The sequence below is a fragment of the Dactylosporangium sp. CA-233914 genome (genome assembly GCF_050942935.1).
In the GTDB taxonomy this organism is placed as follows: domain Bacteria; phylum Actinomycetota; class Actinomycetes; order Mycobacteriales; family Micromonosporaceae; genus Dactylosporangium.
Genome location: NZ_CP192030.1, coordinates 1,885,609 through 1,941,914, shown reverse-complemented (window position 1 = coordinate 1,941,914; position 56,306 = coordinate 1,885,609). Strand labels below are relative to the sequence as shown.

Here is a 56,306-nt window from a genome sequence, read left to right as displayed (position 1 = left end):
GCGAGGTCCGCCGGGTAGAAGCGCTCCGCGGTCGCGTCCAGCTCGTCGGCCGACCACCAGCGGGTGACGTCGATGGTGGCGGCCTCGTAGCCGGCGAAGTGGGTGACGTCGGCGGTGAACGCGTCCGTGCGCACCACGAAGAACGCCTGCTCCTGGGAGTACCACCGACCGTCGAAGGGGAACTGGACCTGATCGGTGCGGACTGGCCCGACCAGGTCGCCCGCTGCGATGCGCAGCCCGGTCTCCTCGTAGACCTCCCGCACGGCCGCGTCGGCGAGCGTCTCCCCTGGCTCCAGGCCACCGCCGACCGTGAACCAGTAGCGGTGGTCGGGGCGGGCGGGGTCGCACCCGCGCAGCAGCAGGACGCGACCGGACGGGTCGAGCAGCAGGACCCGGGCCGCCCAGCGGTCGATCTCTGCCGCAGCCTCCGTCATACCGACGAGCCTACGGCGTTGTCACTTCGATGTCGGATCCGGCACCTTGTCGAAAGTGCCGGGGACGCTGAGCCACTTGGCCCGCGAGAAGGGCCAGAAGACCACGAAGGCCCGGCCGATGACATCGTCCTCGTTGATGGTCGCCTGGTTGGGGTCCTTCGTGCGGATGAAGTTGTACCGCGAGTCGCCCGACCGCGAGCGATGGTCGCCCATCACCCACAGGCGCCCCTTGGGCACAGTGATGTCGAACTGCTCCTCGCTCGGCAGGTCCTGCAGCCCATCGGCGTTTGCGTAAATGTAGGGCTCGTCCAGCGGCGTGCCGTTGACCGTGATGCGCTGCTTGTCGTCGCAGCACACGACGTGGTCGCCGCCGACGGCGATCACCCGCTTGATGAAGTCCTCCTCGGACGGGTCGTTGCGCCAGGAATCCGGCGCCGTGAAAACGATGACCTCGCCGCGGTGGGGGGAGCGGAAGTCGTACACCAACTTGTTGACGAGCACCCGGTCCTTGATCAGCAGCGTGTTTTCCATCGACTCGGACGGGATGTAGAACGTCTGCAGTACAAAGGCCCGCACCACGACGGCGACGATGATCGCCACGCCCAGCAAAACCGGCAATTCGCGCCAGAAACTACTGGGCTTCTTGGTCTGCTCGTCAATCACGCCCTGAAGGGTACGTGTTACTCACCATCGACGACGCCTCAACCGCTCCTGACGCGCCGAACGGGTCGAAAGCGAAACGGACACGACGATCGGGGCAAGCACCATATCCGGGATAAACGGCGTGACGGGGGCGGGCGTGACGCGCGGGCCGGGCGCGGGCATCGCCGCCGGTTTCGGAACGTTCTTGAACGTGTCGGGCACTGGTAGCCAGGCCCAGCGGCTGCTCGGCCACAGCACCACGAACGCGCGGCCGATCACGTTGTCGATCGGCACCTGGCCCTGGCAGCGGGAGTCCTGCGAGACGCCACGATGGTCGCCCATGACGAACATCTGGCCGGCCTGAACCTTGATCGGTCCGAACCGGCGCGCCGTGCACTGCTTCGGGTTCGGGGCGGCGTCCAGCGGCGAGTCCTCGTAGAGATACGGCGACTCGTCGAGCGGATAGCCGTTGACCGTGACACGCCCGTCAACGTCGCAGCACGCCACGGTGTCGCCCGGGAGCCCGATGACCCGTTTGATGAAGTCCTTCTCACCGGGCTGGGAGAACCCGACGAGGTCGCCGACGGTGCGGCCGAGCTCGGCGAAGAAGCCGGCGTCCTTGTGGACCTGGTTCTCCGGTGCCCAGGTGTCCGGGCCGGTGAACACGACGACTTCGCCCCGCTCGGGCTCCCGCACGTCGTACAGCACCTTGTTGACCAGCACGCGGTCGCCGACGAGGAGGGTCTGCTCCATCGAGCCCGATGGAATGAAGAACGCCTGGACGAGGAACGTTCGGATGAGCACGGCCAGGCAGAACGCCACGATCAGCAGCAGCGGCAGTTCCTGCCACAGCGGCATGTTCTTGCGCTTGCGGCGGACCTTGCTGCGCCAGTTGGAGACGGAGTCGTCGTCGTAGGAGGCGCCCCGCCGCGGCCGCGCACCCGATCCCGTTGAGCGCTCGCCCCGATCGAAGCCTCTCTCGTACCGCGCCGAGCGGTCCCGATCCCGCCGGTCGCCGTAGCCGGGCTCGTCGTAGCCGTCGTCCTCGAACGCGCGGTCGCGCACCATCGGCGGCTCGTCGCGGTCCCGGCTGCCGCGCCGCGACCCATACGGATCGTCCCAGGAGCGGCCCCGGTTCCAGTCCTCGCGGTCTGGCTCGCCGCGACCCCAGTCGTCGCCGCGGCCCGGCTCCGCCCGGCGCTCGTCGCGACCCCAGTCGGCGCGCCGGTAGTCCCGGCTCGGCTGGACGCTGCGCCGGTCGGGCACGACGTCGCGGCCGGGAGACGCGTCACGGCGGTCGTGGACGTCGCGGTCGTCGCCGCCCGCCCAGCCGCCGTCATGGACACGCTGCACCTCCGCGGCGTCCGGGCGACCCGTGGTGGACCAGTAGTCGTGGCCCGGGTAGCTGACGCCGCCGAAGGGTTGCTGCTGCCCACGCTGCTCCCCCGCCTGATCCAAGCGGCGGTCGCGTGAGTGTGTCTCGTCGGAGCGATCGTCGTAACGATCGCGCCCGTAGGGGTCACTTGCCATCGGCGCCAGCCTAGATGCACGGGACCACTTTGGGGAGCCCGGCTCCACTTGACCGAAAAACCCGATCCGGACGCGACACGGGGAGAGTGCGCACCGCGCCCCTCCCCGTCGTCGATCCGCGCGGTCGCGAGGTCAGCTGCTGACCTTGGTCTCGCGCTTCTCCTTGATCTTGGCCTTCTTGCCCCGCAGGTCACGCAGGTAGTACAGCTTGGCGCGGCGCACGTCGCCGCGGGTCACGACCTCGATACGGTCGACGGCCGGGCTGTTGACGGGGTAGGTGCGCTCGACACCGACGCCGAAGCTCACCTTACGGACGGAGAAGGTCTCCCGCAGGCCGGAGCCCTGGCGACGGATCACGACGCCCTGGAAGACCTGGACCCGGGACCGGTTGCCCTCGACGACCCGGGCGTGCACCTTGATGGTGTCGCCGGCACGGAAGCTCGGGATATCGGTCCGCTGCGACTGTGCGTCCAGCGCGTCCAGCGTGTTCATCGCGGAAGTTCCTCGTCACTCAAGGCACGTCCGCTCTCCGCGGCGCGCGAGGGTCTGTGATCATGGGTCAGCCGGACACGTCAGGCCGCGGCAACCTCACCACTTTGCCACATCCACGCGCCGAACCTGAAATCAGGCCCCTTGATCACCATCGCCGGCCCTCCGTTCGAGGGCGGCGATGAGGTCGGGGCGGCGTTCGGCGGTGCGCCGCAGGGCCTGCTCCCGCCGCCACCTGGCGATGCGGCCGTGGTCGCCGGAGCGCAGGATCTCGGGCACCTCCAGGCCGCGCCAGCTGGGCGGCTTGGTGTACATCGGCGCCTCCAGGACGCCGGCGGCGTGCGACTCCTCCACCAGCGAGTCGGCGTTGCCCAGCACGCCCGGCAGCAGCCGCGTGACCGCCTCCAGGATCACCAGAACCGCGACCTCGCCGCCGAAGAGCACGTAGTCGCCGAGGGAGACCTCGCTCACCCGCATCCGCGCGGCGGCGTGGTCGAAGACCCGCTGGTCGATGCCCTCGTACCGCCCGCAGGCGAACAGCAGGTGCTCGTCGCCGGCGAGGGCGCGCGCGGCCGCCTGGGTGAACGGGGCGCCCGCGGGGCTGGGCACGATCAAGTGCGTGTCCGGGCCGGCCAGCTCGTCCAGGGCGAGGCCCCACGGCTCGGGGCGCATGACCATGCCGGGGCCGCCGCCGTACGGCGTGTCGTCCACGGTGCGATGCACGTCGTGGGTCCAGCGGCGCAAATCGTGTACGGCAAGCCGCAGCGTCCCGTTCGAGCGCGCCTTGCCGATCAGCGACAGATCCAGCGGGGCGAGGTAGTCCGGGAAAATTGTGACGACGTCGACCCTCATAGGTCGAACAGGCCTTCCGGCGGAGTGATCACGATCTTCCGCCCGGCCACGTCGACCTCGGGGACGATCTCCCGCACGAACGGCACGAGCCCGGTCCGCCCGTCCGTGAGCCGCACCACGAGTAGATCGTGCGCGGGCGCGTGGTCGATGCGCAGCAGTTCGCCGACGCGCTCCCCCGCGGCGTCGACGACGTCGAGCCCGACCAGCTCGTGGTCGTTGAACTCGTCCGGGTCGTCGCTGGCCGGGATCGTGGCGCTGTCCACACACAGCAGCACGCCGCGCATGTCCTCGGCGAGGTTGCGGTCGTAGATGCCCTCGAAGACGACGAGGAGGCGGGCCTGATGCGGGCGTACGGACTCGATCGTCAACTCCGGCGGCGGCCGCCACGCCCCCGGCGGGACAGTCTGCAGATGCCGCACCGCCGTCGAGTCGGTCTGCACAACCGACCCGACGGCGAAACGCTCTGCCGGCGCATCCGTGCGCACGTCCACGACGACCTCGCCCCGGACGCCGTGCGCGCGGATGACCTGGCCGACGACGAGCAGCATGTGGTCAGTACGCGTCGACGATCTCGACGCGCACGCCGCGGCCGCCGATCGACGTGATGACCTGCCGCAGCGCCTTGGCCGTCCGGCCACCGCGCCCGATCACCGTGCCGAGGTCCTCCGGGTTGACCCGGACCTCCAGCCGCTGACCGCGGCGGGAGTCGACCATGCGCACGCGGACGTCGTCGGGATTGTCGACGATGCCCTTGACCAGGTGCTCGAGCGCCGGGCGCAGCACGTCAGGCCTCCGCGCCGGCGCCGGCACCGGACTGCTCCTCCGCCTGCGCGGCCGGAGCCTCGGCCTCGGCCTTCTTCTTCGGTTCCGCGGCCTTCTTCGCCTTCGGCGCGTCGGCCAGGCCGGCGGCGGCCTGCGCCTCGGCCTCGTAGGCGGCACGGCGGTCGGGCGCCGCCGCGGCCACCTTCAGCGGCTCGGCCGGGGCCGGCAGGCCCTTGAACTTCTGCCAGTCGCCGGTCTTCGACAGGATCGCCTGCACGGCCTCGCTCGGCTGCGCGCCGACGGAGAGCCAGTGCTGGACGCGGTCGGAGTTGACCTCGATGCGCGAGGGCTCCTCCTTCGGGTGGTAGAGCCCGACGAACTCGATCGCCCGACCGTCACGCTTGGTGCGCGAGTCGGCGACGACGATGCGGTACTGCGGGTTGCGGATCTTGCCCATCCGCAGGAGCCGGATCTTGACGGCCACTTGGTTGCTCGCTCCTGGATCTGTTGGAAGCCGAGCGACCGCCCGGACACCGTGGGGATGGTGCCGTCGGCTGCTCTGTTGGACTGGCACGACGCCGGGTTAGAGGGCTCGGACGCGCACCGGATACCAGCAGACCATTGTGCCAGACCGACTACCGTGCGCAAAAACGACCCCTGGATTCCGCATCTGCGCCCCTCGTGGCCGCTCAGCCCGACTTTCCCGGGCCTTCCGCGTCGTTCCGCCCGTCAACGCAGCGGCGGACGGTCCCACCCGGGCGTGAGATCCGGAAGCTCCCACTCCGGCGCCGGCCGGAAGTCGGTCCAGGTCCCGTCGAACGGAAACGCCCCGGCCTCGATCTCCTCGACGACGCGCAGGCCCTCGTCGCGTACGGCGGCCTCGTCCTCGACCCAGTAGTGATCCGGCAGCGCGAGCCGCTCGAGGAACTCCTCCTCGTCCTTCCACTGCCACGTCCGGCCCGGCGCGACGAGGATGTCGAGGTCCTCGTCGGTCACGTCGACCCCGGCCGCGGCGCCCGGGTCGCTCCAGCGGATCGCCGGGCGTTCCAGGTTGACGTACCACCCGGTGAACTCCCCCGCGTCGTCGCGGAACCACCACACGGAGTGCGCGGGGTCGCCGGGCCGGTGCAGCTTGAGCACCCCCGGCCCGTTCCACGTCCCGTGCTTGAGCGAGGTCCCGAGCGTGACGTACTCCGTGAACGGCATCGTCCGCATCCCCCGCCCGTCCCCGGACACCTCGTTCACCACCGGCGTGCCCCGCTCGATCCACAGCAGCAGCCCGCGCTCGTCGTCGGACACGACGCGCGCCGGCCGCACCCACCCGATCCGCCCCCGCCGCACGTTGCGGTGCATGATCACCTGGCCGGGCGTGAAGACGACGCTCAACCGCGCTCCCTAGGTCGGTTCCAGCCCTCCAGCACGGGCTCCGGGGTGGTCCAGTCGTCCGGCGGCCGGAAGTCGGTCCAGGTGCCGTCGAACGGCCACTCCCCCGCCTCGATCGCCGGCACGATCGCGCGCCCTTGCGCCCACACGGCCTCGGGGTCGCTCACCCAGTACTCGTCCGGGTACGCCAGCCGCTCCGTGAACTCATCCTCGTCCTTCCAGCCCCACCGCCGGTCGGGCCAGATCCACAGGTCGAGGTCCTGGTCGGTGAGGTCGATCCCCGCGACCTCTCCGTCGTCCCAGGCGACCCCCGGCTCCTCGAGGTTGACGTACCACGCGCGGAAGCGCCCCTCGGGGTCGAACAGCCACCAGACCGAGTACGCCGACCCACGGGGGTTGAACTTCAAGATGCTCGGCCCCCGGTACACGTCCTGGATGACCTTCTTCGGCTCCGCCAGCCATCGCTCGAACGGCATCCCGCGCGGCCCCTCGCCGTCCTCGTTGACCTGCCGGATCACGGGGCTGCCGGTAGCGAGCCACAGCCGCGTGCCCAATTCGTCGTCGGACACGACGCGGGTGAGCGGCGCCCAGACCAACGTGTCACGGGTGAAGTGCCGGTGCAGGACGGGTCTTCCGGGTCGCAGCGGCACGCCGAGATTGTATCGGTCGCGCGGGGGCGTCCGGCCCCACCGACCACGACTGAGCACACCGGCACCACCGACCACGGCGGCCTCACCGGCCTGAGCAGGCAGGCGCGGGCGGGGCCACATGGGCGAGACCCGCACGGACGCGAGATGCGGCCATGCGGACGAGACCCGCACGGACACGAGACGCGGCTATGTGGACGAGACCCGCACGGACACAAGCGCGGCCATGTGGACGAGACGCGGCACCCGTGCGGTCGCGGGGCGCTCGGGCGCTGTGGCTCCTACTAGCGGACCACGCGGCCGCGCAGGACGATGCGGCGGGGGCGGAGCAAGGTGGTGAGATCGGTTCGGGGGTCCTCGGCGTAGACGACGAGGTCCGCCAGGCCGCCCTCGACCAGGCCCGGGAAGCCGAGCCACTCGCGGGCGCCCCAGGAGCCGGCGCGCAGGACCGCCTCCGCGGGCAGACCAGCCTCGCGGTGCAGCAGCAGCATCTCCTCGGCGGCCAGGCCGTGGTTGATGCCGCCGCCCGCGTCGGTGCCGACGTAGATCGGCACGCCCGCCTCGTGCGCGGCACGCACGATCGACGGGAAACGGTCGTGGAGGGTAAGCATGTGGCGGGCGTAGGCCGGGAACTTCTCCTCCGCCTGCGCGGCGATGTTGCCGAACGTCGCAATGTTGATCATCGTCGGGACGAGCGCGGTGCCGCGGCGGGCCATCTCGCCGATGTCCGACTCGTTCAGGCCGGTGCCGTGCTCCACCGAGTCCACGCCCGCGCGCACGAGCGCTGCCACCGACTCCTCGGCGAACGTATGGACCGCCACCCGGGCGCCCGCGGCGTGCGCGGCCGCGATCGCGCCGGCCATCGCGGCGACGTCCCACGCGGGCGCGAGGTCGCCGCGGCCGCGGTCGATCCAGTCGCCGACGAGCTTCACCCAGCCGTTGCCGCGGCCCGCCTGGCGTGTGATCTCGGCGGGCAACTCGGCCTCGCCGACTTCCACGCCGATGTCGCGCAGGTATCGCTTCGGGGGCGCCACGTGCCTCCCCGCACGGGCGAGCCGGGGGACGTCGTGGTCGTCGTCGAGCGACTCGTACGGAATCGGGGACCCGGCGTCGCGAATCGCCAGAACACCCGCGTCGCGATCGATGACGGCGAGCGACCGCGCGGCATCGACGTTCTCCGAGGGCCGCCCGCCGGCCTGGATGCCGAGGTGACAGTGGGCATCGACGAGGCCCGGCAGGATGTATCCCTCGTCGGCGACCGTCATCGCCCCGGCGACCGGCGAGAACGTGACCCGATCGCCGACGAGCCAGATGTCGCGCCGCTCCCCGGACGGCAGCACCGTCCCCCGCACGTGCAGGGCCGGCTCGGCGCCCCGCGTCCACTGCGGCGCGGACGCGGGCGAAGGCGCGGACGGGCGTCCGGGCTGGGGCGTGGGCTGGGCGGAGTGGGGCCGGTCGGCGGATCTTGTGGACAACGGCTCAGGCGTCCTTGTCGCGCTTCTGCAGCTTGGAGAAGTCCAGCTTCGGAAGGCGGAAGCCCGGCGGCATGCCGGCGGCGTTGGGGTCCATCGCGGCCGGGTCGAAGCCGGGCGGGAGCTGCGGCAGGCCGCCGCCGAGGCGAGGCTGGCGCATGCCACCGCTGTTGCCGCCCTTGTTGCCCTTGCGCTTGTTCTTCGGGGACTTCGTGGCCTTGCGGCGTCCGCCGGGCAGGCCCATCATGCCGCCCATCTGCTTCATCATCTTCTGCGCGTCGGCGAAGCGGGTCAGCAGTTGGTTGACGTCGGTGACCGAGACGCCGGAGCCGTTGGCGATGCGCACGCGGCGGGAGGCGTTGAGGATCTTCGGGTTGGCGCGTTCCTTCGGCGTCATGGAGCGGATGATCGCGGTGACCCGGTCGAAGTGCTTGTCGTCGATCTCGGCGAGCTGGTCCTTCATCTGGTTCATGCCCGGCATCATCGCCAGCACGTTGGCGATGGGGCCCATGCGGCGCACGGCCTGCAGCTGCTCCAGGAAGTCCTCGAGCGTGAAGTCCTGGCCGCCCATGAGCTTGGCGGCCATCCGCTCCTTCTCGTCCTCGGCGAAGGCCTGCTCGGCCTGCTCGATGAGGGTGAGGACGTCGCCCATGCCGAGGATGCGGGAGGCCATCCGGTCGGGGTGGAAGACGTCGAAGTCCTCGGGCTTCTCACCCGTGGACGCGAACATGATCGGCTGGCCGGTGACGTGGCGAACGGACAGCGCGGCGCCACCGCGCGCGTCGCCGTCGAGCTTGGAGAGCACGACGCCGGTGATGCCGACGCCGTCGCGGAACGCCTCGGCGGTGGCGACCGCGTCCTGGCCGACCATGGCGTCGATGACGAACAGGACCTCGTCGGGGTCGACGGCGTCGCGAATGTCGGCGGCCTGCTGCATCATCTCGGCGTCGATACCGAGGCGGCCGGCCGTGTCGACGATCACGATGTCGCGCATCTGGCGCTTCGCGTGCTCGATCGAGTCGCGGGCGACCTGGACGGGGTTGCCGACGCCGTTGCCGGGCTCGGGCGCGTAGACCTCGACGCCCGCGCGGCCGCCGAGCACCTGCAGCTGGTTGACGGCGTTGGGCCGCTGGAGGTCGGCGGCGACGAGCAGCGGCTGGTGCCCCTGCCCCTTGAGCCACCGCGCGAGCTTGCCGGCGAGCGTGGTCTTACCGGAGCCCTGCAGACCGGCGAGCATGATCACTGTCGGCGGGTTCTTCGCGAACTGCAGCCGCCGCGCCTCGCCCCCGAGCGTCGTCACGAGCTCCTCGTGGACGATCTTGATGACCTGCTGGGCCGGGTTGAGCGCCTGCGACACCTCGGCGCCCCGCGCCCGCTCCTTGAGCCGGGCGATGAACGCCTTGACCACGGGCAGCGCGACGTCGGCCTCGAGCAGCGCCAGGCGGATCTCCCGCGCGGTCGCGTCGACGTCGGCGTCGGTGAGCCGCCCTTTGCTCCGCAGCTTCGAGAAGATGCCGGAAAGCCGGTCACTCAGGGTGTCAAACACGACGGATCCGTCCTCGGGTGTAGGAGTCCCTTGAAGGGTACGCGACAGCGAACACGTCGTCGCGGCCCGCGGCGCCACGCACCCGCGCCCGATCACCGCCGGACGGCCCTCCGAAGCCCGGCGAAACCCGCACGAAAGTAGCAAATCACAGCCCCGTCAAGTCACGCGGCGACCGACACGCCCGAGGCTCGGACGCGGTACGACGGGGTTGGGATAGGACGAGCGGGGCGAGACACGGGACACGACACGCCCAGCGCGCGGACGCGGCGGCCAGGGCAGGAACAGGGCCGTCAGGCGGAGACGGAGCGCCGAGGGTCCGAGCGACAAGGCTAGGTCGCCGGGCGGGAGACAAGACCCAAGGCGCGAGGCCGGGTCGCAGAGGCAGAGACCGGGCCGGAGGCACGAAGCGAGGTCGCGAAGGGCGCAGCGGAGGAGACGGGACCGGACACGCCAGGCGACGTCGCGGAGGGCGCAAAGGAGGAGACGGGACCCGACACACCACGCGAGGTCGCAGACAGGCGGAGAAGGAGACAAGGACGAAGACGCGAGGCGGGGTCGGGCCGGGGTCGGGGGTCAGTGGGTGGTGGTGCGGGTCAGGATGGGGTGGCGGCCTGCAGGACCGCGGCCTCCGCGCGGGTCCGGGACGGTTCGTCCCACTCGCCGGCCAGGTAGAAGGCGTCCACCACGTCGCCGCCCAGGGTGGAGATTCGGGTCGAGCGTACGTCCGCGCCGATGTCCTCCAGCGCGCTCGCCACCCGGAAGAGCAGACCTGGCGTGTCCGTCGCGCGCAGTTCCATCACGGTCGCGTCCGTCGCCGCCGTCGACGGTTGCCACACCAGGCGCGGGGACGCGCTCGCGCTGCGGCGGGTGGAGCGTTCCCGGGCAGCCAGGCGCTCGGCGACCGGTAGGTCACCCGTGACGGCGCGGCGCAGGTCGGAGACGACCGCGTCGCGGTCGATGTCGCCGTAGCGGGGCTGGACGGCGCAGACCATGCGGGCCAGGCCGTCCACGGTGACGGTGTCGGCGGTGACCACGTCCAGGCGGTGCAGGGAGAGGCAGCCGGCGACGGCGGCGAGCAGGCCGCGGCGGTCGGGGGCGATCACCGAGACCCTGTCGGTCTCGACCTGGACCGCCGGGAGCTTGGCCGGGACGGTCAGGGCGGCGGCCGGCGACGGGGGCGGCGCGACCACCCCGGTGTCCAGGGCGCGCTCCACGTGGCGGACCAACTCGTTGATGAGGCGGCCCTTCCAGTCCGACCAGGCCGCCGGGCCCGTGGCGGCCGCGTCCGCGCGGGCGAGGGCGTGCAGCAGGGACAGGGTGGAGGCGTCGCCGACGGCATCGGCGACCGTGGCGATGGTCTGGGGGTCGGACAGGTCGCGGCGGGTGGCCGTGTCGGGGATGAGCAGGTGGAGGCGGACCACCTTCTCGACCTGGGCGACGTCGGCGGCGCTGAGGCCCATGCGCGCGGCCGCGGCCGCGGCGATCGGGGCGCCGACGATGCTGTGGTCGCCGGGCAGGCCCTTGCCGATGTCGTGCAGGAGGGCGGAGAGGACGAGCAGGTCGGGGCGGTCGACGTCGCGGGTGAGGCCGGCCGCCTGGCGGGCGGTCTCGACCAGGTGGCGGTCGACGGTGAAGAGGTGGACCGGGTTGTGCTGGGGCAGGCTGCGGACGCGGGCCCACTCGGGGAGCCAGTTGACGACCAGGCCGTAACGGTCGCAGGCCTCCCAGACCTCGATCATGGACTTGCCGCTGCCCAGGAGGGTGAGCAGGGCGTCGCGCGCGGGGGCGGGCCAGGGACGGGGCATGGGGCCGGCGAAGCCGCCGAGCCACTCCAGGGTGGCGTGGGCGATGGGCAGGTCGGCGCGGGCAGCGGCCGCGGCGACGCGCAGGGGCAGGGCCGGGTCGGGGCGGGGCGTGACCGCGGCGCGGGCCAGGACGACCTCGCCGCGCTGCTCGACGACGTCGCGGGCGAGGGGGCGGCGCTCGGAGTGGCCGCGGGTGCTCGGGGCGGCCCAGCGCTCCACGGCGCGCCACGCGTCGTCGCTGGCGTAGGCGATGGTGCGGGCGGACTCGGCGATGCGGCGCAGGACGTCGTCACGGTCGCCGAAGCCCAGCATCTCGGCGACCTCGTCGCGGTCCTGGGCGAGGAGGCGGTCGACGCGGCGTCCGCGCACGGTGTGCAAGGCGTCACGGACGTCGAGAAGCGTGCGGTGGGCGCCGCGGACGGCGGGGCGGGGGCCGTCGGCGACTCCGGCGAAGCCGATTCCGCGCAGCACACCGAAGTCTCGAAGGCCGCCGCGCGACTCCTTGACGTCGCCCTCCAGGAGGAACGCCAGCTCGCCGTGGGCCTTCCAGCGGTCCTGGGTGAGGGCGCGCAGGGCCGGCAGCAGGTGACGCGCCTCGCGGCGCCACTGGGCCACGGCGTCGGCGTGCAGGGCCGCGAGCAGCTCGGGGTCGCCGGCGACGAGGCGGGCGTCGAGCAGGCCCAGGGCGACCTTGAGATCGGACCGGGCCAGGGCCAGGGCCTGGCCGGGGCTGCGGGTGGAGTGGTCGAGGGCAAACTTGGCGTCCCAGACCTGGTACCAGATGAGGCTACCGAGCTCGTCGGCCGCCGCCTCGTCGCCGGGGCCGCCCGGGTGGAGCAGCACGAGGTCGAGGTCGCTGCGCGGAGCGCATTCGCGACGCCCCAGTCCGCCGACGGCGACGAGCGAGGCACTCGTGGTACTGCCGCCAGCACTTGAGAAGATCTTCGACAGCCACTCGTCGATGGCCGCGGAGCGCTCGGCACGCGCGTCGGCGCCCGCCCCGGTCGTTAGGACCGGAACGGGCGCCGACGGTTGTGTCATGTGATGAGGATAGAGATCAGCAGCGGCTTACAGCGCGTCGAGCCCGCGCTCGCCGGTGCGGACGCGGACCACCTCGTCGACCGAGGTGACCCACACCTTGCCGTCACCGATCTTGCCGGTGCGGGCGGCAGTGACGATGGCGTCGACGACCTTCTCGAAGTCGAGCTCGTCGGTGACGATCTCGACCCGGATCTTGGGGACGAACTCCACCGTGTACTCCGCACCGCGGTACACCTCGGTGTGGCCCTTCTGACGGCCGTAGCCCTGAACCTCGCTCACGGTGAGGCCCGCCACGCCGAGCGCGTGGAGCGCCTCCTTCACCGCGTCGAGCTGGTACGGCTTGATGACCGCGGTCACCAGCTTCATGCCCATTCCCTCCGACATCCCTCGACGCTATCCGGCTACCTTTTCCGACGCCGGGGCTTCCGCCGCCGGCGCGGGGGCCTTGCTCGTGCCGACGCCCGCCATCGCGAACGCTCCCGCGCTGCCACCGGTGCCCGGGGTCAGGTCGTAGGCACTCTCCGCGTGCTCGGCGATGTCGATGCCCTCGACCTCGGCGTCCTTGCTGACCCGGAAGCCGATCGTCTTCTCAATGATGAAGGCGAGGACGAACGCGATGACGAACGAGTAGATCGTGACGATAGCGCTGGCGCCGGCCTGCGCGCCGAGCTGGCCCGCGCCGCCGCCCATGAACAGGCCGTTCTTGGCGCCGAGAGCGCCGCTGATGGCCGAGTTGAGCTTGTCGTTGGCGAAGAAGCCCAGCCACAGGGAGCCGATCCACCCGCCGACGAAGTGGACGCCGACGACGTCGAGCGAGTCGTCGAAGCCGAAGCGGTACTTGAGGCTGACCGCCAGGGCGCAGACGATGCCCGCGACCAGGCCGAGCAGGACCGCGGCCCACGAGTCGATGAAGCCACACGCGGGGGTGATGGCGACCAGGCCCGCGACCGCGCCGGAGGACGCGCCGACCAGGGTCGGCTTGCGGTCACGGATCCATTCGACGATGACCCAGCCGAGGACCGCGGCGGCGGTGGCGACCTGGGTGTTGACGAAGGCCAGGCCGGTGACGCCGTCGACGGTCAGCTCGGAGCCGGCGTTGAAGCCGAACCAGCCGAACCACAGCAGACCGGCGCCGATGGCGACGAAGGGCACGTTGTGCGGCTTCATGCTCTCCCGCGGCCAGCCGACGCGCTTGCCGAGGACCAGGGCGACGCCGAGCGCGGCCGCGCCGGCGTTGATGTGGACGGCCGTACCACCGGCAAAGTCGAGCGGGTGCAGCTTCTGGGCGATCCAGCCGCCGCCCCACACGTTGTGGGCGACGGGGAAGTACACGAGCGTGGCCCAGCCGAACGCGAACAGCAGCCAGCCGCCGAACTTCGCCCGGTCCGAGATCGCGCCGCTGATGAGGGCGACGGTGATCACCGCGAATGTCATCTGGAAGACCATGAAGACGTACGTCGGGATGCCGATCCCGCTCGGGTTCTCCGCCGTCGCGCCCCACATCTGGTCGATGTAGGTCTTGCTGCCGAAGTACTGCCCGAGGTCACCGAACAGGCCACCCGCGGTGTCGGAACCGAACGACGCGCTGAAGCCGTAGAACAACCACAGAACGCTGACGAGCCCGATCGTCGAGAAGCTCATCATCATCATGTTGAGGACGCCCTTGGAGCGGTTCAGGCCACCGTAGAACAGTGCCAGAGCCGGCGTCATGAGCAGCACGAGAGCGGTCGACACCAGCAGCCATGCGGTATGGCCGGGGTCGATGGTCGCTTCAGGCACGCTGGCCTCCTAGTAGTCGAGATCCTCCCTCCCGACCTTCGAGGCAGCATTGCCCTTCAGCCGGTTGCGCGAGAGCTTCCAGGGCTCACGTTTCACGCACCGGCGCTGCGCGGTTTCTACCGCGTCACGTCATGTTTCCAGCGTGTGAAGAAACGCTCACACTTTGAAAAATGCCTATCGAAGGGCGTATTCGAGCGTGTGCCGTTCGTAGTCGATGAGCCGCAGGTCACGCACGGGACGACGGAGATGCCCCTTGTGCACGATCCGCACGAATGCGGGGTCGCCCGCCGCCGCCATCCGTCGAATTCCCTCGATGTGGTCGACGATTCTCTTCCGGATGACCCGCACCAGGCGGTGCCGGTCGCGCGGGGTCAGCCCGTAGGCGTCGGCGAACATGCGCAGCCGCCGCGGGCGGTTCGGCCGTTTCCAACCGAGCGTGTACGAGTCGCGGTCGGAGAACAGCGGGACCCAGGTCCACGCCGCATACGCCACGTCGTAGATCCGCGCGCCCGGCGAGGCCAGGTCGAAGTCGATCAGCGACAGGGTGCCGTCCGGGCGCCAGATGACGTTGTGCGGCGCCGCGTCGTGGTGGCAGATGACCTCGGTGTCCGGCGGCGGCGGGCCGAACGAGCGCCACACGGCGCTCGGCGGCGGCCGGAAGCCCGCCTGGGCGTCGTGGAACATCCGCAGCATGGTCGCGACGGTGACCATCGCCTCGTCGGTCACCCAGTGCGGGGCGAGCGGATACTCGCCGCACTCGCCCTCCAGATACTGCAAGACCTCGCGGCCGCGCTCGTCGATGCCGAACGCGCGCGGCGCGCCGGTGAACCCGACGTACTCGAGGTGGCGCAGCAGCGCATGCACCGCGGGCGTCCAGGGGCCCGCGTTGCGCCGCACCGTGTCGCCCGAGCGCACCACGACGGAGGTGTTCCCGCCGTGGAGCGGGATCTCCTGCTGCGTCACGTGATCGTCCTTCGCTGACCTGACCGGGGAAACCGGGCGTTGACCTGCGCTGTGCAACTTCTCACCGGCCGCCGAGCGAGCACGGCCGGGACTTACCGTCCCAAGGTACCGTCCGAGGTTACGCGTCCGTGCCAACGAGGGCGTCGACGAACTGTCGGGCATCGAACGGAGCCAGGTCGTCGGGGCCCTCGCCGAGGCCGACCAGCTTCACCGGAATGCCCAGTTTGCGCTGTACGGCAATCACGATCCCGCCCTTGGCAGTCCCGTCGAGCTTGGTCAGGACCACCCCGGTGACGTCCACCACCTCGGTGAACACGCGCGCCTGCTCCAGCCCGTTCTGGCCGGTTGTCGCGTCGAGGATCAGCAGCGTCTCGTCGACCGGGCCGTGCTTCTCCACCACCCGCTTGACCTTGCCCAGCTCGTCCATCAGGCCGATCTTGTTCTGCAGGCGGCCCGCCGTGTCGATGAGCACCGTGTCCACACGGGCGTCAATACCCCGTTTGACCGCGTCGAACGCCACCGACGCCGGATCCGCCCCCTCGGGGCCCCGCACGACCTCCGCACCGACCCGCCCGGCCCACGTCGCCAGTTGCTCGGTCGCGGCCGCGCGGAACGTGTCGGCGGCGCCCAGCACGACGCTGTGCCCGTCGGCGATCAGCACCCGGGCGATCTTGCCGCAGGTCGTGGTCTTGCCAGCGCCGTTGACGCCGACGACGAGCAGCACCGCCGGCCGCCCGTCGCGCGGCACGACGGCCAGGGAGCGGTCCAGGTCCGGCTGCAGGGCGTCGACCAGCTCCGCGGCGAGCATGGTGCGCAGGTCGGCCGCGGTGGCGGTGCCGTGCACCCGCGCGCGCTCGCGCAGCTTGGCGACGATCTCCGTGGTCGCCTGGACGCCGACGTCGGCGCTGATCAGCGTCTCCTCGACCTCGTCCCAGGTGTCGTCGTCGAGCCTGTCGCGCGAGAGCAGGGCGAGCAGGCCCTTGCCGAAGACGTTCTGGGAGCGCGACAGGCGCGCGCGGAGGCGCACCAGACGACCGGCCGTCGGCTCCGGGATCTCGATCTCGATCCGCGGCGGCGCCAGAGGCTCCTCGACCTCCACCGGCGGCGCGGGGGCCTCCTCGACGACGGGCGGGGCCTCGACGACCGGTGGAGCCTGCGCGGCCGGAGCCTGCGGCTTCTCGCGCGGGGGCGCCGGCGGCAGTGTCGGGGGCTTGCGGAAACGGGGCGCGATCAGCGCCAGTGTGGCCCCGATCACCACGACGAGCAGCACCAGGCCGAAGACGATGTACGACTCCATGGCAGGAATCCTCCCAGATGTGGCGTGCGGCGGCCTGCGGTGGCGCCGAGACGGGCCGGGCAGGATCATTCGGGATGCAGTCGCCTCACCCGGGAGGTCCCACCACCATGTCCGAAGCCGAGCTCGACACCGACCGGGGACCCCTCGTGCTCGGCCCCGTGCTCCGCCGGGTCGAGGGCGACCGGGCGACGGTTTGGGTGGAGACAGCTCACCCGGCGACGGTCGAGGTCGACGCCGCGCCCGCGTCCGGGGCGGCCCGCACGTTCAGTGTGCACGGCCACCACTACGCCCTCGTCGTGGTCTCCGGGCTGCCGCCGGATGCCGTTACGCCATACCGCGTGCGGATCGACGGCGCCGAGGTCTGGCCGCGCCCCGACGACCCGTACCCGTCCCCGGCCATCCGGACCCGCCGCGCGGGCGCGCCCGTGCGCCTCGTCTTCGGCTCCTGCCGGGAGGCGAGCCCGCTCAGCGTGACGCGGTACCCCCCGGACGCCCTCGACGCCTACGCGGGCCGCCTCATCGAGTCGATCCGCTCGGACGCGCCCACGCAGTGGCCCGACCTGCTGGTGCTGCTCGGCGACCAGGTGTACGCCGACGAGACCCCGGAGAAGATCCAGCGCTGGCTCAAGCGGCGCCGCCGCCAGCGCCGCGCGGACGCGCCGATGACGCAGGTTCTCGACTTCCACGAGTACACGAAGCTGTACCTCGACTCCTGGAGCGACCCCGAGATCCGCTGGCTGCTCTCCACCGTCCCGAGCGTGATGATCTTCGACGACCACGAGATCATCGACGACTGGAACACCTCGCAGCGCTGGCGCGACACGATGGCCGAGCTGAGCTGGTGGGAGCAGCGCATCCAGGCGGGCCTGTCCTCGTACTGGGTTTACCAGCACATGGGCAACCTCGCCCCCAGCGCACTGGCGGAGTGCCCCGTGTACTCCGCCGCCTCCTCCACCGACGACGCGACCGCGATCCTCGACGAGTTCGGCACACGCGCCGACCGCGACCGCGCGGCCGCGTACCGCTGGAGCTACACCCTCGACATCGACCGTACCCGCCTGGTCGTCGTGGACAACCGCGCCGCCCGCGAGCTGGAGCGGGGTAAGCGCGCGATGCTGCCCGACAGCGAGTGGGCGTGGTTCGCCAAGCAGCTCCCGGGCGACTACGACCATCTGCTCATCGGCTCCTCGCTGCCCTGGCTGCTCCCGCCGGCCATCCACCACCTGGAGGCCGCGACCGAGCGCCTGGCCGAGTCTCCGCGCCGCTGGGTGGGGCGCTTCGGCGAGAAGCTGCGACAGGCGGTGGACCTGGAGCACTGGGCCGCGTTCGGGCGCTCCTTCGACGTCCTGAGCGCCCTGCTGGCCCAGATCGGCGCCGGGCAGGGCGGCGTCTCCCCCGCACCCGCCACGATCAGCGTACTGTCGGGTGATGTTCACCACTCCTACGCCGCCCGGGCCGAGCTCGGGCCCGAGGTGATCAGCGCGGTGCACCAGCTGACCTGCTCGCCCGTCCACAACGACATGCCGAAGCTGGTGCGGCCGGCGATGAAGTTCGGCTGGAACCCGCCGGCGGCGAGGATGATGCGGTCGCTGGCGCGGACGCTCGGGCTGCGCAAACCGGTCGTGCGGTGGCGCAAGACCGCCGGTCCGTACTTCGGCAACGCCGTCGGCCTGCTGCTGCTGGACGGGCGCTCGGCGCACGTGACGATCGCGGGAACGCGGCCGGACAAGACCCTGGGCGAGGTGGCGTCGCTCAAGCTCAGCTGAGCCGCGCGGACGCGACCAGCCCCCAGCTCGGACGCGCGGACGCGATCAGCCTGCAGATCGGCCCCGCGGACGCGACCCAGCCCCCAGCTCGGGCGCGCGGACGGGAGGCCGAATGGGCGTATCCGGCTCAGTTGGCCCGCGCGGGCGCGACCGGCGGGTGGGTCACCGGCGCCGCGTCGAGGTCCGTCCAGGTCCACAGGGTCGCCACCCGGGCACGGCCGGTGAGAAATGCCACAGCGGGCTCCCGGATCGGGGCGAACCACATCCGGCCGAGCCGCTCGACCGCCTCGGGCAGCGGAACCCACGCGCCCGAGCCGTCGTGGGGCCCCACCCCGGTCACCTCGAACCCCAGCATCTCGTACGCCACGCCGCCGGCGACGTAGCGGGCGACCCAGACCAGGCGCTCCGCGATCACCGAGGCGTAGCCGGCCTCCTGGCCGGCCTTGGCCAGCAGCGGCTCCCCGGCCTCCACGGCGCCGCCCGGGAGCGCCCAGTCCGGCGGGTCGCTGATGAGCAGAACGTCCTTGCCACGGCGCACCACGGCGCCGACCGCGAGCTGGAGACCGGTCACGCCTCACCTTAGGCCGCCGGGGCGGGGCGAGGCCCCGCCCGGGCGCGGGGTCGCGCGCCCGCGCGGGCATACGATCGCGGCATGAGCTTTTATGACGTCGAAATCGCCGACCTGCAGGGCCGGCCGCTCGATCTGGGTCAGTTCCGCGGACGCCCGGTGCTCGTGGTCAACGTGGCGTCGCGGTGCGGGCTGACGCCGCAATACGCGGACCTCGAGGTGCTGCACAAGGAGTACGAGGGTCGCGGGTTCTCGGTGCTCGGCGTGCCGTGCAACCAGTTCGCGGGGCAGGAGCCCGGCACCGCCGAGGAGATCGCCGAGTTCTGCAGCACGACGTACGGCATCACGTTCCCGATGACGGAGAAGATCGAGGTCAACGGGGAGGGGCGGCACCCGCTGTACGACATCCTCACCCCGGTCGCGGACGCCGAGGGCCACACCGGCGACATCCGGTGGAACTTCGAGAAGTTTCTCATCGGCGGCGACGGGGAGGTCGCGGCGCGCTTCGGGCCGCGCACCGAGCCCAAGTCGGACGAGGTCGTGAAGGCCGTCGAGGCGGCTCTCTGACGGGCGCAGCCCGGCCTACAGGCCCAGGGCGCGGCGGGGGTAGGTGAGGTCGTCGCCGGCGGTGTACCGGTAGGCGCTCAGCCCCGCCGCGCGGGCGCCCCGGATCATGCGGTCGGTGTCGTCGACCAGCAGGCAGCGCGGCGGTGGGGTGTCGATGAGCGCGCAGGCGGCCGCGAAGTACTCCTTGGCCGGCTTGTGCACCCCGATCTCGGCCGACACCGCGACCGCGTCGAACTCGCCGGTCAGGTCGAAGGACGCGAGCACGTCGCGGAACTCGACGGTCGCGTTGGTGGCGAGGCAGACGGGCAGCCCGGCGGCGCGCACGTCGCGGACGAAGCGCAGGACGTCGGGGTCGATGACGCCCGGGTACACCTCCCACTCGGCCATGAGCTCGGCGGCCCGCTCGCGGCCGCCTACCCGGCCGGCGAGGGCGTCGGCGACCGTGGCGAGCCACTCAGCGCGCGTGCGGTGGCCCGTGATGGCCGGCAGCAGGCGATCCCACTCGAGCGCCGTGTCGAGGACCGTGCCGGGCTCCAGGCCGTACAGCTGCTCGATCTTGGCGTTCTCGGAGGGGTCGAACGTGCGCAGGACCCCGTCGAAGTCGATGAGCAGGGCCGTGGGCCGCTGAGTCACGCTGCCTCTTCCGTTCGCAGGCGCTGGGAGATGACCTCGGTCACACCGGAGCGCATGGTGACGCCGTAGAGCGCGTCGGCGACCTCCATCGTGCGCTTCTGGTGGGTGATGATGATGAGCTGGCTGCGCTCCCGCAGCTGCTCGAAGAGGGTGATGAGGCGGCCCAGGTTGACGTCGTCCAGGGCGGCCTCGACCTCGTCCATGATGTAGAACGGGCTGGGGCGGGCGCGGAAGATCGCGCACAGCAGCGCCACGGCCGTCAGCGACCGCTCGCCGCCGGACAGCAGCGACAGGCGCTTGATCTTCTTGCCGGGCGGGCGGGCCTCGACCTCGATGCCGGTGGTGAGCATGTCGTCGGGGTCGGTGAGCACCAGGCGGCCCTCGCCGCCGGGGAACAGGACCGAGAAGACCTGCTCGAACTCGCGCGCGGTGTCGTGGTAGGCGCTGGTGAAGACCTCGAGGATGCGGTCGTCGACGTCCTTGACGACGGTGAGCAGGTCGCGGCGGGTGGCCTTGAGGTCCTCGAGCTGGTCGGAGAGGAACTTGTAGCGCTCCTCCATCGCCGCGAACTCCTCCAGGGCGAGGGGGTTGACCTTGCCCAGCAGGTTGAGCTCGCGCTCGGCCTTGGCGGCGCGCTTCTCCTGGGTCGCGCGGTCGTACGGCACCGGCTCGGGCGCGGGCCGGCGCTCGGCCTCCGCGGCCGCGAGCTCGGGGGCAGTCGGCGGGACGGGCAGGTGCGGGCCGTACTCGGCGACGAGTGTGTCGGCGTCGAGCCCGAACTCCTCGGCGGAGCGGGCCTCGAGCTGCTCGATGCGCATCCGCTGCTCGGCGCGGGCGACCTCGTCGCGGTGGACCGCGTTGGTGAGCCGGTCGAGCTCGGCGGTGAGGTGCTTGGCGCGGCCGCGCACGTCGGTGAGGGCGGTCTCGCGCTCGGCGCGCGTGGCGGCGAGGGTGTCGCGGGTCTCCTGGGCCTCGGCGATCGACTCGGTCAGGCGCTCCAGGGCGAACGCGGCACCGTCGGCGACGGCCCCGGCGACCCGGGCGCTGCGGGCGCGGGTGGCCTTGCGCGCGGCGGCGCGCTCGCGGGCGGCACGCTCGGCGGCGGCCTGGCGCAGCAGGGCGTCCGCGCGGCCGGCGAGGGCCCCGACGCGCTCCTCGGCGGTGCGGACGGCGAGGCGTACTTCCATCTCCTGCTGGCGCGCGACGGGCACCTCGGCGGCGAGGTCGTCGCGCTCCAGGGTGGAGGGGTCCTCGTCGATCGGGGTCTCCTCGGCCGCGGCGAGGCGCTCCTCGAGCTCGGCGAGGCTGCTCAGGCCCGACTCGCGGGCCGCCTCGGCCTTGGCCTTGGCGGCGGCGTGCCGCTCGACCTCGGCGCGGGCCGACTTGGCGGCGGCGCCGAGCTCGGCGAGGCGGCGCGCGGCCGCGTTGCGGACGCTGTCGGCCTCCTTCTTGGCCGCGGCGGTCTCGGCGACGGCCTGCTTGGCCGCGGCGGCGGCGTTGCGGGCCAGGCCGAGCAGCTCCCGGGCCTCGGCGACGCGGCGCTCGGCGTCGACCTTCTGCTGGCGGGCCTCCTCGACGGCCGCCTGGACCTCGATGAAGCTGTGCTGCTTGCCGGAGCCACCGGCGGCCGCGTAGGCGCCGATGACGTCGCCCTCGGGGGTGACGGCGCGCAGCGCGGGCGCGTAGGAGGCGATGCGGCGCGCGGTGGCGAGGTCCGGGGCGAAGACGACGTCGCCGACGGCGCGCTCCAGGGCGGGGCGCAGCTCCTCGGGGGCGCGGACGAGGTCCATGGCCCAGGCGGCGCCCGGGGGCAGCGGCACCCGCTCGACCGGCGGGGCGTCGAGCATCGGCGCGGACGCGATGAGCAGCGCGGCGCGGCCCGCGTCGTCCTGCTTGAGCATCTCGACCGCGGCGACCGCGCCCTCGACGCCGGAGACGGCGACGGCGTCGGCGAGCCCGCCGAGCGCGGCGGCGAGCGCCGCCTCGTGGCCGGGCTCGACGGACAGCAGGGCGGCGACGCTGCCGAGCATGCCCGGCACGCGGTCGGAGCGGGCCAGGAGGGTGCCGGCGCCGTCCTTGCGGCGCAGGCCCATCGCGAGCGCCTCCTCGCGGGCCTTCCACTGCGCGGCGTCCTTCTCGGCGGCCCGTTCGGCGTCGCTGTGCTGGCGGACCTCGTTGTTGATCGCGTCGAGCTCGCGGGTCGCCTCCTGGTGGCGCATCTCCAGGTCGGCGCCCTCGTTGTCGGCGGCCGACGCGCCCGCGCTCGCCTCGTCGTAGAGGCCCTGGGCCGCCTCCGCGCGGGCCTCGGCCTCGGCGAGCTGGACGGCGAGGCGTTCGATCTCGTCGCCGGCGGCGGTCGCGCGGGAGCGCGCCGACTCGACCTGGCCGGTGAGCTTGGCCAGGCCCTCGCGGCGGTCGGCGATGGCCTTGTGGGCGGCGACGATGGCCTTCTCGGCGAAGGCGAGGCGGCGCTCGAGGTCCTGGCGGTGCTCGACGGCCTCGGCGAGGCGCTCCTGGCTCGCCTCCAGCGCGGCGCGCAGCTCCTCCTCCTGCTCGCTAACCTTCTCGGCCTCGGCGGTGAGCTGGTCGGGGTCGCGCCCGGGCCGCTCCTCGACGGGCGCGGCCGAGAGGTTGCGGTGGCGTTCTGCAGCGAGCTGGTGCAGGGAGCGGTACCGTTCCTGCAGCGTCGACAGCTGGTACCACGTGTCCTGCGCCTCGGCCAGCACCGGCGCGTCCGCGGCGTGCTCGGCCTCCAGCGCGGCGAGGCGTTCGTTGATCGCCTCGACCCCGGCCTCGACCTCCTCGCGGCGCGCGCGCAGCGCGGTCTCGTCGGCGATCTCGCGGTCGAGGGTCTCGCGCAGCGTGGACAGGTCGTCGGCGAGCAGCCGCAGCCGGGCGTCGCGCAGGTCGGCCTGGATGCCGGCGGCGCGGCGGGCGACCTCGGCCTGGCGCCCGAGCGGCTTGAGCTGGCGGCGCAGCTCGGTGGTGAGGTCGCCGAGGCGGTTGAGGTTGGCCTGCATCGCCTCGAGCTTGCGGATGGCCTTCTCTTTGCGCTTGCGGTGCTTGAGCACACCGGCGGCCTCCTCGACGAAGGCGCGGCGGTCCTCGGGGCGGGCGTGCAGGACGCCGTCGAGGCGGTTCTGGCCGACGATCACGTGCATCTCGCGGCCGATGCCGGAGTCGGAGAGCAGCTCCTGGATGTCGAGCAGGCGGCAGGAGTTGCCGTTGATCTCGTACTCGCTCTCACCCGAGCGGAACATCCGGCGGGTGATCGACACCTCGGTGTAGTCGATCGGCAACGCACCGTCGGTGTTGTCGATCGTGAGCGTGACCTCGGCGCGTCCGAGCGGGGCACGGCTCGCGGTCCCGGCGAAGATGACGTCTTCCATCTTGCCGCCGCGCAGCGCCTTGGCGCCCTGCTCGCCGAGCACCCAGGCGATCGCGTCGACCACGTTGGACTTGCCGGAGCCGTTGGGCCCCACGACGCAGGTGATGCCCGGCTCGAGCCTCAGCGTCGTCGTGGACGCGAAGGACTTGAAGCCCTTGGCCGTCAGGGTCTTGAGGTGCACGGATCTCCACGGTGGTCGAGGTGTGTTACCGGGCAGGCTACCGCCGGGAGACTACCCGCCCCCGCAGCACCGCACACCATAATGCGCGTGTCGTGGGTACACCGCCCACTCAGGCCCCACCGGCCACGAACGCAACCAACCGGACGACCGGGTCGTTACATGACTGCGCGCCGAGACCCATCGGATGTCGGCGCGCGGGTTTACTTTGTAGTTCTGCGCAGGTTGCGGCGGCCTGATCTTCAGGCCATCGCCGGCTCGGCAAGCCGGACCAGGTGGTCCGTCTCCGAGGCCGCGGCGGCGAGCCGGTCGTTCTCGGCGCGGAGCCGGATGACCTCGAACTCGAGCGCACGAACCTTGGCGCGCAGTTGGGTGACCTCGTCGACAAGGCGCCGATCGGGCGCGCTGCCTACGTGGCCGTAGAGGGCCTTAGCCATATCGTCTCCTTGTTAAGCGCAGCCGGTCGACTCCGGCAAACGCGCGCCCAGCACCCGCGACCGAAGCACAGGGCATGAATGGGCGCGACTGGCGACCCCTCTATAGTCCTTCCGGCGCGCGACTTAGTCAAGCCGCAGGGCACGCCAAACGTGCTGGCCAGGGTGTTCTCACTCACCCGGGTGCGTGATCCACACCGCCGCGCCGATCGTGGCAGTGTGCCACCGGTTGCCCCGTGGCGCCACTGCAAAGTAGCGTCATGTCCGGGAATTCTGAGGACGATGGGACCGGGAGGGTGCGATGACGGCACCGCGGCCCGGCCTCGCCGCCCGGCTGGGCCCGACCGGCATCGCCGCGATCGTCGCCGGCGGGCTGGTGCTCTTCGGCCTCGGCGCCGTGATCATTCCGGGCCTCACGGGCGGCGGCTCGCAGCCACCCCGCGCGGAGGCGGAGCAACCGGTCTCACCCGGACCGTCCGCGTCGGCCGCACCCCCGCCCGGCGCTCCCCCGACCAGCGCGGCCCCGCCCCCGGCGACCGCCGCGACCACCCTCGTCGCCGCGAACTTCCACAACGGCTACGAGGACCGGGTCGTACAACTCATCAACGGCGAACGGCGCAAGAAGAAATGCGACCCGCTGCGCACCGACGCCAAGCTACGCGCGGCCGCGCGTGGGCACGCCGCCGACATGGCGGCCGGGGGCTTCACCGGCAGCCGGGGCAGCGACGGCAGCGGGGCGCAGGATCGGGTCAGCGCGGCCGGCTTCGACGGCTTCGCCGACGAGGTGACCGCCAAGGGCGGCGACCCCGGCGACGTCGTCAAGCACTGGATGCGCGACAGCAATGCGAAGGACGTGCTGCTCGACTGCGACATCACATCGATCGGCGTCGGGGCCGCGATGCGCGGCAAAACGCCTTACTGGACCGTGGACACCGGCCGTGCTTGAGGGGGCCCAGCATCGTTAGTCCGGTCGTGGACCGGGTTCCGACGCTCCTGCCTCTGCGGGCGCATCCGCTGGCCCGGCCACACGCGTGGGAGATCGTCGCGGGACACGGTCCGGCGTTCACCGTCGTCGTCGATGTCGCGGGCGGGCCCGGCAGCGGCCGGGACCCGCTGTGGACCGCGGCCATGAGCCGCCTGGCCGCGGCGGGAGTGCGACTGCTCGGCTACGTCGACGTCGACTACGGCACGCGCCCGGTCGCGCAGATCCGCGCGGACGTCTACCGCTGGGCCGGTTACCCCGTCCGCGGCGTGTTCCTCGACCACACTCCCGTCAGCCCGTACGCGATCGGCCCGGTCGCCGTCGTCGCGCAGTCCGCCGCCCGCGCCGACCTGCCCGAGGTGGTCCTGAACCCCGGCGAGCCGCCCGACGAGGCCTACCGCGACCTCGGCCTGCCCGTGTGCGTGTTCGACGGCAGCTGGCGGGAGTACCGGCGCTGGAGCGGCGAGGGCGCGCGTCCGGGCGACGGGCACCTGGTGCACGCCGTGCCGCCGTGGGAGCTCGACGAGGCCGCGCGGCTGCAGGTCAGCCGCGGCGCCGGCTTCGGGCTGGTCACCGACCTCGGCGCGCCCGACCCCTACACGGACCTGCCCGCCTGGTGCGGGCTCGTGCCCGGTCTGGGCGAGCTGGGGAGCGAGCCGGGGGCCGGTCCGACCCCCGCGCCCCGCCGCCCGCGCCCCTACCGCGCGCTCAGCGTGGTGCGAGGCGGGGCCGCGGCTGGCAGCGGGGACACGAGAACGAGGACCGGTTCATGAACGCCTCGCGGCGGATCGGGCTGCCGCACCGGTTGCAGGGCAGGCCCTCGCGGCCGTAGGCGTTCAGGGAGCGGTCGAAGTAGCCGCTCTCGCCGTTGACGTTGACGTACAGCGCGTCGAAACTCGTCCCGCCCTGCCCGATGGCCTCGTTGAGCACGTCGCGGACGTGGCCGAGCAGGCGCCGTACGACGGGGCGGGAAAGCTGCGACGTGTCGCGCACGCCGTGCAGGGCGGCCCGCCACAGCGCCTCGTCCGCGTAGATGTTGCCGACCCCGGAGATCAGCGTCTGGTCCAGCAGCGCCCGCTTGACCTCGGTGCGGCGCCTGCGCAGCCGCTCGATGAACGCGTCGTCGGCGAAGAGCGGGTCGACCGGGTCCAGCGCGATGTGCGCGAGCTCGCCCGGCAGCACCGCGCCGCCGGCCGACACGCTCAGGCCGCCGAATGTGCGCTGGTCGACGAAGCGCAGTTCGGAGCCGTCGTCGTCGAAGGTGAACCGCACCCGCAGGTGGGTCTCGGCCGCGGCGTCGGCGGGCTGCATGAGCAGCTGCCCGGACATGCCGAGGTGACCGACCAGCGCGTCCTCGTCGTCCAGGGGCAGCCAGAGGTACTTGCCGCGGCGCATGACGGGCCCGACGCGCCGGCCCGCGAGGACGCCCGCGAAGTGCTCGGCGCCAGGCAGGTGGCGGCGGATCGCGCGCGGGTGCAGCACTTCGACCGTGGCGATGCGCCGGCCGGACACCCACTTGTCGAGGCCCCGGCGGACGGTCTCGACCTCAGGCAACTCAGGCATGGAATCCCTCTAGATCGCGTAGTGCCAGACGGTGATGAGGTAGGAGCCGTACCACAGCCCGAACGCGCCGAGGCCGGTCAGGACCAGCGCCGCGGTGCGCGGCCGCGCGCGCCCGAGCGCGACCGCGGGCGGCACCAGGATCAGCAGCGCGGGCACGAGCAGGCGGGGCTTGGAGTGGTAGTACCCGGCCTGGCCGAGGACCAGCACGAGCACGATGAGGCCGTACACCACCAGCGGCGGCCACACCCGCATGCGGACGGCGGTGATCGCGAGCGCCACGACGCCGAGGAGCATCCAGGCGATGCTCACCTGGATCCAGCCGTCGCCGGCCTTGAACGCGTCGCGCAGGAACGTCAGCGTGGACTCGCCGTAGTCGAACGTGGTGCCCCAGCCCGCGGTCTGGATGTCGAACCACGCGCCGAGATCGCCGACGCGCAGCCCGACCCACAGCAGGTAGGCGGGCACGCCCGCCAGGGCGACGACGGCGGCCCCGACGGGCTTCCACACGGGTGTACCCCCGGCGCCCTGCGCGTCCGCGCGTCGCTTGTACACGGCGAGCAGCGCGGCGACGGCGAGCGCGATCGCCGCGGCCGCGCCCGTGGGCCGGGTCAGGCCGGCGCCGAGCCCGAGGAGGCCGGCGAGCAGCCAGTCGCCGCGGTGCGCGCACAGCAGCATGCCGGCGACGAGGGCGGTGAACAGCGCCTCCGAGTAGCCCATCGACAGCGCCATCGACATCGGCTGCGCGCAGAAGAGGGCGGTGAGGGCCAGGCCGGCGCGCTCGTCGTACAGCCGCGTCCCCAGGGCACACAGCAGCACCGCCGCGGCGCCGCCCGCGAGCCACGACACGGTGATGGCGGCCGTGCCGTAGTCCAGGCGCGTCACGAGGTGCACGAAGCGCACCGTCATCGGGTATCCGGGGAAGAACGCCAGACCGTTGCCGACCAGATGACCGTCGATGTCGTAGCTGTACCCGCGCGGGTACCCCTCCTCGGCGACCCGGACGAAGTGCCCGCCGTCCCAGGCCAACAGGCGGTCGCGGATCTTGCCGTCGGGCGCCATCCACCACAGCAGGGCCAGCTGGACGAGGCGGCTGACGGCGTAGATGCCGAGCGGGAAGGCGATCAGCGCCGAACGGGCGCGCTGCGCGATCTCATTGACCGGCGTCATCGTGGTCATCGGCTGGCGGCTCCTCGGCCCGCTTGGGGGGTTCGGCCCCGTGGGTGTCGGCCGGCTCCGCCGCCCCGGCGTACGCGGCCGCCTCGGGCTGCACGCCCGACAGCTCGCGCCAGGCGGCCTCGGCGGCGCGCTGCTCGGCCTCCTTCTTGCTGCCGCCCTGCGCGCCGCCGTAGCGCTGCTTGGCGACGATCACCCAGGCGGTGAACCGCTTGGCGTGGTCGGGGCCCTCCTCGTCGATGCGGTACTCGGGCACCCCCAGCCCGCGCCCCGCGGTGAGCTCCTGCAGGCTGGTCTTCCAGTCCAGGCCCGCGCCGCGCAGCGCCGCCTCGGCCATCAGCCCGTCGAACAGCTTGTGGATCACCTGCGCGGTCGTGTCCAGGCCGTACTGCAGGTAGATCGCGCCGATCAGCGCCTCCAGCGTGTCGGCGAGGATGCTGGCCTTGTCGCGCCCGCCCGTCGCCTCCTCGCCCTTGCCCAGCAGCAGGAAGGGGCCGATGCCCCCGGGCCCGAGCCGCCGCGCCACGTCCGCGAGGGCGCGCATGTTCACGACGCTGGCGCGCAGCTTGGCCAGTTGGCCCTCGGCGAGCTTGGGGTGGTTCTGGAACAGCGCGGTGGTGATCACGACGCCGAGCACCGCGTCGCCGAGGAACTCCAGGCGCTCGTTGGTGGGCAGACCTCCGTTCTCGTACGCGTACGAGCGGTGCGTCAGCGCGCGTTTGAGCATCTCCGGGTCGAATTCGACACCGAAGGCGGCCTCGAGATGGTTCTGGTTCTTCACGAGCGCTCTCCCAGTGCGTCACGGATGGTGAGCCCGCCGGCCGAGGAGAGTTCGGTCAGCAGATCGTCGGCGAACCCCGCGACCGCGGGGGTGATGCGTTCGCGGTGCAGCCGCGCGGCCAACGCGATGCCGTCGGCGACGGCGGCTCCGTCGGCGGAGCCGTGGCAGACGACGACGTCGCCGGCCACGCCGAGCAGCACGGCCGCCGCCTCGTGCTTTCCGGACGTTTGTGATCTGGAGATGTCCGGAACGTGGTGGATGGCGGCCATCGCGCCCTCGATGCCCTTGAGCAGGACGTTTCCGGTGAACCCGTCGGTCACGATGACGTCGGCGGGGCCTCCGCGCGGTACGTCGAAACCCTCCACCAGACCGACGTAGCGTCCGCCGGCGGGCAACGGGATGTCGGAGAGCGCGATCGACACCGCGCGGCGCAGCCGGTCGCCCTTGCCCAGCTCACTGCCGATGGACAGCAGCCCGACGCGCGGGCGCGCGATGCCGAGGGCGACGGAGGCGAACGCGGTGCCGAGCACGGCGTGCTGTACGAGCTCGAGCATGGTCGCGTCGAGGGTCGCCCCGACGTCGACGAGCAGGACGGGCCCCCGCTCGGTGGGCAGCTGCGCGGCGAGCCCGGGGCGGCGTACCCCGCGCAGCCGGCCGAGCACGTGCGCGGACGCGGCGACGGCGGCGCCGCTGGAGCCCGCGGAGACCATCGCGTCCGCACGGCCGGCGTAGACCGCCTCCGCGGCCGCGCGCACCGACGTGGAGCGGCGGACGTTGCGCAGCGGCGGGTCCCCCATGCCGATCGCGGAGTCGACCACGACGACACTGACGCGCTCGCGGTCGGCGACCGGGAGCGCGCCAAGGACCTCGTCGGCCGTTTCGCGCGGCCCGACGAGGACGAGATGAAGGTCTGGATCGGCGCTGCATGCGCGCAGAGCGCCGTCAACCACGACGGCGGGAGCCCCGTCCCCGCCGAGGAGGTCGACGGCGATCCGCGCGACGCCGGACGGGTTCTCCCCGCCGTGCGGCGATCGGTCGGATCGCGTCACCCGGATCCGGTGGTCAGACCTCGATGACCTGGCGGCCGTTGTACGTGCCGCAGACCGAGCAGGCCGCGTGGGGCAGCTTCGGGGAGCGGCACTGCGGGCACGGCTGGGTGGAGACCGCGACGGCCTTCCACTGGCTCCGGCGCGACCGGGTGTTGCTGCGCGACATCTTCCGCTTGGGAACGGCCACGGGACCTTACTCCTCTGACGTCTTGATCTGGGACAGGGCGGCCCAGCGTGGGTCGATCTGCTCGTGGGTGTGCCCCGCGGGCAGTTCGTCCAGCGGTGTCCCGCAGTCGGGGCACAGCCCTGGGCAGTCTTCACGGCACACGGGGTTGGCGGCCAGGGAGAGCACCACCGCGTCCCGCAGTGCCGGCTCCAGGTCGATCAGGTCGCCCTGCAGCCGTCCGACCTCGTCCTCGTCCGTCGTCTCGTCCGTCGTGCTGTGCTCGTAGGCATAGAACTCTTGGAGCGGGACGTCCAGCGTGTCGCTGACCGGGCGTAGGCAGCGCCCGCACTCGCCGACCAGCGGGCCGGTGACGGTGCCGGAGACGAGAACGCCTTCGGACACCGACTCCATGCGCAGCTGGAGGTCGAGCTCGGCGCCGTGGGGCACGCCGATCAGCTCCAGGCCGAGGTCGTTGGGCGCCGGCACCTTCCGCGACACCGCATGCAGAGCGCCCGGTCGGCGTGGGAGGTCCCTCGTCTCGAGGACCAGCGGCGACCGGGGATCCAGGTGCGGGTGCTGTGGTTGATGTGGCATCTTTCAGACTCCGGCCAGGTAGGGCCGACGGACTAGGATACCCGAGCGGCTGATCTCGCGTCGAATCGCCCCCAACACTACCGCGCCCGTCAGAACGGCAGCGGCCGGTCGTCTTCACCGGCGGGGGTGAAAGAACCGATCTCCCGCAGCGCGTGCATCTTGTCGCGCCCGCGCTCGATCGAGGCGAGCGACCTCGTGAGGAACTGCTCGAAGTTGGCCAGCGCCGTGTCGACGTAGTCGTCGACCTCGTCGCGCAGCCGCTGCGTCTCCGCGCGCGCCTCGTTGATCATCCGCGACGCCTCGTGCTCCGCCGAGACGACGATCTCGTTGATCGACACCAGGCGCGTGTGCTCGGCCTCGGCCTCGGCGATGATCCGCTCCGCCTCGCGCCGCCCCGCGTCGACGATCTTGTCGCGCTCGTCGAGCAGCGCGGACGCCCGCCGCAGCTCCCCGGGCAGATCGGCGCGCAGCTGGTCGAGCAGATTGATCATGTCGGCACGGTCGAACACGAAGTTGCTCCGCGACATCGGCGCCGACCGTGCACCCTCAACCAGCGCGATGATCTGGTCGATGCTCTCGAGCGGATCCACCTGCGGTCACTCCTGTTCCCAACGCTGAACGACGTAACCATCATGCGGCCCGGACCCCGCAGCCGCTTTATCGCCACTCGGGTGTTGCACTTACTTTCGCGTCGCGGCGAACCGTTCACGCAGGCGATTCGCCACGAGATCGGGTACATGTGGCGAAACGTCGCCGCCCCATTTGGCGACCTCTTTGATGAGGCTGGAGGAGACGAAGGAGTACTTCGGGTTGGTCGGCATGAACAGCGTCTCGATCCCGCTGAGCCCGTAGTTCATCTGCGCCATCTGCAGCTCGTAGTCGAAGTCCCCGGCGACCCGCACGCCCTTGACGATGGCGTTGATGTCGTGGGCGTGGCAGAAGTCGACCAGGAGTCCCTGGAACGCATCGACCCGGACATTGGAGTACGGCGCGGTCACCGCCGCGAGCATCTCCAGCCGCTCGTCGACCGTGAACAGCCCCGCCTTGCTCTGATTGATCAGTACCGCGACGACGACCTCATCGAACACCTGCGATGAACGACCGACGATGTCGAGGTGCCCGTTGGTGACCGGATCGAACGAACCCGGACAGACCGCGCGCCTCATTGCACCAGCCCAAGCCTCATGAGCGGGGACCGTACCAAAGGATCGCTTAACCCGTGCGCGAGCCATCCTGATCGCGTCGGTCGAACCACAGAGCGCCTGCTCGCCGCGGCCGCGCCCGCGCGCCGGCCCACCTGGTCGCCGCCGGCGCTCAGCCGTCCTGCTCGCGGCGCGCGTACCACAGCGACGTCTCCCCGTATCGCCGCTGCGCCACCGCCCGCAGCCCGTCGGGCCAGGCCATCGGCACGCTCCGGCTGGACCGCTCGACCACCACCACCGCGTCCGGCGCCAGCCACCGCTGCGCCAGCCCGTCGACCACCGCACGGACGCGTTCGTCCGGCACCGCGTACGGCGGGTCGACGAACACCGCGTCGTAGCGCTCGTCCGGCTCCCCTGCCACGAGCCGCTCGACCTTGTCCGTCACCAGCCGCACCCGCGCGGCGACCCCGAGCGTCGCGATATTGCCCCGGATCACGCGGGCCGCCTTGGCATCGGCCTCGGCGAGCAGCACGTGCGCGGCCCCGCGCGAGCACGCCTCGAACCCGACCGCCCCCGAGCCCGCGAACAGATCGGCGAAGCGCGCCCCGTCCAGCTCGATCAGGTTGTCCAGGCTGCTGAACAGCGCCTCCCGCACCCGGTCCGAGGTCGGCCGCGTCCCTTGCCCGGCCGGCACCACCAGCCGCCGCCCGCCCAGCGCTCCGGCCACGATCCGCGTCACGCGCTCCAGGGTAGGCGGTGACGTACGCCACCCCGCCGACCCGCCGCCGCCCGCCGGCCGCCGCGTTCGCGCGGAATGTGATTCACCTCACGGACGGAGCGCGCGAATCAGCTCTTCTCCAGGTATTCCGCCCGTTCCTCGTCGACGAGGCGGGCGATGGTCGCCGCCAGGGCCGGGTGGCGCTCCAGCTCCCGGTCCTCCTCGATCAGCTCGGCCGCCTCCGTGCGCGCCTCGCCGATCAGATCGGCGTCGCGCAGCAGCGACAGCAGGCGCAGGTGGGACCGGTGGCCGGACTGCGACGCGCCGAGGACGTCGCCCTCGCGGCGCTGCTCCAGGTCGAGCTCGGCGAGCTTGAAGCCGTCGGTGGTCGAGGCGACGGCGTCCAGCCGCGCCCGCGCGGGCGTGCCCTCGCCGGACTCGGTGACGAGCAGGCACAGCCCCGGCGCGCTGCCCCGGCCGACGCGCCCGCGCAGCTGGTGCAGCTGGGAGACGCCGAAGCGGTCGGCGTCGAGGATCATCATCATCGTCGAGTTGGGCACGTCGACGCCGACCTCGATGACGGTGGTGGCGACGAGGACGTCGAGGTCGCCGGCGGCGAAGGTCCGCATGACGGCGTCCTTCTCCTCGGCGGGGAGACGGCCGTGCAGCACACCGATGCGCAGGCCGTGCAGCGGGCCCTCCTGCAGCTGCGGCGCGACGTCCAGGACCGCGACCGGGGGCCGGCGGCCGTCGTCGCCGACCGGCGGGACGTCCTCGCCGTCGGAGTTCGCGTCGCCGATGCGCGGGCACACGATGTACGCCTGGTGCCCCTTCGCGACCTCCTCGCGCAGCCGGCGCCAGCCGCGGTCGAGGTACGCGGGCTTCTCGGTGACCGGCACGACGTGGGAGGCGATCGGCGAGCGGCCGCGCGGGAGCTGGCTGAGCACCGACGTCTCAAGGTCGCCGAAGACGGTCATCGCGACCGTGCGCGGGATCGGGGTGGCGGTCATGACCAGCACATGCGGCGGCTGGTCGGCCTTGGTACGCAGGGCGTCGCGCTGCTCGACGCCGAAGCGGTGCTGCTCGTCGACGACGATGAGGCCGAGGTCGGCGAAGTCGACGCCCTCGTAGAGCAGGGCGTGAGTGCCGACCACGATGCCCGCGGCGCCGCTGCGGATCTCCTCCAGGACCCGCCGGCGCGCGGCCGCGCCCAGGGAGCCGGTCAGCAGCGCGACCCGGGTCGCCTCCGCCGCGGCGTCCAGCTCGCCGGCCCGAGCCATCGCGCCGAGCAGATCCGTGACGTTGCGGTGGTGCTGGGCGGCGAGGACCTCGGTCGGGGCGAGCATCGCGGCCTGGCCGCCGGCGTCGACGATCTGCAGCATCGCGCGGAGGGCACACAGCGTCTTGCCGGAGCCGACCTCGCCCTGCAGCAGCCGGTGCATCGGGTGGGCCCGCTCCAGGTCCGCCGCGATCTCCTCGCCGACGTCACGCTGGCCGCGGGTCAGCTCGTACGGCAGCCCGGCGTCGAATGTGGCGAGCAGCCCACCGGCGCGGCGCGGGCGCGGCACCGCCGGCCAGTCCTCGGCCCGCTTCTTGCGCTGCACCAGGGTCAGCTGCAGCGCGAACGCCTCGTCCCACTTCAGGCGCCTGCGCGCGATGGCCAGCGACTGCTGCGACTCGGGGCGGTGGATCTCGCGCAACGCCTTGTCCAGCGAGGACAGGCGCCGGCTCGCGCGCGTCGTCGCGGGCACCGGGTCGGGGGTCGAGGGCAGGACGTCGAGGACGGTGCGCACGGCCGCGGCGATGCGCCAGGTGGGCACGCGCGCGGTCGCGGGGTACACCGGGATGATCGCCCCGGCGAACTCCTCGACCGCCTCCTCGCCCTCGCCCGCGTCGAGCAGGACGTAGTCGGGCTGGTTGAGCTGCAGCTTGTTGTTGAAGCGGCCGACCTTGCCGGAGAACAGCCCCCAGCGGCCCGGACGCAGCTGGCTCTCCCGCCACGGCTGGTTGAAGAACGTGACGCTGATCTCGCCGCCGCCGTCGTCGCCGACGACCGCCTCGACCAGCGAGCCGCGCCGGCCCCGGGTGTTGCCCCGCTGCTGCACGAACTGCCGCGAGTTGACCCGCTTGACCTGCCCGAAGACGGTGACGTCGGTGTCGATCTCCAGTGCCCGGATGTCGGTGTGCTCGCCGCGCTCCTCGTAGCGGCGCGGGAAGTGGTAGACCAGATCGCCGACGGTGTGCAGGTCGAGGTGCTCGGCGAGCAGCTTCGCGCCGTTGCCCCCGAGCACCTTCGAAAGCGGCGTGGTCAGGTCGATGTCGGCCAACTCGGCTTTCCCCGTTCGACAGTTCGCTCTTACTCGAGGCCCACCAGCAGCGGATAGTGCGGCTGGCCCCCTTCGTAACACTGCACCTCGACGAACGGCCACGAGCCCTCGACGTGTGAACGCAGGGCCGCGCCGAGGCCCTCGGGCGCGTCGCACCCCGCGACGAGGGTGACGAGCTCGCCGCCCCCTGCGAGCATGCGGTCCAGCAGCCGCCCGGCGGTCTGCGACAGGTCCCGGCCGATGAGGTTGACCTCGCCGTCGACGATCGCGAGGACGTCGCCCGGCTGGCACCGCCCGGCGACGGTCAGCGCCTCCCGCGCGGCCACCGTGATCTCGGCGGAGCGGCACCGCGCGGCCGCCTCGGCCATGGCGATCACGTCGTCCTCGAACCGCCGGGTGGCGTCGCGTACGGCCATCGCGGCGAGCGCCTGGACCGGCGAGCGGGTCGGCACGACGTCCGCGCGGACGCCCGCGGCGCGCGCCTCTGCGGCGGCGGCCGAGGCGACGGCCAGGACGTTGGGGTCGTTGGGCAGCACCACGACGCGCGCCGCGCCCGTGCGCCGGATCGCGTCGAGCAGCTGCACGGTGGACGGGTTTCCGGTCAGCACCTCGGCGCCCTCGGCCGCGAACAGCTCCGCGAGCCCGGGTCCGGCGCAGACCACGACGACAGCGCGTTCCCGGGCGCCCGCGCCCGGGTCCAGGCCCACCGCGCCCGAGTCCCGGCCCACCGCGCCGGCGGGTGCGGGGACGGGCACCGCCTCGTCACGCACCGGCGCGGACGGCGCACCATCGTGCGCCGGGGCGCCCGCTCGGGCGCCGATCAGGTCGGCGAAGCGGGTCACCGTGATCCGGCTCGGCCGCCCCGCCTCGACGCCGGCCTCGATCGCCGCGCCGACGTCGTTGACGTGCACATGGACGTGCCAGGTCGGCTCGTCACCGACCACGACGAGGGAGTCGCCGAGCCCCGCGAGCACCCCCCGCAGCGTCCCGACCGCGTCCGTGCGCGCCTCCAGCAGGTACTGGACCTCGTACGCGAACTCCTCGGATCCCGCCTCCCGCTCCACCGTCGCGCCCGGGCGCCCGCCGGCGGGCACGACCGGCACGACGGGCGCGTCCGGCGGCGCCTGCCCGGTCAGCGTCTCCACCAGCGCGTCGAGCAGCACCACGAGCCCGCGCCCGCCCGCGTCGACCACCCCGGCCCGGGCCAGCGCCGGCAACTGCTCGGGCGTCCGCGCGAGCGCGACCCGCGCCCTTCAGCCGCCGCCCGGGCGACGGTGATGACGCCCCCGACCCGCCCGCGCTCGGACACGGCCTCGACCGCCGCTGCGGCCGCCGCCACCCCGACGGACAGCACGGTGCCCTCGACGGGCGCCGCGACCGCGGCGTACGCCCCGCGCGCGGCCGCCGTGAGCGCCGAGGCCAGCGCCGCACCGGAGACCGGCTCCGCTGCGTCCAGCCCGGCGGCGAGGCCCTTGAGCAGCTGCGCCATGATGATCCCGGAGTTGCCGCGGGCCCCGAGCAGCGCCCCGCGCGCCGCCCCGCGCAGCACGTCGGCGGCCGACGCCCCGGCGACGGTGGCGGCCGTGGCCCCATCGGCGGCGGCGGTCATCGTGAGCACCAGGTTCGTGCCGGTGTCGCCGTCGGGCACCGGATACACGTTGAGCGCGTCGATCTCGGCCTGGTGACGCCGCAGCGCGGCCAGGCCGGAGGCACACCACCGGCGGACGGTCGCGGCGTCCACACTGTCTGGCACGCGCCAGAGCCTAACGGTGAGCGCCGTCATTCCCCACCGATGCGGGCCCGAGCGGGCCGATTGGGTGTCGCGGACCCGGATCAGGTAACCTTGCCGGGTTGCCCGCCGCTCACCCGGCCGGTGACGCCTGGAACGAGGTCCGCGGCGCGGGTCCGTTCCGATCAGAGACTGCAATCAACCCAGGAGATCCCCGTGGCTAGCGTGTGCGACGTCTGCGGCAAGGGACCGGGCTTCGGCCACAACGTGTCCCACTCGCACCGGCGGACCAACCGCCGTTGGAACCCCAACATTCAGACGGTGCGCACCCCGGCCGGTGGCGGCACCACGCGGAAGGTGCAGGTCTGCACCTCCTGCCTCAAGGCCGGCAAGGTCGTCCGGGGCTGAGCCCAGAACGCCGAAAGGCCCCGTGACTGCGGTCACGGGGCCTTTCGCCATGTCCGCGTCAGAGATCGCGGCCGAAGGAGCGCACGTCGGGGTACCCCTTGTAATGCCCGAAGTCCGCGATCCTCGCATAGCCGCTGCGCTCGTAGAGCCCGATCGCCTCGGGCTGCGCCGTCCCCGTCTCCAGCCAGATCCGCTGCCGCCCGGCCTGCCGCGCCGCGTCCTCGACGGCCGCGAGCAGCGCTTTGGCGACCCCGCGGCCGCGGAAGAGCGGCGCGACGTACATCCGCTTGATCTCCGCGGTCGTCTCGTCCTCGGCGAACGTACGGAAGCCGACGCAGCCGGCCGGCTCGTGGCCGAGGTACGCGACGAGGAAGGCGCCCTCCGGAGGATCGAACTCGCCGGGCTGGATCGGGGTGCTGTCGCCCTCGCCGCCGTACCGCTCGCTCAGGTCGGCGAGGGCAGCCATCGTGAGCGCGGTGGCGACCTGCGAGCCGTAGCGGGTCAGCTGAATGTCGATCTCGTTCACGACAGTAGAGAGTACGGGCGTCCTGTTACCGGAAGTGATCCCATCCGGGGGCGCCGCCGGTGTACCTGCGCCCGTCCACGGTCACGCCGTCACCGGCGGTGAACAGCCCGGCCGGCAGGACGGATCCGACGACGAGCCACTCCTCGCCCAGCGGGGTGTCGGGCGGGAACGTGGCGGCCAGCGCATGATCGTCGCCACCGGCGAGAATCCAGCCGTACGGGTCCACGCCCAGCGCGGTCGCGGCGGCGTGCATCGCCTCCGGCACGGTGAACGCGTCGCGGCGCACGTCGATGCCGACGCCACTGGCGGTCGCGATGTGACCGAGGTCGGCGAGCAGCCCGTCGGAGATGTCGATCATGGACGTCGCGCCCGCGCGCGCCGCGACGGGGCCGAGGTGGTACGGCACGTCGGGGCGCCGGTGCGCGTCGACGAGCAGCTTCGGCGAGCGGAAGCCGCGCGAAAGGATGGTGTATCCGGCCGCGGCGTGCCCGATCCGCCCAGCGACCGCCACGACGTCCCCCGGGCGCGCCCCCGAGCGCACCACCGGCGCCCGGCCCTCCAGGTCGCCGAGCGCGGTGACCGCGATGGTCAGCGTCGGGCTCGCGGAGGTGTCCCCGCCCACGACGCTCGCGCCGGTCTTCGCCGCCTCCGCGGCCAGGCCGTCGGCGAGCCCCTCGGCCCAGGAGATCTGCAGGTCTGCCGGGGTGCACAACGCCACCAGCAGGGCCGTGGGGCGCGCGCCCATGGCCGCGATGTCGGCGAGGTTGGCCGCGGCCGCGCGGTGGCCGACATCACGCGCGCTGGACCAGTCGCGACGGAAATGCCGCCCGTCGACGAGCACGTCGGTACTCGCCACGACGCGCGCGTCCGGCGCGGCGACGATCGCCGCGTCGTCCCCGGGACCGAGCAGAACCAGGGGCGACGCCGCCCCGAGCCGGGCCGTCACCCGCGAGATGAGCCCGAACTCCCCGGTGGTCGCTACGGTCACCCCTCCTCCAATCTGATGCTCGATAGTGTCGCCGAAGCCGCGTGTCATGGCATGATCACGCACGGCGGTTGATTTGCCGATCCCATTCTTGCGGTAGGTTGACGCCTGATCAGCGCCCGGACAGCGCAGGGAGGGAGTCGTGTCGTGGTACAGGCATACATCCTGATCCAAACAGAGGTCGGCAAGGCACGCGACGTCGCCACGGCCATCCAGGGTCTCACCGGGGTGGTGCGCGTCGACGCGGTCACCGGCCCGTACGACGTTGTGGTGCTCACCGAGGCCCGCAACATCGACGAGCTCGGCCAGCTCATCGTCTCGAAGGTCCAGCTCGTGCCCGGAATCACCCGCACAGTCACCTGCTCGGTGGTGCACTTGTAGTGACCACCGACACCATGACGCGCCCCGCACCGAGCCCGGCGCGGGTCGCGACCCTCGCGGCGCTGCCGATCGCTCTGGTGGCGGGCCTGCTCGCCTTCTGGGGCCTGGGTGGTTTCCCGGGTGGGGCGAAAGAGCCGAGCGTGGCAGCCGTACCAGCTGAGGCTCCCCAGCTCGCCCCGTCCCCGGCCGCGGTGTGCCGTGCCCTGGTGGCCCGCCTCCCGGAGGAGCTCGGTGGCCTGCGCCGCCGCCCGGTCACGGCCGGCGGCGAGCAGAACGCCGCCTACGGCGACCCAGCGATCGTGATCTCCTGCGGCGTGCCGTCCCCCGCGGTTCCCCCGGAGGCGCAGCTGCTGGGCCTGTCGAACGTATGTTGGTTCCTGGAAGAGCGCTCGTCCGAGTCCGTCTGGCGGACCATCGATCGCCAGGTGCCGCTGCGCGTGGTGGTGCCGAAGTCCGCCGACGGATCCTGGCTGGTGCACCTTTCAGCGCCGATCGTCGCCACCGTGCCCGCCACGGACCCCGGCGAGGTGCACTGCTGAACCCCATCTCCTCGGTTTCGGTGTCGCGCGCCCGCGCACCGATCTCAAGGAGGCCCGCTCCGTACTCCCCCGCGACACCGCCCACCGCGACACCGCCCACCGCGGCGTCCACGGCGCGGCGGGATCAGCCCAGGGCGGCGTCCAGGGCGCGGCGGACGTCCGCGACCAGGTCGGCGGTGTCCTCGACGCCGCACGAGAAGCGCACGAGACCCTCGGGCGCGTCGTCGCCCCACTGAGCCCGCCGGTCCGCCGAGGAGTGCAGCCCGCCGAAGGACGTCGCGGCGAACACCAGCTCGGACGCGCCCAGGAAGCGGTCCACCGCGGCCTTGCCGGCCAGGACGAACGTCACGACGCCGGGGATGCGGCGCATCTGCCGGGCCGCGGCCTCGAACGCGGGGTCGCCCGGCCGGCCGGGCCAGCGCACGGACGCGACGGCCGGATGGCCGGCCAGCAGCTCGCTCACGGCCGCCGCGTTCGCCGTCTGCCGCGCCAGGCGCAGGTCCAGCGTGCCGAGCGAGCGGTGGGCCAGCCAGGCCTCGAACGCGCCCGGGATGCCGCCCGTCCGCGCGCGCCACGTGCGGATCGACGCGACGAGTTCGGGATCGCGGGCGCAGACGTACCCGAGCAGCATGTCGGAGTGCCCGGTCAGCGCCTTGGTGGCCGAGGCGACCGAGAAGTCCGCGCCCAGGTCCAGCGGCCGCTGCCCGAGCGGGGTCGGCGTGGTGTTGTCGACCGCGACGAGGCCCCCGCGCGCGTGCGCCCGCGCGGCGAGATCGGCGATGTCGCAGACGTCGAGTCCGGGGTTCGAGGGAGTCTCGAGCAGCAGCAGCCGCACGTCGTCGAACGCCGGATACGGCCCCGCCGTCGGCATCGTGCGCACCTCGACCCCGCGCCCGGGCAGGTGCTCGCCGGCGAAGGCACGAGTGAGGAAGTACCCGTCAGAGGGCAGCACCACCGTGTCGCCCCCGCGCAGCGTGGCGAGCAGGACTGCGGTGATCGCGGCCATGCCGGAGGCGAACACGACGCACTCGCCGCCCTCCAGCTCGCCGATCGCCTGCTCCAGCATCCGGTACGTCGGGTTGTCCGTCCGCCCGTACCCGTCCACGCCCGCCTGCGGCCCCGCGACCGGATCGAGGTGATACGGCGCCACGAACACCGGCGAGGGCATGAACGGCTTCCCGGCGACCGGCGCCGGCACCCCGGCGTGCACGACCCGCGTGCCGTCGCCCCGCACGGGCACGCCGGCACCCTCCGCGGCCGCGGTGGATGCCGGGCCAGCCCCGGCCCCGGCCCCGGCCCCGGCCCCGGCCCCGGCCCGGGTGGGGCCGGGGGGCTCGGTGGCGGTCATCGGCCGGTCGAGGGGACGCCCGGCCGCTCCGGCTTGGTCTCCCGCGCCATCAGGGCGGCGATCGCCTTGAGCGGGTCCACACCCTCGTGGCAGACCTGCTCGACCTGCTCGGTGATCGGCATCTCCACGCCGACGCTGTGCGCGAGGTCACGGATTGACAGGCAGCTCTTGACACCCTCGGCGGTCTGCCGGGTCGCGGCCTGCGCCTGCTCCAGGGTCTCACCGCGGCCGAGGCGCTCGCCGAACGTACGGTTGCGCGAAAGCGGGGACGAGCACGTCGCGATCAGGTCGCCCAGGCCCGCCAGCCCCGCGAACGTCATCGGGTTGGCGCCGAGGGCCGCGCCCAGGCGGCCGGTCTCGGCCAGGCCCCGGGTGATGAGGGTGGCCTTGGTGTTGTCGCCGAACCCGAGCGCGGAGGCCATCCCGTAGGCGAGGGCGATCGCGTTCTTCACGGCGCCGCCGAGCTCGCAGCCTACGACGTCGTCGTTGGTGTACGGCCGCAGGTAGCGCGTGCTGATCGCTCGCTGGACGAGCTCGGCGCGGCGGATGTCGCGGCACGCCACGACGGTGCCCGCGATCTGCTCGGCGGCGATCTCCGGCGCGAGGTTGGGGCCGGTGACGACGGCGACGCGGTCGGGCTCGACCCCGGCAACCTCGACGATCACCTCGCTCATCCGCTTGAGGGTGTCGAGCTCGATGCCCTTCATGAGGCTCACCAGGGTCGCGTCCGCGCCGATCGCGCCGCTCCAGGCGGAGAGGTTGGCGCGCAGCGTCTGCGACGGCACGGCCAGCACGACGAGGTCCGCCCCGTCGATCGCCTCGTGGGCGTCCGCGGTGGCGGTGACGGCCTCCGGCAGCCACGTCGCGGGCAGGTAGTCCGGGTTGGTGTGCCGGTCACGGATCGAGGCGGCGAGCTCGGGGCGGCGCGCCCAGACGGTCACGGCCGGGGTGCCGGCGTCGGCCAGGATCTTCGCGAATGCTGTGCCCCAGGAGCCGGCTCCCAGGACCGCCGCGCGCTGGATGCTCATGCCGCCTGCTCTTCGGGCCGCTGCGTGCGCTTCGGGGTCCACAGGGGTGGCGGCGTGCCCTCGCGGATCTGCGCCAGCATGTCGCGCAGGTGCAGCATGACGTGGTCGGTGATCTCGCCGAGGACCTGCGCCGTGGGCTGCGCGTCCGACCAGGCCGACAGGTCGAGGGGCTCGCCGGTCACGATCGTGATCTTCGCGCGCGGGAGCAGCTTGAGCTTCTTCGTCCGCGGGTCGTAGATCTGCTCCGGGCCCCACATGACGATCGGGATCATCGGCGCCCGGGTGTCCAGCCACAGCCGCGCCGCGCCGGTCTTGCCGCGCATCGGCCACAGGTCCGGCTCGCGCGTCGTGGTGCCCTCGGGGTAGATGACCACCGCCTCGCCGGCCCGCACGCCCGCCCGCGCGGCCTCGAGGGCCTTGACGGCGTCGGTGGTGCCCCGGCGGACCGGGATCTGGTGGACGGCCTTGAGCAGGTAACCCAGCACCGGCACCTCGAACAGGCTGGACTTGGCCAGGAACGACGGCCACCGGCCCGCGTCGTAGATGTAGTGCGCCACGGCGAGCGGGTCCGCGTGGGAGATGTGGTTGACCACGATGATCACCCCGCCCTCGCCCGGGATGTGCTCCATGCCCCGCCAGGTGCGGCGGGTCAGCACCTGGATCGCGGGCTTGACGGTCACGACGGCGAAACGCCGCCAGAAGCCCAGCCTCTGGCGCACCATCTCACCCTCCCCTCACGGTTCTGCTGCGAATCATGCCACTGCCGGGCGCCCGGTGGCCGTGTCAGGATGGCTCATGCACTGCCACGGCCAATCGACGCCCCAGCCGACGGCACCCGACCGGCCGGCCGCCTGGGTGGCCGTGGTCCCCGTCAAACCCCTGCCAGCGGCCAAAACGCGCCTGCGCGGCGCGGTGCCCGAGGCCGTACACCCCGATCTGGTCCTGGCCATGGCCCGTGACACGGTAGCTGCCGTCCTCGCCTGCCGCGTGGTCGCCCGCGTCGTGGTGATCTGCGACGACCCGGCGGTATGCGCGGAGCTGACCGCCCTCGGTGCGCTGTGCCTGCCCGACGCGCCCGCGGCGGGCCTCAACGCCGCCCTGGCCCACGGCGCTCAGGCCGCCCGGCGCTCCGTCGCGCCCCGCCACCCGGCGGACGGCCCCGCCGCCGACGATGCGGGCGACGTCGGCGTCGTCGCGCTCACCGCGGACCTGCCCGCGATGCGGCCCGCGGACCTGGAGTCGGCGCTGGTCGCGGCCGCGCGGGCGGGGCGGCGGGCGTTCGTTCCCGATCTCGAGGGGACGGGGACGGTGCTGCTGGCCGCGCCCGCCGGCGAGGCGCTGGCGCCGCACTTCGGGCCCGGTTCCGCCGGGGCGCACCTGCGCTCGGGCGCGACACGGCTGGACGGAGCGTGGCCGAGCCTTCGACGCGACGTGGACACCGCGGCCGATCTCGATGCCGCGGCGCGGCTGGGACTCGGCGCACATACCGGACAAGTCCTCTACACGGTAGCGTGATCGGTATGCAGGGCACGGTCGCGACATTCGACGACGAGAGTCGTACCGGCACAGTGCTGCTCGACGACGGGGCCGAGGTGACGTTCCCCGCCGCGGCGTTCGACGCTTCCGGGCTGCGGCACCTGCGGCTGGGTCAACGGGTCCGGCTCGACCGCGACGAGGCGGGCACTGTCACGAAAGTCACGCTGCCCACCCTCCCGTGACGGCCAAGCAGCGGGAAGTTCATGTTCAGACCGGCACAAACGGGCCATGATGATCCGGTGGACGAGAGCACTTCCGGACGAAGCCGACCGCGCACCGCCGCCCAGCGGCCCGACCCGGCGAGTGGACCGCCCAGGACGACGAGGTCAGGTGGGAACGGGACCCCGGCCCGGGCTCGTCGAGCCACGAAGGCCACGCGCGCGGCGGCGGCCGATGAATCGACGGTGAGCGAGGTCACGGTGAACGAGGCCACGACAGACACGGCAATGGCGCCCGAGCGGGTGCCGATCCAGAAGACCCCGGTCGCGGCGGCGGGGACGGCGATGCCCGCCGAGCCGGCGCCCGTCGCATCGACTCCCGCGGCCGAGGCCGAGCCCACGACGGGCGGCCCCGCGCCGGCCACAGACACCACAGCCCCGGACGGCGCCCGGGCGACCGGCGGGGCGGTGGCCACCGCCCCGCCGGAGGAGGAGAAGCCACTACAGGAGGACCGGTACCTCAACCGCGAGCTGTCCTGGCTCGACTTCAACGCGCGGGTGCTGACGCTCGCCGAGGACCCCGCCACGCCACTGCTGGAGCGGGCCAAGTTCCTCGCGATCTTCGCCAGCAACCTCGACGAGTTCTACATGGTGCGCGTCGCGGGCCTCAAGCGCCGCCTGCAGACCGGCCTGCCGGTGCGCCGGCCCGGCTTCCTGCCGCAGACGGAGCAGCTGGAGCAGATCGCCGAGCGCGCCTCCGCGCTGATGTCGCGGCAGTCGCGGGCCTTCGCCGAGGACATCGCGCCGTCGATGGCCCATGAGAACATCCACATCGTTCGCTGGGCGGAGCTGGACCCGGCCGAACGGGAACGGATGCGCGCGTCGTTCCGCGAGCAGATCTTCCCGGTGCTCACACCGCTGGCGGTGGACCCGGCCCACCCGTTTCCGTACATCTCCGGCCTGTCGCTGAACCTGGCCGTCGTGGTGCGGGAGAAGGACGGCGGCCCGGAGCTGTTCGCCCGGATCAAGGTGCCGAACAACGTGCCGCGGTTCTTCGCGCTGCACGCCGCGCGCGACGGCGCGCGGGTGATGCGCTTCCTGCCGGTCGAGGAGCTCATCGCCGCGCACCTCGGGCAGCTGTTCTCCGGCATGCAGGTGCTCGAGCACCACCTGTTCCGGGTGACGCGCAACGCCGAGGTGGAGCTCGACGAGGACCGCGACGAGGACCTGCTGCAGGCGCTGGAGCGCGAGCTCGCACGGAGGCGTTTCGGGCCGCCGGTGCGCCTGGAGGTCGCGGCGTCGATGTCGGACCACGTGCTGGAGCTGCTCGTCCGCGAGCTGGACATGGACTCCCACGACGTGCTGCGGGTGCCCGGGTGGCTCGACCTGACCGCGCTGTGGGAGGTGTACAACGGCGTCGACCGTCCGGACCTGAAGGACCCGCCCTTCGTGCCCGCGACGCACCCGCACTTCGCCGAGGGTGAGACGCCCCGCAGCGTCTTCGCGCGCCTGCGCGACCACGACATCCTGGTCCACCACCCGTACCACTCGTTCTCAACGAGCGTGCAGCGCTTCGTCGAGCAGGCGGCGGCGGACCCGAACGTGCTGGCGATCAAGCTGACGCTGTACCGCACCAGCGGCGACTCGCCGATCGTCGACGCGCTCGTCGACGCGGCGGAGGCGGGCAAGCAGGTGGTCGTGCTGGTCGAGGTGAAGGCTCGCTTCGACGAGAAGGCGAACATCGGCTGGGCGCGGACGCTGGAGCGCGCGGGCTGCCACGTCGTGTACGGCCTCGTGGGCCTCAAGACGCACACGAAGACGGCCCTCGTCGTGCGCCAGGAGGGCAACCACATCCGCCGCTACTGCCACATCGGAACCGGCAACTACCACCCGAAGACGGCGCGGCTCTACGAGGACTACGGGCTGCTGACGGCGGACCCGGAGGTGGGCGCCGATCTGACGGACCTGTTCAACGTGCTCACCGGCTACAGCCGTCAGACGTCGTACCGCCGGCTCCTGGTCGCGCCGCACGGGGTGCGCCGCGGCATCATCGAGCGGATCGAACGCGAGGTCGCCTACGGCGCGGACGGCCTCGTGCAGCTCAAGGTGAACTCCCTCATCGACGAGGAGGTCATCGACTCGCTCTACCGGGCCAGCCGCGCGGGCACGCGCGTCGACCTGATCGTGCGCGGCATCTGCGCGCTGCGCCCGGGCGTGCCGGACCTGTCGGAGAACATCCGGGTCCGATCGGTCCTGGGCCGGTTCCTGGAGCACTCGCGGGTGTTCCGGTTCGGCCACGGCGCCCGCGCGGAGTACTGGATCGGCTCGGCGGACCTCATGCACCGCAACCTCGACCGGCGCGTCGAGGCGCTCGTGCAGGTCACCGACCCGGCCTCGCAGGACGAGCTGAACCGCACGCTGAGCCTGATGATGCGCGACGACACCGGCGCGTTCGAGCTCTCCGGCAACGGCGAGTGGCACCGCCGGCCGGGCAAGAACCCGCAGGAGGCGCTGCTGCGCCGGATCGTCGACCGGGTGGAGTGAACCGTAGGGTGGCTGGATGCTGGAGGAAGAGCGTAAGTACCTGGCCGACGACGGGTTCACCATGCCCGACCTCAGCCCCGCCGGGACGGTGCGCGCGCGGGAGCCGGTGACGCTGCGCGCGACCTACTACGACACCGCGGAACGGCTGCTCGCGCGGCACGGCGTCGCCCTGCGGCACCGCAAGAACGACGCGCGGGCGAAGGTCTGGACGCTGAAGCTGCCGTCCTCGAAGACCGGGGTGCGCCACGAGCACTCCCGGCCTTCGGCCGGAGCGGGTGTCGTACCCCCGGAGCTCGCCGACCTCATCACCGCCTACCGGCGCGGCCGCGCACTGGAGCCGGCCGCGGTGCTGCGCACGGTGCGCACCGTCTACGAGGTGACCGACGCCGGCGGCACCGTGCTGGCCGAGGTCGCCGACGACGTCGTGAGCGTGCTCGACGGCCGCGACGTCCGGCTGCGGTTCCGCGAGATCGAGCTCGAGCGGGCTGGGGGCGGCCCGGACCTGCTGGACCGCATCGAGGAGCTGCTGCTGGCCGCGGGCGCCCGCACGGACGCGTTCGTGCCCAAGCACGAGCGGGCGATGGCCCCGCTGGCGGCGCCGGTGCTCGCCGCGCCCGGGCGGGCCCAGACCGTCTACGCCGGCGACGTGGTGACCGAGGCGATCCGCCGCGACGTCGCGCGAATCTTCGAGCACGACCCGTTCGCGCGGCTGCGCGAGACGATGCCCAACGGCGACACCCCGGTGCACCAGATGCGGGTCGGCACCCGGCGGCTGCGCAGCGACCTGCAGACGTTCCAGGCGCTGCTGGACCCGCAGTGGACGGCGAAGCTGCGCACGGAGCTGGCCTGGCTCGCCGAGGCGCTCGGCGGCGCCCGCGACGTGGAGGTGCTGCGGGAGCGACTGCGGCGCACGGCCGCGGCCGACCCGCTGGTGCCGGCCGACCCGGCGGCGGTGGCGCGCCTCGACGCGGCGCTGGCGGCGCGGCAGGAGGCGGCGCTGGGGGTGCTGGACGCGGCGCTGCACTCGAAGCGATACGTGAAGCTGCTCGACGCCCTCGTCGGCGCCGTGCAGGCGCCCCGCCTGGCGCCCCTGGCGTGGGAGCGGGCGGAAGAGGTGCTGACCGGCATCGTGCGCAAGCCGTGGCGGCGGCTGGTCGAGGGCGGGGGCGGCATTCCCGGCGCGGGCGGGCTGACCCCGGACCTGCCCGACGACGATTGGCACGAGGTCCGCAAGCGTGCGAAGCGGGCCCGCTACGCCGCCGACTCCGTCGCCGCCGTGGTCGGCCCGGAAGCGAAGCAGCTGGCGAAGGCGGTCGCGCGGGCACAGGCGGTGCTCGGCGAGCATCAGGACGCGGCCATCGCCGCCGACGCCTGGCTGGCAGCGTCCGCGGCCGCGCCGGGCGACCACGACTTGGCGGTGACGGCGGGCCGGCTGTTCGAGCGCGAACGGGCCGCCGTGACCCGCGCCCGCGCCGACTTTCCAGCCGTGTGGGAGCCGGTCATGGAGGAAAAGAACATCGCATGGCTGAAGTGAACTCGGTGGTCCGGGCGGCGGGCGGCGTGGTGTGGCGGCGGACCGCCGGCGGGGCGCCGGAGATCGTGCTGGTGCACCGGCCGCGATACAACGACTGGTCGCTGCCGAAGGGCAAGCTCGACCCGGGCGAGCACGAGCTGACCGCCGCGGTGCGTGAGGTGTTCGAGGAGACGGCGGTCGAGGCGGTGCCCCAGTTGCGGCTGCCCTCGGTGCGATACCTCACCGGCGAGCCGGGGGTGGAGAAGAGCGTCGACTTCTGGTCGATGCGCGCGGTCGCGTGGACACCGCGGCCGGCCGACGACGAGATCGAGGAGGCCCGGTGGGTGCCGGCCGGCGAGGCGCAGGCACTGCTGAGCTACGCCCATGACCGGGGCGTCGTCCGCGCGTTCCTGGCTCTGCCGCCGGTGACGGCCGTGGTGGCGCTCGTGCGCCATGCCAAGGCCGGCAAGCGCAAGGACTGGACGGGCCCGGACGACGAGCGGCCGCTGGAGCCGGCCGGGGAGCGCGACGCGAAGGCCCTCAGCGGCCTGCTGACGCTGCTCCGGCCCGACCGGGTGGTGTCAGCCACCCCCGTTCGGTGCCGGCAGACGGTGGAGCCGCTGGGGCTGCCGGTCGGGCTCGACGCGACGTTCGACGAGCTGGCGCCGCCCGAGCCGGCCGCGGCGGCGCTGACGGAGCTGGCGCGGCGCGGCGGCACCACGGTGGTGTGCAGCCAGGGAAAGCTCATGCCGCCGCTGCTCACGGAGCTCACGAAACGCGCCGACGTCAACTTCCACACCCGCAAGGGCGCGGGGTGGGTGCTGTGCTTCGCCGACGGCCGTATCGCCGGCCGGGACCGATTGACGCCGCTGACGGTTCGTTGATCCCGGACCGCTCACTCCTTTCGGCGGTTGCGGGTCATCAACTCCGTTCGGGGAATCGAGTCGTCCACCACTCCGGTTGTTCCCGAGTGATCCATTGCCTCGGTGGTACCTGGTCGCCCACCGCTTCGGTCGTCCCGAGTCGTTCACCGTAGAAATGCGAAAAGGGCGGCGCCGCTTGGTGCGGCGCCGCCCTTTTCGTTGCCTGCTTACTTGGCGGCGGCCTTCTTGGCCGGGGCCTTCTTGGCGGCGGTCGTGGTCTTGGCGGCGGCCGTGGTGGCCGTCGTCGTCTTGCGGGCCGTCGTGGACGCCGCGGCGCGGGTCGTCTTGGCGGCGGCCTTCTTCGCCGGAGCGGCCTTGGTAGCGGCCTTGGTGGCGGCCTTGGCGGGCGCGGTCTTGGTCGCGGCGGCCTTCGCCGGAGCGGCCTTGGCCGTCGTCGCCTTCGCCGTGGTGGCCTTGGCGGCCGTCGCCTTCGCGGTCGTCGCCTTCGCCACGGTGGTCTTCTTCGCGGCGGCGGCGACCTTCGGCACCTTGCCGCTGGCGACCATCTCGCGGAAGCTGGCGCCGGCGCGGAACGCGGGAACCGACGTCTTCTTCACCTTCACCGCTTCACCGGTGCGCGGGTTGCGGGCGGTTCTCGCACCGCGAACGCGCTTCTCGAAGACGCCGAAGCCGGTGATGGCGACCTTGTCGCCCTTGGTCACGGCGGCCTGGATCTCGGCCAGCACCGCGTCCAGCGCCGCGTTCGCCGACTTCTTGTCGCCCAGGCGAGCGCTGAGCGCCTCGATGAGCTCGGCCTTGTTCACGTTTCCTCCCGTACCAGAAATGAAGTCCCTGTGGGCAAGGTATCCCAACGCACACAGGATACAAACATATGACGGAAAAGAAATCGTTGTGGAGTAACGGATTTGACCGACGGCTCATCGAGACGCCCTGCGGGGGCTAGCGAACGACGGGTGTCCACTCCGGACGGCCTTGTTCGAACGCGGTGATAGCGCCCTCGTGGCGAAGGGTGAGACCGATGTCGTCGAGGCCTTCCAGCAACCGCCAGCGACTGAAATCGTCCAGCGGAAAGTCCCATTCCCGGTCGCCCGCACGCAACTGGCGGGCCTCGAGGTCGACCGTTACCGCAAGCGTCGGGTCGGCCTCGATCGCGGCCCACAGCGACTCGACGCTGTCGATGCCGAGCTCGACCGGGAGCAGGCCGCCCTTGAGCGCGTTGCCCCGGAAGATGTCACCGAAACGCGGGGCCACGACGGCCCGGAATCCGTAGTCCTGCAAAGCCCAAACGGCGTGCTCACGCGAGGAACCGGTGCCGAACTCGGGCCCGGCGACGAGGATCGAGGCGCCCTCGTAGGCCGGATTGTTCAGGACGAAATCCGGGTCCGAACGCCAGGCGTTGAACAGCCCGTCGGCAAACCCGGTGCGGGTGACGCGCTTGAGATACACGGCGGGGATGATCTGGTCGGTGTCCACGTTGGACCGGCGCAGCGGGACCGCGGTGCCGGTGTGGACGGTGAACTTCTCCATGATGTTCGTGTCCCTTTTAGTTCAGGTCGGCAGGGGCGGCGAGGTGACCGGCGACGGCGGTCGCGGCGGCGACTGGCGGCGAGACGAGGTGGGTGCGGCCACCGCGGCCCTGGCGCCCCTCGAAGTTGCGGTTGGACGTCGAGGCGGAGCGCTCGCCGGGCTTGAGCGTGTCCGGATTCATGCCCAGGCACATGGAGCAGCCCGCGAAGCGCCACTCCGCACCGGCCTCCGTGAAGATCTTGTCGAGGCCCTCCTCCTCCGCGGCCGCGCGCACGGAGGCGGAGCCGGGCACCACGAGCATCCGGACGCTCTCGGCGACGCGGCGCCCGCGCAGCACCTCGGCCGCGGCGCGCAGGTCCTCGAGCCGCCCGTTGGTGCAGGAACCGAGGAAGACCACGTCGACCGCGACGTCGCGCAGCGCGGTGCCCGGCGTGAGCGCCATGTACTCCAGCGCCTTCTGCGCCGCCACGCGCTCCGCGTCCTCGCTGAAGTCGTCCGGGCTGGGCACGAAGCCGCCCAGCGGCGCGCCCTGGCCGGGGTTGGTGCCCCAGGTGACGAACGGGGTGAGCTGCGAGACGTCCAGCGTCACCTCGGTGTCGAACTTGGCGCCCTCGTCGGTGCGCAGGCTGCGCCAGTACTCCTTGGCGCGCTCCCAGTCCTCGCCCTTCGGCGCGTACTGCCGGCCCTCGATATAGGCGAACGTCGTCTCGTCCGGCGCGATCATACCGGCCTTGGCGCCCCACTCGATCGACATGTTGGAGATGGTCATCCGACCCTCCATGGACAGCTTCTCGATCGCGGGGCCGCGGTACTCCACCACGTGCCCGCGCCCGCCGCCCGTGCCCACCTGCGTGATGAGCGCCAGCACCACGTCCTTGGCGGTCACGCCCGGCCCGAGCTCGCCCACGACGTTGACCGCCATGGTGCGCGGCCGCGCCTGCGACAGCGTCTGTGTCGCCAGGACGTGCTCGACCTCGGAGGTGCCGATGCCGAACGCGAGGGCGCCGAACGCCCCGTGCGTGGAGGTGTGCGAGTCGCCGCACACGATGGTCATGCCCGGCTGGGTGAGGCCCAGCTGCGGACCCATGACGTGGACCACGCCCTGCTGCGCGTCGCCCAGCGAGTGCAGCTTGACGCCGAACTCCGCGGTGTTGCGCCGCAGCGTCTCGATCTGCGTGCGCGAGACCGGGTCGCTGATCGTCAGCAGGTTGTCGGTCGGCGTGTTGTGATCCTCGGTCGCGATCGTGAGGTCGGCCCGGCGTACCGGCCGCCCGGACATGCGCAGGCCGTCGAACGCCTGCGGGCTGGTGACCTCGTGCAGCAGGTGCAGGTCGATGTAGAGCAGGTCGGGCTCGCCGTCTGCGGACCGCACGACGTGCGCGTCCCACACCTTCTCCGCCAGCGTTCGCGGCTGCTGTTGTGCTTCTCCCACCATCTGGACATCCTAAAATTTGGGAGGTATGTTTCGGTCTGTGGGACACAGTATGAGCGGTGTGGGCGTGCTCGACAAGGCGGTTGTCATCCTTGCCGCCTGCGTCGACGGCGCCAGCCTCGCGGAATTGGTGGAGCGGACCAAGCTTCCGCGCGCCACCGCGCACCGCCTGGCGCAGGCGCTGGAAATCCACCGCTTACTTGTTCGTGACGCCCAGGGCCGCTGGCGCCCGGGCCCACGCCTGGGCGAGCTGGCCAACGCCGCGCCCGACGTCCTGCTGACCGCCGCCGAGCCGATGCTGACCGCCCTGCGTGACGCGACGGGCGAGAGCGCCCAGCTCTACCTGCGCCGCGCCGACGAACGCCTGTGCGTGGCCGCGGCCGAGCGCGCCAGCGGCCTGCGCGACACCGTCCCGATCGGTGCCGTGCTGCCCATGACCGCCGGCTCGGCCGCCCAGGTCCTCCTGGCCTGGGAGCCCCCCGAGGCCGTGATGCCGCTGCTGCCGCGCTGCAAGTTCACCGGCCGCACCCTGGCGGAGGTCCGCCGCCGTGGCTGGGCCCAGAGCGTCGCCGAGCGCGAGGTGGGCGTGGCGAGCGTGTCCGCGCCGATCCGGGACCGCACGGGTCGGGTGATCGCGGCGATCAGCGTGTCCGGCCCGATCGAACGTCTGGGCCGCCGCCCGGGCGACCGCCACGCGATGGCGGTCGTGCGCGCCGGACAGCGCCTCTCCGGGCTGTAGCACCACCCCGGGCTGCGGTTTTCCTTTCGTCTTCCTTTCGTCGCGCCACAGCTTCGTCGGCTTCCTGACGTCCCGCCTCCGGCTCGGCCTTTCGCGGCCGGGCCGGAGGCGTTTGTGCCGCCACCCGCGACCGCACGGACGCGTCGCCATGGGCCTCGGGCCGTGCACGAGGCCGCCTCCCCTGCGCGAACCCGCCATCGGGAGTTGACACGGACGCGAAACGCGCGACGGGAGGTGGTCGGGGCGCACGGAGGCGCAGACACCCGGAGCGCCCGAAACGCTGGACGCCAATGGTGACTGGAACGCGGCACAGCCGGGCGGCGGGACCGCGGTGCGAAAGCGGGTGAGTGCGCGGGTGAGCGGCTGGGAAACGCCGGCCCGGCCCCGGCGACATGGCGTGGGTTGCGCCACGCGCGGACGCGCCTACGATCGGCGGGACGTGCCGTGCGGAGTTCCGGGAGTACCGGCGCGGGCGCGTACTGCATCGGCGGATCCGGGGCGCGGCCCCGGAGCGCATCAGCTGGAAGGAACGCCAGTGCCCGAATCGACCACACCAGCCAGCCCCGAGCCGGACGGCTCGGCGGGCCTCCACTCCTCCCCCTCGGCGGGGACGCCGGCCACCCCCTCGGGGAACGGCCCGGCCGGCCCCGACGCGCCCAACTCCCCCTCGACGCCGCAGGAGCCGCAGCTCCCGCCGCCCGCCCAGTCCAGCGGCGGCAGCGGCCGTGGCGGGTGCATGACGGCGATGATCGGCCTGTTCGTGTTCATCGCCGCGATCCTGGGCATCGCCACCCAGCTCTGAGACCTGCGGTCCGGACGCCGCCCCCTGCGCGGCGCCAGCCCGATGCAAAACGGTGGCCACCGGCCGGCACGGCAGCCGGTGGCAGACACGGTGACTCGCCCGCGCGGCTCATCGGCGCGGGCGAGTCGCCGTCTCGTGGCGCGCCGACCCTGCCGATTCGGTGGATCTGAGACGGTGCACGCCGCCACTACCATCGCGCTCAGATGAAGCGGGGGAGGCACAATCATGTCAACGACGGACAATCCGTCAGAATCTGACACCGGCCGCACCGAGCCGTCAGCCATCTCGCAGCCGCCAAGCGTGCCCGCCGACGCCGCACCGACGCCCGGCGGCGCGGACGCGAGCGCACGGCCGGACGGGAGCAACGACACGGACGCGGACGCGGGGGTCGCATCCCCCGCACCCGGGAGCTTTGCGGCGGTTGACATAGCGCTCGCGGGCGCGCTGTCCGCCGACAGCATGGGCGGCGCTCCCGCCGAGGCCGTGCGGCCGCGGCGGAGGCTTGCCATGGTGCTCAGCGCCGCGGCCGTGGTCGTGGCCGTGCTCGCGGCCGGTGGCGCGTACGCGGTGATGCAGCGCTGGCAGAAGCCCAGCGGTGCGCTGCCCGAGGACCGGATGCCGGCCTCGGTCGTGGCGTTCGCCCGGGTGAACCTGACGCCGGGGCTGCAGCAGCGGCTGAAGTTCGAGGAGCTGCTGCGCAAATCGAAGGCCACGTCGGGGCAGCAGCTGGAGGACGTCAAACGCGAGCTGTTCGAGCAGCTGCAGGCCCCGATCACGTACGCCGACATCGCCGCCTGGTTCGACGACCGGATCGGGGTGGCGATGTGGGCCGCGCCCGGGCGCCCGAGCCAGCCGGTGACGCTCGTCGTGGCGTCGGCCCGGGACGACGGCAAGGCGCGGGCGGCGCTGACGACGGCGCAGCAGAAACGCGGCACGGACCGCCTGGGCTTCGTGGTCGAGGACGGCTACGCGCTGATCGCCATCGGCCAGCTCGACGCGCAGGGCTCCGCGACCGCCGCGGCCGCGGAGGCGAGGCGGGCGCCGCTGGCCAAGGACGCCGGGTTCCGCTCCGCGATCGCGACGCTCCCGGGCGACCAGGCGGCGATCGGCTGGGCCGACCTGGCGAAGGTCAGCAAGCTCGACCCGGAGCTGCATGAGGTGTACCCGGGCGAGCTCGATCCGCAGAACGGCCCGCCACCGGGCGCCACGCCGGGCGCGGGAGCCAGCGGCGCTCAAGGCGCCGACGCCACGCCGGGCGCGGAGGCGACGTATTCGGTCCCGGTGGCCGGGCCGGGGCTGGACATCACGGGCGTCGCGGTTGTCGGTGTGCGCGCGTCCGACGACTCCCTCGAGGCCACCGTTCGCGTCATCGGGGCCGGCGGGCTTCCGCTCGGTACCGATGCCGGGAGAACGGACGTCGTGAACGCCCTCGGGGCCCTTTCCGGGGACGCTCAGAGCGCCGGGGTGCTCTCCGGACCGCTCGGGGACCTCGAGCCGCTGCTGGGCCCGGAACCGGGCTATCTGCCGCTGGACCTGCTCGGGATGGCGGATGTCGGGATGGCACCGCCGATCGACGCTTTGCCGCCGGGGCTGGCGGCAGGCGACGAGGAGGCGTTCAAGAAGTATGTCGCCGAGCACCCGGAGATCTTCGGTGAGCTGGGCAAGAACGGCGAGGTGGAGATCATCCGCCGCGAAGGTGTGCCCGCGCTCACGAACGTCGTGGATCCGCGCAAGCTCGCGGCGTCGCTCGCGTCCGGGCTCAGCTCGGCGCAGACGGTGTCGTTCACGCTGGCCGGCGAGCTGGACGGGGAGACGGCGGCGGGGCCGCTGCTGCTCGATCTGAAGATGGCCGACGCCGCCGCGGCCGCGCGGACGCAGCAGGAGCTTTCGGACCTCACGAAGATCAGCAAGGCGACGTGTGAGCAGCACGATGAGCATGTCGTGGTGCGCTCGAGCACGTACGCGGGCGGGACGTCGCGGCTGGCGGACAACGCGCTGTTCCAGCGGGCGATGGCGGGTGCGGTCGAGCGCCCGGTCGCGGCGCTGTACTTCACGGGCGCGACGCTCGGCGTACCCGCCCGGGCGGTCGGGGTGACGGCGGCGCACGAGGGCGCGGACGCGGTGCTGCACGTCCGGCTCGTCATGGCGTGACCCGATGGGCGTGGGGCGCGGCGTCGACGGGCCGGAATCGGCCCGCGGGCGCCGCGCCCGCGCGTATGGTCACCCAGACGCCGCGGCGCCGCCTGATCGCGCTGAGGCGCCGGGCCGCCACGGGCGCCGCGTAAACCGCCGCCGGAAACACGAAGGCCGCTCAGTGGCATCAAGCCTCTGAGCGGCCTTAAGGCGCTCTGTAGCCCCGACCGGATTCGAACCGGCGCTACCGCCTTGAGAGGGCGGCGTCCTGGGCCGCTAGACGACGGGGCCCCAGTACGTGCTGACGTGCGGTGAAACACTACAGCACCGCGATCTTGCTGCGGCGCTGGGGTACCAGGACTCGAACCTAGACTAACTGAGCCAGAATCAGTCGGGCTGCCAATTACCCCATACCCCATCGGCGCTTACCGCGCCGGAACAGAACTTTACCGGAGCCGCCGTTCCACGCCAAATCGGTTATCGCCGACGCGCCTATTCCAAGGTCAGGACCTTGTTGGCGAGCGCGCCGATGCCCTCGATCGAGACCACGACCTCATCGCCGTGGACCATCGGCGACACTCCAGCGGGGGTGCCGGTGAGGATCACGTCGCCGGGCAGCAGCGTCATCACGTGTGACACATATGACACCAGCGTCGGCACATCGAAGACCATGTCCTTGGTCCGGCCGAGCTGCCGGACCTCCTCGTTGACCTCGCAGCGCACCTCGACGTCGCCGACGTCCACACCGGTGACGATCCACGGGCCGATCGGGCAGAACGAGTCGAAGCCCTTCGCGCGCGTGAACTGGACGTCCTTGCGCTGCAGGTCACGCGCGGTCACGTCGTTGGCGCAGGTGTAGCCGAAGATCGCCGCGGCCGCACCCGCGCGGTCGACCCGCCGCGCGCCGGTGACCCCGATCACGACGGCGAGCTCGGCCTCGTGCTCGACCTGCTGGGACTGCGGGGGCAGCCGGATCGCGTCGTTGGGGCCGATGACGGACGTGGACGGCTTGAGGAAGAGCAGGGGCTCCTTCGGCACGTCGTTGCCGAGCTCGGCGGCGTGGTCGGCGTAGTTGCGCCCGACACACACCACCTTGCTGGGCAGGATGGGCGAGAGCAGCCGCACGTCGGCGACGGCCCAACGCTGCCCGGTGAACCGGAGCTCCCCGAACGGGTGGCCCTCGATCTCCGCGACGGTGAGCCCGGAGAGGCCGGCCGCCGGCTCACCCTCCACGACCCCGAATGACATGCCACTGCTGTGGGCGAAACGAGCGATACGCACGGGTGGAATCTACTCCGCGAGCACGTGGCGCTCCACGAACGCGTTCCGGAAGACGCCGCGCGGGTCCAGGCGCGCGGCGAGCGCGGCGAAGTCGCGTCCGCGCGCGGAGCGCGGAGCGTGCCGGAACACCTTGCCCCAGTGC

56 protein-coding genes, 2 tRNA genes and 1 pseudogene (2 of these 59 only partly in view) are annotated in these 56,306 nt (G+C 72.6%); 15 read left to right on the top strand and 44 right to left on the bottom strand.

The window, feature by feature from the left end; translation table 11 throughout:
* From ACQPY0_RS08850 to ftsY, 17 genes are all read right to left on the bottom strand, one after another.
* A protein-coding gene (locus ACQPY0_RS08850) for an NUDIX hydrolase (RefSeq protein ID WP_432986740.1) crosses the window boundary here: on the bottom strand, window positions 1-434 show its 5' portion. 25 nt of this gene lie to the left of the window's left edge; the window shows 434 of its 459 coding nt (coding positions 1-434); the start codon lies at window positions 432-434; the stop codon falls past the left edge of the window.
* Between the two features lie 21 nt (window positions 435-455).
* On the bottom strand, window positions 456-1,097 hold the full coding sequence (lepB, locus tag ACQPY0_RS08845) for a signal peptidase I (RefSeq protein WP_432986738.1): 642 nt from the start codon (window positions 1,095-1,097) through the stop codon (window positions 456-458).
* 21 nt (window positions 1,098-1,118) lie between these two features.
* Complete coding sequence (gene lepB / locus ACQPY0_RS08840) at window positions 1,119-1,934, bottom strand: signal peptidase I (RefSeq protein WP_432995091.1); 816 nt, start codon at window positions 1,932-1,934, stop codon at window positions 1,119-1,121.
* Window positions 1,935-2,738: 804 nt separating this feature from the next.
* Window positions 2,739-3,098, bottom strand: coding sequence for a 50S ribosomal protein L19 (gene rplS / locus ACQPY0_RS08835; RefSeq protein ID WP_432986736.1), 360 nt, complete (start codon window positions 3,096-3,098; stop codon window positions 2,739-2,741).
* A 132-nt stretch (window positions 3,099-3,230) separates the two neighbouring features.
* On the bottom strand, window positions 3,231-3,947 hold the full coding sequence (trmD, locus tag ACQPY0_RS08830; RefSeq protein WP_432986734.1) for a tRNA (guanosine(37)-N1)-methyltransferase TrmD: 717 nt from the start codon (window positions 3,945-3,947) through the stop codon (window positions 3,231-3,233).
* On the bottom strand, window positions 3,944-4,492 hold the full coding sequence (rimM, locus tag ACQPY0_RS08825) for a ribosome maturation factor RimM (RefSeq protein WP_432995089.1): 549 nt from the start codon (window positions 4,490-4,492) through the stop codon (window positions 3,944-3,946). The genes trmD and rimM overlap by 4 nt, the downstream gene beginning before the upstream one ends.
* Before the next feature lie 7 nt (window positions 4,493-4,499).
* Window positions 4,500-4,757 (bottom strand): RNA-binding protein, encoded by a 258-nt coding sequence (locus tag ACQPY0_RS08820; protein ID WP_033357826.1) that lies wholly within the window; start codon window positions 4,755-4,757, stop codon window positions 4,500-4,502.
* Window positions 4,732-5,193: a 30S ribosomal protein S16 gene (gene rpsP / locus ACQPY0_RS08815; RefSeq protein WP_432986732.1), complete on the bottom strand. Its 462-nt coding sequence runs from the start codon at window positions 5,191-5,193 to the stop codon at window positions 4,732-4,734. The genes ACQPY0_RS08820 and rpsP overlap by 26 nt, the downstream gene beginning before the upstream one ends.
* A 245-nt stretch (window positions 5,194-5,438) precedes the next feature.
* Window positions 5,439-6,062 carry a DUF402 domain-containing protein gene (locus ACQPY0_RS08810; protein WP_432995087.1) on the bottom strand — a complete coding sequence of 208 codons (624 nt, stop codon included), beginning with the start codon at window positions 6,060-6,062 and terminating at the stop codon, window positions 5,439-5,441.
* Window positions 6,063-6,091: 29 nt separating this feature from the next.
* The gene (locus tag ACQPY0_RS08805) at window positions 6,092-6,742 is read right to left on the bottom strand and encodes a DUF402 domain-containing protein (RefSeq protein WP_432986730.1); all 651 of its coding nucleotides are present in this window, start codon (window positions 6,740-6,742) and stop codon (window positions 6,092-6,094) included.
* Window positions 6,743-7,023: 281 nt separating this feature from the next.
* The gene (locus tag ACQPY0_RS08800; RefSeq protein ID WP_432995085.1) at window positions 7,024-8,097 is read right to left on the bottom strand and encodes an amidohydrolase family protein; all 1,074 of its coding nucleotides are present in this window, start codon (window positions 8,095-8,097) and stop codon (window positions 7,024-7,026) included.
* A 121-nt stretch (window positions 8,098-8,218) separates the two neighbouring features.
* Complete coding sequence (gene ffh / locus ACQPY0_RS08795; RefSeq protein WP_432986728.1) at window positions 8,219-9,757, bottom strand: signal recognition particle protein; 1,539 nt, start codon at window positions 9,755-9,757, stop codon at window positions 8,219-8,221.
* Between the two features lie 593 nt (window positions 9,758-10,350).
* On the bottom strand, window positions 10,351-12,603 hold the full coding sequence (locus tag ACQPY0_RS08790) for a [protein-PII] uridylyltransferase (protein WP_432986726.1): 2,253 nt from the start codon (window positions 12,601-12,603) through the stop codon (window positions 10,351-10,353).
* Window positions 12,604-12,630: 27 nt separating this feature from the next.
* Complete coding sequence (locus tag ACQPY0_RS08785; protein ID WP_190249674.1) at window positions 12,631-12,969, bottom strand: P-II family nitrogen regulator; 339 nt, start codon at window positions 12,967-12,969, stop codon at window positions 12,631-12,633.
* 27 nt (window positions 12,970-12,996) lie between these two features.
* Complete coding sequence (locus tag ACQPY0_RS08780) at window positions 12,997-14,382, bottom strand: ammonium transporter (RefSeq protein WP_432986724.1); 1,386 nt, start codon at window positions 14,380-14,382, stop codon at window positions 12,997-12,999.
* A 174-nt stretch (window positions 14,383-14,556) separates the two neighbouring features.
* Window positions 14,557-15,345: a phosphotransferase enzyme family protein gene (locus tag ACQPY0_RS08775; RefSeq protein ID WP_360369504.1), complete on the bottom strand. Its 789-nt coding sequence runs from the start codon at window positions 15,343-15,345 to the stop codon at window positions 14,557-14,559.
* A 118-nt stretch (window positions 15,346-15,463) separates the two neighbouring features.
* Window positions 15,464-16,642, bottom strand: a complete 1,179-nt coding sequence (ftsY, locus tag ACQPY0_RS08770) for a signal recognition particle-docking protein FtsY (protein WP_432986722.1) — start codon at window positions 16,640-16,642, stop codon at window positions 15,464-15,466.
* 107 nt (window positions 16,643-16,749) lie between these two features.
* Between ftsY and ACQPY0_RS08765 the strand changes: the two genes are divergently transcribed.
* Window positions 16,750-18,408: an alkaline phosphatase D family protein gene (locus ACQPY0_RS08765; RefSeq protein WP_432986720.1), complete on the top strand. Its 1,659-nt coding sequence runs from the start codon at window positions 16,750-16,752 to the stop codon at window positions 18,406-18,408.
* A 127-nt stretch (window positions 18,409-18,535) separates the two neighbouring features.
* Here the strand turns inward: ACQPY0_RS08765 and ACQPY0_RS08760 are convergent, their stop codons facing one another.
* Complete coding sequence (locus ACQPY0_RS08760; RefSeq protein ID WP_432986718.1) at window positions 18,536-18,979, bottom strand: NUDIX hydrolase; 444 nt, start codon at window positions 18,977-18,979, stop codon at window positions 18,536-18,538.
* Between the two features lie 81 nt (window positions 18,980-19,060).
* On the opposite strand from ACQPY0_RS08760, the gene ACQPY0_RS08755 reads away from it, so the two are divergent.
* A complete protein-coding gene (locus ACQPY0_RS08755; protein WP_432986716.1) occupies window positions 19,061-19,543 on the top strand; it encodes a glutathione peroxidase in 483 nt (160 codons plus the stop codon).
* Between the two features lie 15 nt (window positions 19,544-19,558).
* Here the strand turns inward: ACQPY0_RS08755 and ACQPY0_RS08750 are convergent, their stop codons facing one another.
* The 3 genes from ACQPY0_RS08750 to ACQPY0_RS08740 all read right to left on the bottom strand — a co-directional run bounded on the left by ACQPY0_RS08750 (window position 19,559) and on the right by ACQPY0_RS08740 (window position 24,179).
* Window positions 19,559-20,176, bottom strand: coding sequence for an HAD family hydrolase (locus ACQPY0_RS08750; protein WP_432986714.1), 618 nt, complete (start codon window positions 20,174-20,176; stop codon window positions 19,559-19,561).
* Window positions 20,173-23,745, bottom strand: coding sequence for a chromosome segregation protein SMC (gene smc / locus ACQPY0_RS08745; protein ID WP_432986712.1), 3,573 nt, complete (start codon window positions 23,743-23,745; stop codon window positions 20,173-20,175). Before smc ends, ACQPY0_RS08750 begins: the two co-directional genes overlap by 4 nt.
* 239 nt (window positions 23,746-23,984) lie before the next feature.
* Window positions 23,985-24,179: a hypothetical protein gene (locus ACQPY0_RS08740; protein WP_432986710.1), complete on the bottom strand. Its 195-nt coding sequence runs from the start codon at window positions 24,177-24,179 to the stop codon at window positions 23,985-23,987.
* 298 nt (window positions 24,180-24,477) lie between these two features.
* On the opposite strand from ACQPY0_RS08740, the gene ACQPY0_RS08735 reads away from it, so the two are divergent.
* Window positions 24,478-25,122 (top strand): CAP domain-containing protein, encoded by a 645-nt coding sequence (locus ACQPY0_RS08735; RefSeq protein ID WP_432986708.1) that lies wholly within the window; start codon window positions 24,478-24,480, stop codon window positions 25,120-25,122.
* A gap of 26 nt (window positions 25,123-25,148) precedes the next feature.
* On the top strand, window positions 25,149-25,931 hold the full coding sequence (locus ACQPY0_RS08730; protein ID WP_432986706.1) for a spherulation-specific family 4 protein: 783 nt from the start codon (window positions 25,149-25,151) through the stop codon (window positions 25,929-25,931).
* On the opposite strand, the gene mutM is transcribed toward ACQPY0_RS08730, so the two are convergent.
* From mutM to ACQPY0_RS08675, 11 genes and pseudogenes are all read right to left on the bottom strand, one after another.
* A complete protein-coding gene (mutM, locus tag ACQPY0_RS08725; protein WP_432986704.1) occupies window positions 25,867-26,721 on the bottom strand; it encodes a bifunctional DNA-formamidopyrimidine glycosylase/DNA-(apurinic or apyrimidinic site) lyase in 855 nt (284 codons plus the stop codon). The genes ACQPY0_RS08730 and mutM overlap by 65 nt on opposite strands.
* Before the next feature lie 9 nt (window positions 26,722-26,730).
* On the bottom strand, window positions 26,731-27,897 hold the full coding sequence (locus ACQPY0_RS08720; RefSeq protein ID WP_432986702.1) for a mannosyltransferase family protein: 1,167 nt from the start codon (window positions 27,895-27,897) through the stop codon (window positions 26,731-26,733).
* Window positions 27,872-28,621 (bottom strand): ribonuclease III, encoded by a 750-nt coding sequence (gene rnc / locus ACQPY0_RS08715; protein WP_432995083.1) that lies wholly within the window; start codon window positions 28,619-28,621, stop codon window positions 27,872-27,874. Before rnc ends, ACQPY0_RS08720 begins: the two co-directional genes overlap by 26 nt.
* Before the next feature lie 50 nt (window positions 28,622-28,671).
* Complete coding sequence (locus tag ACQPY0_RS08710; RefSeq protein WP_432986700.1) at window positions 28,672-29,724, bottom strand: phosphate acyltransferase PlsX; 1,053 nt, start codon at window positions 29,722-29,724, stop codon at window positions 28,672-28,674.
* A 13-nt stretch (window positions 29,725-29,737) separates the two neighbouring features.
* A complete protein-coding gene (rpmF, locus tag ACQPY0_RS08705; protein WP_259861936.1) occupies window positions 29,738-29,911 on the bottom strand; it encodes a 50S ribosomal protein L32 in 174 nt (57 codons plus the stop codon).
* A gap of 6 nt (window positions 29,912-29,917) precedes the next feature.
* Window positions 29,918-30,484, bottom strand: coding sequence for a YceD family protein (locus ACQPY0_RS08700; RefSeq protein ID WP_432986698.1), 567 nt, complete (start codon window positions 30,482-30,484; stop codon window positions 29,918-29,920).
* 89 nt (window positions 30,485-30,573) lie between these two features.
* Window positions 30,574-31,074 carry a hypothetical protein gene (locus ACQPY0_RS08695; protein WP_432986696.1) on the bottom strand — a complete coding sequence of 167 codons (501 nt, stop codon included), beginning with the start codon at window positions 31,072-31,074 and terminating at the stop codon, window positions 30,574-30,576.
* Between the two features lie 90 nt (window positions 31,075-31,164).
* Window positions 31,165-31,650, bottom strand: a complete 486-nt coding sequence (gene coaD, locus ACQPY0_RS08690) for a pantetheine-phosphate adenylyltransferase (RefSeq protein ID WP_432986694.1) — start codon at window positions 31,648-31,650, stop codon at window positions 31,165-31,167.
* 148 nt (window positions 31,651-31,798) lie between these two features.
* Window positions 31,799-32,365, bottom strand: coding sequence for a 16S rRNA (guanine(966)-N(2))-methyltransferase RsmD (rsmD, locus tag ACQPY0_RS08685; RefSeq protein ID WP_432986692.1), 567 nt, complete (start codon window positions 32,363-32,365; stop codon window positions 31,799-31,801).
* A 107-nt stretch (window positions 32,366-32,472) separates the two neighbouring features.
* Window positions 32,473-34,671: an ATP-dependent DNA helicase RecG gene (recG, locus tag ACQPY0_RS08680; RefSeq protein ID WP_432986690.1), complete on the bottom strand. Its 2,199-nt coding sequence runs from the start codon at window positions 34,669-34,671 to the stop codon at window positions 32,473-32,475.
* Window positions 34,672-34,700: 29 nt separating this feature from the next.
* Window positions 34,701-36,424: pseudogene (locus tag ACQPY0_RS08675) on the bottom strand (DAK2 domain-containing protein).
* A 192-nt stretch (window positions 36,425-36,616) separates the two neighbouring features.
* On the opposite strand from ACQPY0_RS08675, the gene rpmB reads away from it, so the two are divergent.
* The gene (gene rpmB, locus ACQPY0_RS08670; protein ID WP_190249618.1) at window positions 36,617-36,808 is read left to right on the top strand and encodes a 50S ribosomal protein L28; all 192 of its coding nucleotides are present in this window, start codon (window positions 36,617-36,619) and stop codon (window positions 36,806-36,808) included.
* 58 nt (window positions 36,809-36,866) lie between these two features.
* Here the strand turns inward: rpmB and ACQPY0_RS08665 are convergent, their stop codons facing one another.
* Both ACQPY0_RS08665 and ACQPY0_RS08660 read right to left on the bottom strand, forming a co-directional pair.
* Window positions 36,867-37,334, bottom strand: a complete 468-nt coding sequence (locus ACQPY0_RS08665; RefSeq protein WP_432986688.1) for a GNAT family N-acetyltransferase — start codon at window positions 37,332-37,334, stop codon at window positions 36,867-36,869.
* Between the two features lie 25 nt (window positions 37,335-37,359).
* On the bottom strand, window positions 37,360-38,322 hold the full coding sequence (locus ACQPY0_RS08660) for a thiamine-phosphate kinase (RefSeq protein WP_432986686.1): 963 nt from the start codon (window positions 38,320-38,322) through the stop codon (window positions 37,360-37,362).
* Window positions 38,323-38,466: 144 nt separating this feature from the next.
* On the opposite strand from ACQPY0_RS08660, the gene ACQPY0_RS08655 reads away from it, so the two are divergent.
* Both ACQPY0_RS08655 and ACQPY0_RS08650 read left to right on the top strand, forming a co-directional pair.
* Window positions 38,467-38,700 (top strand): Lrp/AsnC ligand binding domain-containing protein, encoded by a 234-nt coding sequence (locus ACQPY0_RS08655; protein WP_432986684.1) that lies wholly within the window; start codon window positions 38,467-38,469, stop codon window positions 38,698-38,700.
* Window positions 38,700-39,239: a DUF3515 domain-containing protein gene (locus tag ACQPY0_RS08650; protein ID WP_432986682.1), complete on the top strand. Its 540-nt coding sequence runs from the start codon at window positions 38,700-38,702 to the stop codon at window positions 39,237-39,239. Before ACQPY0_RS08655 ends, ACQPY0_RS08650 begins: the two co-directional genes overlap by 1 nt.
* 124 nt (window positions 39,240-39,363) lie before the next feature.
* On the opposite strand, the gene ACQPY0_RS08645 is transcribed toward ACQPY0_RS08650, so the two are convergent.
* From ACQPY0_RS08645 to ACQPY0_RS08635, 3 genes are all read right to left on the bottom strand, one after another.
* Window positions 39,364-40,479, bottom strand: a complete 1,116-nt coding sequence (locus ACQPY0_RS08645; RefSeq protein ID WP_432995081.1) for a cystathionine gamma-lyase — start codon at window positions 40,477-40,479, stop codon at window positions 39,364-39,366.
* A gap of 104 nt (window positions 40,480-40,583) precedes the next feature.
* Window positions 40,584-41,615, bottom strand: coding sequence for an NAD(P)H-dependent glycerol-3-phosphate dehydrogenase (locus tag ACQPY0_RS08640; protein ID WP_432986680.1), 1,032 nt, complete (start codon window positions 41,613-41,615; stop codon window positions 40,584-40,586).
* On the bottom strand, window positions 41,612-42,337 hold the full coding sequence (locus tag ACQPY0_RS08635; RefSeq protein WP_432986678.1) for a lysophospholipid acyltransferase family protein: 726 nt from the start codon (window positions 42,335-42,337) through the stop codon (window positions 41,612-41,614). The genes ACQPY0_RS08640 and ACQPY0_RS08635 overlap by 4 nt, the downstream gene beginning before the upstream one ends.
* A 73-nt stretch (window positions 42,338-42,410) precedes the next feature.
* Between ACQPY0_RS08635 and cofC the strand changes: the two genes are divergently transcribed.
* The 5 genes from cofC to ACQPY0_RS08610 all read left to right on the top strand — a co-directional run bounded on the left by cofC (window position 42,411) and on the right by ACQPY0_RS08610 (window position 48,250).
* On the top strand, window positions 42,411-43,130 hold the full coding sequence (gene cofC, locus ACQPY0_RS08630) for a 2-phospho-L-lactate guanylyltransferase (RefSeq protein WP_432986676.1): 720 nt from the start codon (window positions 42,411-42,413) through the stop codon (window positions 43,128-43,130).
* A gap of 5 nt (window positions 43,131-43,135) precedes the next feature.
* Window positions 43,136-43,333 (top strand): cold-shock protein, encoded by a 198-nt coding sequence (locus ACQPY0_RS08625; RefSeq protein ID WP_432986674.1) that lies wholly within the window; start codon window positions 43,136-43,138, stop codon window positions 43,331-43,333.
* Window positions 43,334-43,597: 264 nt separating this feature from the next.
* Entirely contained in the window at window positions 43,598-45,853 is a 2,256-nt protein-coding gene (locus ACQPY0_RS08620; protein WP_432995079.1) for an RNA degradosome polyphosphate kinase, read from the top strand.
* Window positions 45,854-45,869: 16 nt separating this feature from the next.
* Complete coding sequence (locus ACQPY0_RS08615; protein WP_432986672.1) at window positions 45,870-47,387, top strand: CHAD domain-containing protein; 1,518 nt, start codon at window positions 45,870-45,872, stop codon at window positions 47,385-47,387.
* Window positions 47,375-48,250: an NUDIX hydrolase gene (locus ACQPY0_RS08610; RefSeq protein WP_432986670.1), complete on the top strand. Its 876-nt coding sequence runs from the start codon at window positions 47,375-47,377 to the stop codon at window positions 48,248-48,250. The genes ACQPY0_RS08615 and ACQPY0_RS08610 overlap by 13 nt, the downstream gene beginning before the upstream one ends.
* Before the next feature lie 206 nt (window positions 48,251-48,456).
* On the opposite strand, the gene ACQPY0_RS08605 is transcribed toward ACQPY0_RS08610, so the two are convergent.
* The 3 genes from ACQPY0_RS08605 to leuC form a co-directional block, all read right to left on the bottom strand.
* Window positions 48,457-49,053, bottom strand: coding sequence for an HU family DNA-binding protein (locus tag ACQPY0_RS08605; protein WP_432986668.1), 597 nt, complete (start codon window positions 49,051-49,053; stop codon window positions 48,457-48,459).
* A 136-nt stretch (window positions 49,054-49,189) separates the two neighbouring features.
* Window positions 49,190-49,777: a 3-isopropylmalate dehydratase small subunit gene (leuD, locus tag ACQPY0_RS08600; protein ID WP_432986666.1), complete on the bottom strand. Its 588-nt coding sequence runs from the start codon at window positions 49,775-49,777 to the stop codon at window positions 49,190-49,192.
* Window positions 49,778-49,793: 16 nt separating this feature from the next.
* The gene (gene leuC / locus ACQPY0_RS08595) at window positions 49,794-51,212 is read right to left on the bottom strand and encodes a 3-isopropylmalate dehydratase large subunit (RefSeq protein WP_432986664.1); all 1,419 of its coding nucleotides are present in this window, start codon (window positions 51,210-51,212) and stop codon (window positions 49,794-49,796) included.
* Window positions 51,213-51,261: 49 nt separating this feature from the next.
* Here leuC and ACQPY0_RS08590 point away from each other — a divergent pair, with 49 nt between their 5' ends.
* From ACQPY0_RS08590 to ACQPY0_RS08580, 3 genes are all read left to right on the top strand, one after another.
* Window positions 51,262-51,948, top strand: a complete 687-nt coding sequence (locus tag ACQPY0_RS08590) for an IclR family transcriptional regulator (RefSeq protein WP_432986662.1) — start codon at window positions 51,262-51,264, stop codon at window positions 51,946-51,948.
* Window positions 51,949-52,483: 535 nt separating this feature from the next.
* A complete protein-coding gene (locus ACQPY0_RS08585) occupies window positions 52,484-52,750 on the top strand; it encodes a hypothetical protein (RefSeq protein WP_432986660.1) in 267 nt (88 codons plus the stop codon).
* 225 nt (window positions 52,751-52,975) lie between these two features.
* Entirely contained in the window at window positions 52,976-54,901 is a 1,926-nt protein-coding gene (locus ACQPY0_RS08580; protein ID WP_432986658.1) for a hypothetical protein, read from the top strand.
* Between the two features lie 200 nt (window positions 54,902-55,101).
* Here ACQPY0_RS08580 and ACQPY0_RS08575 read toward each other — a convergent pair.
* From ACQPY0_RS08575 to ACQPY0_RS08560, 4 genes are all read right to left on the bottom strand, one after another.
* Window positions 55,102-55,174: transfer RNA gene (locus ACQPY0_RS08575), tRNA-Glu, on the bottom strand.
* 55 nt (window positions 55,175-55,229) lie between these two features.
* Window positions 55,230-55,301: transfer RNA gene (locus ACQPY0_RS08570), tRNA-Gln, on the bottom strand.
* 74 nt (window positions 55,302-55,375) lie between these two features.
* Window positions 55,376-56,164 (bottom strand): fumarylacetoacetate hydrolase family protein, encoded by a 789-nt coding sequence (locus ACQPY0_RS08565; RefSeq protein WP_432986656.1) that lies wholly within the window; start codon window positions 56,162-56,164, stop codon window positions 55,376-55,378.
* 9 nt (window positions 56,165-56,173) lie between these two features.
* A protein-coding gene (locus ACQPY0_RS08560) for an FAD-binding protein (RefSeq protein ID WP_432986654.1) crosses the window boundary here: on the bottom strand, window positions 56,174-56,306 show its 3' end. The gene runs 1,106 nt beyond the window's last position; only the last 133 of its 1,239 coding nucleotides appear in the window; its start codon lies beyond the right edge, outside the window; the stop codon is at window positions 56,174-56,176.

Excerpts from the sequence above, each read along its gene's own strand:
- lepB (WP_432995091.1), bottom strand. The coding sequence starts at position 1,934 with ATGCCGCTGTGGCAGGAACTGCCGCTGCTGCTGATCGTGGCGTTCTGC.
- rplS (WP_432986736.1), bottom strand. The coding sequence starts at position 3,098 with ATGAACACGCTGGACGCGCTGGACGCACAGTCGCAGCGGACCGATATC.
- trmD (WP_432986734.1), bottom strand. The coding sequence starts at position 3,947 with ATGAGGGTCGACGTCGTCACAATTTTCCCGGACTACCTCGCCCCGCTG.
- ACQPY0_RS08810 (WP_432995087.1), bottom strand. The coding sequence starts at position 6,062 with ATGCACCGCAACGTGCGGCGGGGGCGGATCGGGTGGGTGCGGCCGGCG.
- ACQPY0_RS08790 (WP_432986726.1), bottom strand. The coding sequence starts at position 12,603 with ATGACACAACCGTCGGCGCCCGTTCCGGTCCTAACGACCGGGGCGGGC.
- ACQPY0_RS08785 (WP_190249674.1), bottom strand. The coding sequence starts at position 12,969 with ATGAAGCTGGTGACCGCGGTCATCAAGCCGTACCAGCTCGACGCGGTG.
- ftsY (WP_432986722.1), bottom strand. The coding sequence starts at position 16,642 with ATGGAGTCGTACATCGTCTTCGGCCTGGTGCTGCTCGTCGTGGTGATC.
- ACQPY0_RS08765 (WP_432986720.1), top strand. The coding sequence starts at position 16,750 with ATGTCCGAAGCCGAGCTCGACACCGACCGGGGACCCCTCGTGCTCGGC.
- ACQPY0_RS08755 (WP_432986716.1), top strand. The coding sequence starts at position 19,061 with ATGAGCTTTTATGACGTCGAAATCGCCGACCTGCAGGGCCGGCCGCTC.
- ACQPY0_RS08740 (WP_432986710.1), bottom strand. The coding sequence starts at position 24,179 with ATGGCTAAGGCCCTCTACGGCCACGTAGGCAGCGCGCCCGATCGGCGC.
- ACQPY0_RS08735 (WP_432986708.1), top strand. The coding sequence starts at position 24,478 with ATGACGGCACCGCGGCCCGGCCTCGCCGCCCGGCTGGGCCCGACCGGC.
- mutM (WP_432986704.1), bottom strand. The coding sequence starts at position 26,721 with ATGCCTGAGTTGCCTGAGGTCGAGACCGTCCGCCGGGGCCTCGACAAG.
- ACQPY0_RS08720 (WP_432986702.1), bottom strand. The coding sequence starts at position 27,897 with ATGACCACGATGACGCCGGTCAATGAGATCGCGCAGCGCGCCCGTTCG.
- rnc (WP_432995083.1), bottom strand. The coding sequence starts at position 28,621 with ATGCTCAAACGCGCGCTGACGCACCGCTCGTACGCGTACGAGAACGGA.
- ACQPY0_RS08700 (WP_432986698.1), bottom strand. The coding sequence starts at position 30,484 with ATGCCACATCAACCACAGCACCCGCACCTGGATCCCCGGTCGCCGCTG.
- coaD (WP_432986694.1), bottom strand. The coding sequence starts at position 31,650 with ATGAGGCGCGCGGTCTGTCCGGGTTCGTTCGATCCGGTCACCAACGGG.
- ACQPY0_RS08640 (WP_432986680.1), bottom strand. The coding sequence starts at position 41,615 with ATGAGCATCCAGCGCGCGGCGGTCCTGGGAGCCGGCTCCTGGGGCACA.
- ACQPY0_RS08635 (WP_432986678.1), bottom strand. The coding sequence starts at position 42,337 with ATGGTGCGCCAGAGGCTGGGCTTCTGGCGGCGTTTCGCCGTCGTGACC.
- cofC (WP_432986676.1), top strand. The coding sequence starts at position 42,411 with ATGCACTGCCACGGCCAATCGACGCCCCAGCCGACGGCACCCGACCGG.
- ACQPY0_RS08625 (WP_432986674.1), top strand. The coding sequence starts at position 43,136 with ATGCAGGGCACGGTCGCGACATTCGACGACGAGAGTCGTACCGGCACA.
- ACQPY0_RS08620 (WP_432995079.1), top strand. The coding sequence starts at position 43,598 with ATGGCGCCCGAGCGGGTGCCGATCCAGAAGACCCCGGTCGCGGCGGCG.
- ACQPY0_RS08615 (WP_432986672.1), top strand. The coding sequence starts at position 45,870 with ATGCTGGAGGAAGAGCGTAAGTACCTGGCCGACGACGGGTTCACCATG.
- ACQPY0_RS08610 (WP_432986670.1), top strand. The coding sequence starts at position 47,375 with ATGGCTGAAGTGAACTCGGTGGTCCGGGCGGCGGGCGGCGTGGTGTGG.
- leuD (WP_432986666.1), bottom strand. The coding sequence starts at position 49,777 with ATGGAGAAGTTCACCGTCCACACCGGCACCGCGGTCCCGCTGCGCCGG.
- leuC (WP_432986664.1), bottom strand. The coding sequence starts at position 51,212 with ATGGTGGGAGAAGCACAACAGCAGCCGCGAACGCTGGCGGAGAAGGTG.
- ACQPY0_RS08590 (WP_432986662.1), top strand. The coding sequence starts at position 51,262 with ATGAGCGGTGTGGGCGTGCTCGACAAGGCGGTTGTCATCCTTGCCGCC.
- ACQPY0_RS08580 (WP_432986658.1), top strand. The coding sequence starts at position 52,976 with ATGTCAACGACGGACAATCCGTCAGAATCTGACACCGGCCGCACCGAG.